At 63.1% G+C, this 55,723-nt stretch carries 56 protein-coding genes (1 of these 56 cut by a window edge); 24 read left to right on the forward strand and 32 right to left on the reverse strand.

The features are described 5' to 3' along the window. The 17 genes from HA052_RS05115 to HA052_RS05195 form a co-directional block, all read right to left on the reverse strand. A partial coding sequence (locus tag HA052_RS05115; protein ID WP_166451090.1) for a CHASE domain-containing protein occupies window positions 1–695 on the reverse strand: 695 nt, incomplete at its 3' end. 243 nt (window positions 696–938) lie between these two features. Beyond that, window positions 939–2,639 carry a hydrogenase maturation protein gene (locus HA052_RS05120; RefSeq protein WP_166451091.1) on the reverse strand — a complete coding sequence of 567 codons (1,701 nt, stop codon included), beginning with the start codon at window positions 2,637–2,639 and terminating at the stop codon, window positions 939–941. Window positions 2,640–2,867: 228 nt separating this feature from the next. After that, on the reverse strand, window positions 2,868–3,608 hold the full coding sequence (locus HA052_RS05125; RefSeq protein ID WP_166451092.1) for a LytR/AlgR family response regulator transcription factor: 741 nt from the start codon (window positions 3,606–3,608) through the stop codon (window positions 2,868–2,870). Beyond that, entirely contained in the window at window positions 3,596–5,308 is a 1,713-nt protein-coding gene (locus HA052_RS05130) for a tetratricopeptide repeat-containing response regulator (RefSeq protein ID WP_081549568.1), read from the reverse strand. The genes HA052_RS05125 and HA052_RS05130 overlap by 13 nt, the downstream gene beginning before the upstream one ends. A gap of 85 nt (window positions 5,309–5,393) precedes the next feature. Further along, window positions 5,394–7,550: a UvrD-helicase domain-containing protein gene (locus tag HA052_RS05135; RefSeq protein ID WP_081549566.1), complete on the reverse strand. Its 2,157-nt coding sequence runs from the start codon at window positions 7,548–7,550 to the stop codon at window positions 5,394–5,396. Between the two features lie 78 nt (window positions 7,551–7,628). Continuing rightward, window positions 7,629–8,099, reverse strand: a complete 471-nt coding sequence (locus HA052_RS05140; protein ID WP_166451093.1) for a DUF2269 family protein — start codon at window positions 8,097–8,099, stop codon at window positions 7,629–7,631. Then, window positions 8,096–8,464, reverse strand: coding sequence for a DoxX-like family protein (locus HA052_RS05145; RefSeq protein WP_166451094.1), 369 nt, complete (start codon window positions 8,462–8,464; stop codon window positions 8,096–8,098). The genes HA052_RS05140 and HA052_RS05145 overlap by 4 nt, the downstream gene beginning before the upstream one ends. Then, window positions 8,461–9,300, reverse strand: a complete 840-nt coding sequence (locus HA052_RS05150; protein ID WP_166451095.1) for an NAD-dependent epimerase/dehydratase family protein — start codon at window positions 9,298–9,300, stop codon at window positions 8,461–8,463. The genes HA052_RS05145 and HA052_RS05150 overlap by 4 nt, the downstream gene beginning before the upstream one ends. Then, entirely contained in the window at window positions 9,297–9,680 is a 384-nt protein-coding gene (locus tag HA052_RS05155; RefSeq protein ID WP_166451096.1) for a hypothetical protein, read from the reverse strand. Before HA052_RS05155 ends, HA052_RS05150 begins: the two co-directional genes overlap by 4 nt. A 115-nt stretch (window positions 9,681–9,795) precedes the next feature. Then, window positions 9,796–10,323, reverse strand: coding sequence for a GbsR/MarR family transcriptional regulator (locus tag HA052_RS05160; RefSeq protein ID WP_166451097.1), 528 nt, complete (start codon window positions 10,321–10,323; stop codon window positions 9,796–9,798). A gap of 118 nt (window positions 10,324–10,441) precedes the next feature. After that, entirely contained in the window at window positions 10,442–10,672 is a 231-nt protein-coding gene (locus HA052_RS05165; RefSeq protein WP_166451098.1) for a DUF2061 domain-containing protein, read from the reverse strand. A gap of 160 nt (window positions 10,673–10,832) precedes the next feature. Beyond that, complete coding sequence (locus HA052_RS05170) at window positions 10,833–11,675, reverse strand: isopenicillin N synthase family dioxygenase (protein ID WP_166451099.1); 843 nt, start codon at window positions 11,673–11,675, stop codon at window positions 10,833–10,835. Window positions 11,676–11,986: 311 nt separating this feature from the next. After that, window positions 11,987–12,790, reverse strand: a complete 804-nt coding sequence (locus HA052_RS05175; protein ID WP_166451100.1) for a DUF3658 domain-containing protein — start codon at window positions 12,788–12,790, stop codon at window positions 11,987–11,989. Next, window positions 12,787–13,569 (reverse strand): serine O-acetyltransferase, encoded by a 783-nt coding sequence (gene cysE / locus HA052_RS05180; protein WP_081550495.1) that lies wholly within the window; start codon window positions 13,567–13,569, stop codon window positions 12,787–12,789. Before cysE ends, HA052_RS05175 begins: the two co-directional genes overlap by 4 nt. Before the next feature lie 33 nt (window positions 13,570–13,602). Beyond that, window positions 13,603–14,313 (reverse strand): TIGR02117 family protein, encoded by a 711-nt coding sequence (locus tag HA052_RS05185; protein WP_166451101.1) that lies wholly within the window; start codon window positions 14,311–14,313, stop codon window positions 13,603–13,605. A gap of 6 nt (window positions 14,314–14,319) precedes the next feature. Further along, window positions 14,320–15,816, reverse strand: coding sequence for a ribonuclease G (gene rng, locus HA052_RS05190; RefSeq protein WP_039755437.1), 1,497 nt, complete (start codon window positions 15,814–15,816; stop codon window positions 14,320–14,322). 17 nt (window positions 15,817–15,833) lie between these two features. Further along, window positions 15,834–16,430, reverse strand: coding sequence for a Maf family protein (locus HA052_RS05195; RefSeq protein ID WP_166451102.1), 597 nt, complete (start codon window positions 16,428–16,430; stop codon window positions 15,834–15,836). Between the two features lie 248 nt (window positions 16,431–16,678). On the opposite strand from HA052_RS05195, the gene HA052_RS05200 reads away from it, so the two are divergent. The 6 genes from HA052_RS05200 to HA052_RS05225 all read left to right on the forward strand — a co-directional run bounded on the left by HA052_RS05200 (window position 16,679) and on the right by HA052_RS05225 (window position 22,180). Further along, window positions 16,679–17,860 (forward strand): multidrug effflux MFS transporter, encoded by a 1,182-nt coding sequence (locus tag HA052_RS05200; protein WP_166451103.1) that lies wholly within the window; start codon window positions 16,679–16,681, stop codon window positions 17,858–17,860. A gap of 176 nt (window positions 17,861–18,036) precedes the next feature. Further along, on the forward strand, window positions 18,037–18,834 hold the full coding sequence (gene rsmA / locus HA052_RS05205; RefSeq protein WP_081550505.1) for a 16S rRNA (adenine(1518)-N(6)/adenine(1519)-N(6))-dimethyltransferase RsmA: 798 nt from the start codon (window positions 18,037–18,039) through the stop codon (window positions 18,832–18,834). Between the two features lie 125 nt (window positions 18,835–18,959). Next, window positions 18,960–19,865 (forward strand): glutamate/aspartate ABC transporter substrate-binding protein, encoded by a 906-nt coding sequence (locus HA052_RS05210; protein ID WP_081550507.1) that lies wholly within the window; start codon window positions 18,960–18,962, stop codon window positions 19,863–19,865. Between the two features lie 163 nt (window positions 19,866–20,028). After that, complete coding sequence (locus HA052_RS05215) at window positions 20,029–20,769, forward strand: amino acid ABC transporter permease (protein ID WP_081550509.1); 741 nt, start codon at window positions 20,029–20,031, stop codon at window positions 20,767–20,769. Continuing rightward, a complete protein-coding gene (locus HA052_RS05220; protein WP_206118770.1) occupies window positions 20,766–21,440 on the forward strand; it encodes an ABC transporter permease subunit in 675 nt (224 codons plus the stop codon). Before HA052_RS05215 ends, HA052_RS05220 begins: the two co-directional genes overlap by 4 nt. 5 nt (window positions 21,441–21,445) lie before the next feature. Beyond that, window positions 21,446–22,180 (forward strand): amino acid ABC transporter ATP-binding protein, encoded by a 735-nt coding sequence (locus tag HA052_RS05225; RefSeq protein WP_166451201.1) that lies wholly within the window; start codon window positions 21,446–21,448, stop codon window positions 22,178–22,180. A 190-nt stretch (window positions 22,181–22,370) separates the two neighbouring features. Here the strand turns inward: HA052_RS05225 and HA052_RS05230 are convergent, their stop codons facing one another. From HA052_RS05230 to HA052_RS05255, 6 genes are all read right to left on the reverse strand, one after another. Further along, on the reverse strand, window positions 22,371–22,712 hold the full coding sequence (locus HA052_RS05230) for a hypothetical protein (RefSeq protein WP_206118771.1): 342 nt from the start codon (window positions 22,710–22,712) through the stop codon (window positions 22,371–22,373). 65 nt (window positions 22,713–22,777) lie between these two features. Continuing rightward, window positions 22,778–23,146, reverse strand: coding sequence for a GIY-YIG nuclease family protein (locus HA052_RS05235; protein WP_166451104.1), 369 nt, complete (start codon window positions 23,144–23,146; stop codon window positions 22,778–22,780). Then, window positions 23,133–24,713 carry a TerC family protein gene (locus HA052_RS05240; RefSeq protein WP_166451105.1) on the reverse strand — a complete coding sequence of 527 codons (1,581 nt, stop codon included), beginning with the start codon at window positions 24,711–24,713 and terminating at the stop codon, window positions 23,133–23,135. The genes HA052_RS05235 and HA052_RS05240 overlap by 14 nt, the downstream gene beginning before the upstream one ends. Before the next feature lie 250 nt (window positions 24,714–24,963). Beyond that, entirely contained in the window at window positions 24,964–26,109 is a 1,146-nt protein-coding gene (gene ccsB / locus HA052_RS05245) for a c-type cytochrome biogenesis protein CcsB (protein ID WP_166451106.1), read from the reverse strand. Further along, window positions 26,109–28,127 carry a cytochrome c biogenesis protein ResB gene (locus HA052_RS05250; RefSeq protein ID WP_166451107.1) on the reverse strand — a complete coding sequence of 673 codons (2,019 nt, stop codon included), beginning with the start codon at window positions 28,125–28,127 and terminating at the stop codon, window positions 26,109–26,111. The genes ccsB and HA052_RS05250 overlap by 1 nt, the downstream gene beginning before the upstream one ends. A 169-nt stretch (window positions 28,128–28,296) precedes the next feature. Beyond that, window positions 28,297–28,914, reverse strand: coding sequence for a c-type cytochrome (locus HA052_RS05255; RefSeq protein WP_166451108.1), 618 nt, complete (start codon window positions 28,912–28,914; stop codon window positions 28,297–28,299). Window positions 28,915–29,005: 91 nt separating this feature from the next. On the opposite strand from HA052_RS05255, the gene yihA reads away from it, so the two are divergent. Continuing rightward, window positions 29,006–29,638, forward strand: coding sequence for a ribosome biogenesis GTP-binding protein YihA/YsxC (yihA, locus tag HA052_RS05260; protein ID WP_166451109.1), 633 nt, complete (start codon window positions 29,006–29,008; stop codon window positions 29,636–29,638). Between the two features lie 314 nt (window positions 29,639–29,952). On the opposite strand, the gene HA052_RS05265 is transcribed toward yihA, so the two are convergent. The 3 genes from HA052_RS05265 to HA052_RS05275 all read right to left on the reverse strand — a co-directional run bounded on the left by HA052_RS05265 (window position 29,953) and on the right by HA052_RS05275 (window position 32,172). Next, a complete protein-coding gene (locus HA052_RS05265; protein WP_081550526.1) occupies window positions 29,953–30,825 on the reverse strand; it encodes a septal ring lytic transglycosylase RlpA family protein in 873 nt (290 codons plus the stop codon). Window positions 30,826–30,956: 131 nt separating this feature from the next. Then, complete coding sequence (locus HA052_RS05270) at window positions 30,957–31,421, reverse strand: tRNA (cytidine(34)-2'-O)-methyltransferase (RefSeq protein WP_081550528.1); 465 nt, start codon at window positions 31,419–31,421, stop codon at window positions 30,957–30,959. A 40-nt stretch (window positions 31,422–31,461) separates the two neighbouring features. Then, window positions 31,462–32,172 carry a double zinc ribbon domain-containing protein gene (locus HA052_RS05275; protein WP_166451110.1) on the reverse strand — a complete coding sequence of 237 codons (711 nt, stop codon included), beginning with the start codon at window positions 32,170–32,172 and terminating at the stop codon, window positions 31,462–31,464. A 144-nt stretch (window positions 32,173–32,316) separates the two neighbouring features. Here HA052_RS05275 and bioB point away from each other — a divergent pair, with 144 nt between their 5' ends. From bioB to HA052_RS05325, 10 genes are all read left to right on the forward strand, one after another. Then, a complete protein-coding gene (gene bioB, locus HA052_RS05280; RefSeq protein WP_081550530.1) occupies window positions 32,317–33,300 on the forward strand; it encodes a biotin synthase BioB in 984 nt (327 codons plus the stop codon). A gap of 116 nt (window positions 33,301–33,416) precedes the next feature. Beyond that, window positions 33,417–34,571, forward strand: coding sequence for an 8-amino-7-oxononanoate synthase (bioF, locus tag HA052_RS05285; protein WP_166451111.1), 1,155 nt, complete (start codon window positions 33,417–33,419; stop codon window positions 34,569–34,571). A gap of 72 nt (window positions 34,572–34,643) precedes the next feature. Next, window positions 34,644–37,493, forward strand: a complete 2,850-nt coding sequence (locus HA052_RS05290) for a bifunctional diguanylate cyclase/phosphodiesterase (protein WP_166451112.1) — start codon at window positions 34,644–34,646, stop codon at window positions 37,491–37,493. After that, window positions 37,483–38,112: a class I SAM-dependent methyltransferase gene (locus tag HA052_RS05295; protein ID WP_081550536.1), complete on the forward strand. Its 630-nt coding sequence runs from the start codon at window positions 37,483–37,485 to the stop codon at window positions 38,110–38,112. The genes HA052_RS05290 and HA052_RS05295 overlap by 11 nt, the downstream gene beginning before the upstream one ends. Before the next feature lie 24 nt (window positions 38,113–38,136). Beyond that, on the forward strand, window positions 38,137–38,901 hold the full coding sequence (gene bioH, locus HA052_RS05300; protein ID WP_081550538.1) for a pimeloyl-ACP methyl ester esterase BioH: 765 nt from the start codon (window positions 38,137–38,139) through the stop codon (window positions 38,899–38,901). Then, window positions 38,898–39,800: a malonyl-ACP O-methyltransferase BioC gene (bioC, locus tag HA052_RS05305; protein WP_166451113.1), complete on the forward strand. Its 903-nt coding sequence runs from the start codon at window positions 38,898–38,900 to the stop codon at window positions 39,798–39,800. The genes bioH and bioC overlap by 4 nt, the downstream gene beginning before the upstream one ends. Window positions 39,801–39,803: 3 nt before the next feature. Then, window positions 39,804–40,349, forward strand: coding sequence for a GNAT family N-acetyltransferase (locus HA052_RS05310; protein ID WP_166451114.1), 546 nt, complete (start codon window positions 39,804–39,806; stop codon window positions 40,347–40,349). Between the two features lie 15 nt (window positions 40,350–40,364). After that, window positions 40,365–41,264, forward strand: a complete 900-nt coding sequence (locus HA052_RS05315) for a patatin-like phospholipase family protein (RefSeq protein WP_166451115.1) — start codon at window positions 40,365–40,367, stop codon at window positions 41,262–41,264. 90 nt (window positions 41,265–41,354) lie between these two features. Then, window positions 41,355–42,008: a glutathione S-transferase family protein gene (locus HA052_RS05320; RefSeq protein ID WP_166451116.1), complete on the forward strand. Its 654-nt coding sequence runs from the start codon at window positions 41,355–41,357 to the stop codon at window positions 42,006–42,008. 122 nt (window positions 42,009–42,130) lie between these two features. Then, complete coding sequence (locus HA052_RS05325; RefSeq protein ID WP_166451117.1) at window positions 42,131–42,988, forward strand: sterol desaturase family protein; 858 nt, start codon at window positions 42,131–42,133, stop codon at window positions 42,986–42,988. Between the two features lie 115 nt (window positions 42,989–43,103). On the opposite strand, the gene HA052_RS05330 is transcribed toward HA052_RS05325, so the two are convergent. Beyond that, window positions 43,104–43,829: a glycine zipper 2TM domain-containing protein gene (locus tag HA052_RS05330; RefSeq protein WP_206118772.1), complete on the reverse strand. Its 726-nt coding sequence runs from the start codon at window positions 43,827–43,829 to the stop codon at window positions 43,104–43,106. 513 nt (window positions 43,830–44,342) lie between these two features. Here HA052_RS05330 and HA052_RS05335 point away from each other — a divergent pair. The 4 genes from HA052_RS05335 (at window position 44,343) to HA052_RS05350 (ending at window position 48,975) form a co-directional block, all read left to right on the forward strand. Continuing rightward, window positions 44,343–45,719, forward strand: a complete 1,377-nt coding sequence (locus tag HA052_RS05335) for an amino acid permease (protein WP_240937275.1) — start codon at window positions 44,343–44,345, stop codon at window positions 45,717–45,719. 349 nt (window positions 45,720–46,068) lie between these two features. After that, a complete protein-coding gene (locus tag HA052_RS05340; protein WP_166451119.1) occupies window positions 46,069–47,445 on the forward strand; it encodes an amino acid permease in 1,377 nt (458 codons plus the stop codon). Next, window positions 47,442–47,648, forward strand: coding sequence for a hypothetical protein (locus HA052_RS05345; protein ID WP_166451120.1), 207 nt, complete (start codon window positions 47,442–47,444; stop codon window positions 47,646–47,648). The genes HA052_RS05340 and HA052_RS05345 overlap by 4 nt, the downstream gene beginning before the upstream one ends. 13 nt (window positions 47,649–47,661) lie before the next feature. Continuing rightward, entirely contained in the window at window positions 47,662–48,975 is a 1,314-nt protein-coding gene (locus HA052_RS05350; RefSeq protein ID WP_166451121.1) for a sodium-dependent transporter, read from the forward strand. A 234-nt stretch (window positions 48,976–49,209) separates the two neighbouring features. On the opposite strand, the gene HA052_RS05355 is transcribed toward HA052_RS05350, so the two are convergent. The 4 genes from HA052_RS05355 to HA052_RS05370 all read right to left on the reverse strand — a co-directional run bounded on the left by HA052_RS05355 (window position 49,210) and on the right by HA052_RS05370 (window position 51,846). Then, a complete protein-coding gene (locus HA052_RS05355) occupies window positions 49,210–49,521 on the reverse strand; it encodes an AzlD domain-containing protein (RefSeq protein ID WP_166451122.1) in 312 nt (103 codons plus the stop codon). Beyond that, window positions 49,518–50,222: an AzlC family ABC transporter permease gene (locus HA052_RS05360; protein ID WP_166451123.1), complete on the reverse strand. Its 705-nt coding sequence runs from the start codon at window positions 50,220–50,222 to the stop codon at window positions 49,518–49,520. Before HA052_RS05360 ends, HA052_RS05355 begins: the two co-directional genes overlap by 4 nt. A gap of 124 nt (window positions 50,223–50,346) precedes the next feature. Next, window positions 50,347–51,180 carry an AraC family transcriptional regulator gene (locus HA052_RS05365; protein ID WP_166451124.1) on the reverse strand — a complete coding sequence of 278 codons (834 nt, stop codon included), beginning with the start codon at window positions 51,178–51,180 and terminating at the stop codon, window positions 50,347–50,349. A 21-nt stretch (window positions 51,181–51,201) separates the two neighbouring features. Continuing rightward, entirely contained in the window at window positions 51,202–51,846 is a 645-nt protein-coding gene (locus HA052_RS05370) for a MarC family NAAT transporter (RefSeq protein WP_166451125.1), read from the reverse strand. Between the two features lie 188 nt (window positions 51,847–52,034). Between HA052_RS05370 and HA052_RS05375 the strand changes: the two genes are divergently transcribed. From HA052_RS05375 to dinB, 3 genes are all read left to right on the forward strand, one after another. Further along, the gene (locus HA052_RS05375) at window positions 52,035–52,508 is read left to right on the forward strand and encodes a copper chaperone PCu(A)C (protein WP_206118773.1); all 474 of its coding nucleotides are present in this window, start codon (window positions 52,035–52,037) and stop codon (window positions 52,506–52,508) included. 320 nt (window positions 52,509–52,828) lie between these two features. Continuing rightward, window positions 52,829–53,134, forward strand: a complete 306-nt coding sequence (locus HA052_RS05380) for an Rdx family protein (protein ID WP_107801578.1) — start codon at window positions 52,829–52,831, stop codon at window positions 53,132–53,134. Window positions 53,135–53,147: 13 nt separating this feature from the next. Beyond that, complete coding sequence (gene dinB, locus HA052_RS05385; RefSeq protein WP_166451127.1) at window positions 53,148–54,305, forward strand: DNA polymerase IV; 1,158 nt, start codon at window positions 53,148–53,150, stop codon at window positions 54,303–54,305. Between the two features lie 22 nt (window positions 54,306–54,327). On the opposite strand, the gene HA052_RS05390 is transcribed toward dinB, so the two are convergent. After that, window positions 54,328–55,723 carry the 3' portion of a M16 family metallopeptidase gene (locus HA052_RS05390; protein WP_166451128.1) on the reverse strand. 1,340 nt of this gene lie beyond the right edge of the window, so only the last 1,396 of its 2,736 coding nucleotides appear in the window; its start codon lies off the right edge, out of view — the gene reads right to left on this strand; it ends in the stop codon at window positions 54,328–54,330.

Consider the following 55,723-nt stretch of genomic DNA (forward strand, 5'->3'; position numbering starts at 1 on the left):
GGGCCGGGCGGGGGATCGTTGCGGTGGAACAGGCGAACTTCCACGCCTTCCCGCAGCGACAGCGGGCTGGGCAGCAGGCTGTCGCTGCGTATCGCCATGGCGGCGAAGTGCGCCGGCGCCAGGGTGGCGGCCAGCGGTTTGCTCAGCATGTCGTCCATGGCGCGGATGAGCAGGTAGCCGGCCGGGAGACCGGGCAGTTTGATCTGACTGGAGATTTCCATCCGGCCGCTTTCCAGCGCATTCTGCAGAGCTTGGCGCGCGGCTTGCAGCCGGCCCAGGTCCGCGGCCAGCAGGCTGGACTGGGGCATGGGTTCGATGAAGACGAGAGGGAATAGGCCAAAGCGGCCTCCCCAGCCGTCGCCGCTGGCGGCGGGCATGGGCAGCGCTTGGCCGTACAGTTGCTTCAGGCGTTGGCCGAATATCGGCAACTGATCTGGGCTGATGCGTTCGATATGACCCAGCCACTGGATTTGCGGATAGCGGCGCAGCAGTTGTCGGGCCAGCCTTTTTTCGGACGGCAGATCGCTGTGGCGGTCCAGCGCGCTGAAGGTGGCGTAGCTGTCCAGCACGGTTTCATGGCTTTGCAGCTTTTGATTGAGCTGTTCGGAGAGCAGCAGGGCGTCGCGATTGAATTGTTGCTCGGCGCCCAGCAGGGCGTGACTGGCGATCGACAGGGCGACTAGCGCACTCAGCACCAGCCATATCGCGATGCACCCTGCATATACCAGCCGTGTCCGCATGTAGCAACCGTAGGAAGGGGGAAAGAGGAGATGTTAGATTTTATAAGAAGGCGCGGTTATTTTTTAGCTTTGGCTGATGAAAAAGCGGGTTTTAAGTAGTTGTACGTAAAACAATACTGTTGTTTTTCGTCATGAAATTGAAATCAAACGGCCCGCGAAGGCGGGCCGTTTTGAGGAAGAGAACAGTGTGGCAGGTTCTTAGCGGGCTTGAGCCCAATCGGCGACCAAGCGTTGCGGCGTACCGCAGGCTTTGCGCTTGAACACAAAATTGCGGCATCTCTCCAAAAACTGGCCGCGGTTTTCCACCATGTCCTGGCGCATCTCCAGCAGCTCGGCCTGGCGGCAGCGCTCCATCCGCTCCAAGTCCAGCTCAGCCTTGCGCGCGCGCTGCGGGCGGAAACGGTCGTCATTCAGCGCCAGCCCGGCGGCTTGCCGCAACCAGACGCCGAAGTCGTGCGGGTCGTGCGGGCCGATGTCGTGAACCATGCCCAGACGCCAGGCTTCGCGCGCGCTCAGCGGCAGGCAGGCGTTGGTTAGCTGCCGGGCCTGTTCTTCGCCCACCGCGCGCGGCAGGCTGTAGGTCCAGTATTCCGAGCCGTACAGGCCCATGGTCTTGTAGTGAGGGTTAAGCACCACGCCGCCGCGGGCGAAGACCAGATCGGCGGCCAAGGCCAGCATCACGCCGCCGGCGCCGGCGTTGCCGGTCAAGCCTGACACCACCAGTTGGCGCGCGGTCAGCATTTCCTGGCAGACGTCGTCGATGGCCTGGATATTGGCCCATGCCTCCAAACCCGGCTCCGGCGCGGCCTGGATCACGTTGAGGTGGACGCCGTTGCTGAAGCTGCCGCGGCCACCGCGCACCAGCAGCACGCTGGTGTCCTGAGCTTTGGCCCAGCGCAGCGCCTCGCTCAGCCGTTGGCATTGTTCGGTACTCATCGCGCCGTTGTAGAACTCGAAGGTGAGTTCGCCGACGCGACCGTATTCGCGGTAGCGGATAGGCTGGTAGCTTTCTTCGCAGTGCGGGTGGGTGTTGATGGACCAGTCCAGCCGCGGCACGCCGTCCAGCAAGCCGGCCAGCACATGTCGCGCCGGGCGCTTGAAGGTTTCCTCGCCGGCCTCCGGTTTGCGGCGCAGCGCGCCCAGCCACAGGCTGTGCTCGCCGGCACCCACCAGCACGGCGTCGTCGTGCACTGCCAGCAGCTGCCCCGGCTGGCCGGCGCGATAGTCCAGATGGGCGTCGTAGACGTAGTAGTCTCCGCCGGCCAGTTGCGTCAGCACGCCGGGCTGGCCGTCGGCGGCGTCGATGCGGCGCTTGATCTCTACGGCGGGCTGTTGCCACAGGAAGGCGCGGTCGCTTTGTTTCATATTGGGCTGTAGCCGGCCGCGCACATGCGCTTGGCCGTAGTCCAGCGGCGCGGGCGCGAAGCCGGTGCCGAACTTCTCCACCACGTCGCGGATGCAATACATGGCGGCGTCGCTGACCGGGCCGTTGTAGAGCTCGGATTTGCGCACGTCCGGCGGCATGTCGAATTCGCAGCTGGACCAGATCGGGCCGGCGTCCATTTCCTCCACCGCTTGCAGCGCGGTGACGCCCCAGCGTTTTGCTCGCAGGGTGATGGCCCAATCCAGCGCCGAGGCGCCGCGGTCGCCGACGATGCCGGGATGGATGATGACCACCGGCCGGCTGGCGTCGCGCCACAGGGTTTCCGGCACCCGGTCCTTGAGGAAGGGGCAGATGACGAGATCGGCGCCGGATTGCTGGATGTTGGCGCCGACTTCCTGCTCGTTGGTGAATAGCTGCACGCTGACTTGGTGGCCGGACTGGCGCAATTCCAGCCAGGCGCGTTGGGTGAGACCGTTGAACGCCGACGACAACAAGATGATTTTCAATGACCGCATGACCGCTCCTTGCCCAAAAATGAATGCATGGCCGGCGGCGGGACGCTGCCGCGCGAACCGTGCGCATGGGCGAGGATGATAGTTTTAGTTCTGACAATGACAAATGACTAAAGTCAAGCTTGATGCGATTGAAAATCAGAACGCAGCTTTCTGCCATCAATGATTACAGATGCTTTGGTTTTGTGATCTGTATATATGGCGACGGCGCGCGGGGTGGGGAGGGCGAGCCTAGTCCTGCTGGTGCAGGCATTGCTTGATGCCGGCCAGCTGCCGCCGGCTGACCGGCAGCGGCTGGCCGATGTCGGCCAAGCGTACTTGCCATTGTTCCTCGCCGTCGATGTTGGCGCGGAACAGTTCGCGCAGCGCGTGACGCATCACCAGGCAATTGCGGTGGATGCGCACGGCGGCGTTACCCAGGCGTTGTTCCAGTGCGATCAGGGTTTCGTCCAGCAGGTATTCCGCGTCCGGGGTCACCAGAGTGACGTATTTGAGTTCGGCTTTGAGATAACGGGCTTGGGAGAAAGGGATGGGCAGCAGGCGGTCGCGTTGGCGCACGGTGAAGCTGGCTTCCGGCTGCGGCGCATCGCCGCGCTGGCGGCAGGCGCGCTCCAGCGCCTGGCGCAGCCGTTCGCGGCGCACCGGTTTGAGCAGGTAGTCTATGGCTTCCAGTTCAAAGGCGTTGACCGCGTACTGTTCATGGGCGGTGGTGAAGATCAGCTGCGGCGCCAACGGCTGGCGGCGCAGCTGCTGGGCCAGTTCCAGGCCGGAAACGCCGGGCATGGAGATGTCGGCCAGTACGATGTCGGCCAGGTTCTGCGTCAGCCAGGCCATGGCCTGGCGGCTATCGGTCAGGCAGTAGACGTGTTGCAGCCCCTGTTCGCGCAAGAGCTGGCGCAGTCGTTCACAGGCCAGCGGCTCGTCGTCCACCACCAGCGCGCGCCAGTCTTGCCAGGGGTTTACAGCACCCATTGCGGTTTGCCCAGCTTCTCCACCAGCATGCGCCAGGCTTGAAGGATTTTCTGGAACTTGTTGTTGGTGGGGGCGATGTCGCGCACCTTGCTCAGCATGTCGTGGGCGCGGCGCATATGGCTTTCATGCCAGCCCTGACGGTGGACGTAGGCCATGGTGGCGTTGATCAGGTTGAGCATGACCTGGATGTTTTGCGGCATTTCCTCGTGGGCTTTGACGAAGCGTTCGATGGCGGAGTCGAATTGCCCGGCCTGGGCTTCGCGCACCGCCTGGTTGTTGAGCTCCAGCACCGATTGCACGTTGTCCGCGATCAGCTGGCGGCCGTCTTCGCCCAGGCCCACTTCTTCGAACATGTCCCCAAAGCGCGCGAGCAGTTCCTCGTCGTCGTGATGGTTGCGCACCAGATCGCGCATCACGTTGTTGCCGGCGTCCTTGTGGCCCTGAGCGTAGCAGGCACGGGCGAACTCCATCTGCGCGTCGCTGCTGAGCTTGGGCGCCAGCTGGCGGAACTTGGCTTCGGCGTCGCCAAATAACTGGCGTGCCTTGTCGCGGTTGCCTTTCTTGCTTTGCAGCTGGCTGTCCACCACGGAAGCCATCCACTCGCCTTCTTCGTTGTAGCGATAGTCGCGGCGCAGATTGGACAGGGTGCGGCCGACGTTGGCGGTGTCGCCGCGCGCCAGTTGCACCCGCGCCAGCGCGGCGTAGTGAGTGGGGCTGCGGTGCCAGGTGTATTTGGCGATGTCCAGCGTGGTTTGGCAGGCGTTTTCCGCCACCTCCAACTGATTGTTGAGCAGGGCCACTTCCGCCAGCTGTTGCTGACGGCGGAAAACTACCGGGGAGATGTCGGTGGCTTGCTTCAAGGTGGCCTGGGCTTCGTCCAGGTTGTGGTTGCTGCGGTAGAGTTTGGCCAGCCAGTCGTAGGCTTCCATCACCCGGTCGTTGTCGGTGAGGACTTCTTCGAACAGCAGCCGCGCCTCGTCATAGGCTTTCAGGCCGGTCAGCGATTTGGCCAGGCCCATTTTGGCCCAGGGCACTGGCTTGATGCGCAACACGTCCATGTACAAGGAACGCGCGCTGTCGAAGTCGCCTATCTTCAGCGCCAGCGAGCCCTTGAGTTTCATGAAGTCCAGCGTGAACTCGCCGCGCTCGCTGATCAGACGCGAGCAGACTTCGATGGCGCTCAGGTATTCGTGGCGCATGATGGCCTCGTCCACGAGGCGGAAGGCTTCGCGGCGGCGCATCGCCTTCTCCAGCCGCTCGCGCAACACTTCGCCGGTGAAGGGTTTGAGCAGGTAGTCGTCCGGCCCCAGCTCCGCGGCGGAGATCACGCGCTGGGAACGGCGCTCGCCGGTGACGATCATGAACACGCAGGATTGCTTGATCAGATTGCGTTCTTTGACTTCCTCGAACAGGTAGAGGCCGTCGTAGCCGTTGCCCAGATCGTAGTCGCACAGCACTACGTCGAACTCGTATTTGCCCATCTTGGCCAGTGCGTCGCCGGCCTTGCTGGCGTACTCCACCTTGTCGGCGCCGAAGGAGGATAGAGTCATCGCCAGCGCGCGCTGCATTTCCGGCAGGCTGTCGATGATCAGGAACAGGCGCTTGCTGTACGGGTCGTCGTAGTTCTTCCGCGGCGAGGCGCCGGTTTTGGCGGCGGCAACGCTTTGGAAGGTGGTCGAGTTGGTGTTGGCTGTGCTCATCTCGCTATCTTTGACGATTCTCCGCAAACTGTCATCAGTGCGACTTACAAAAATCGCTCAAGCGGCCGTCGCCGCGGCGAGAGGCTTAGCCGGCGCTCAGCTTGGCGTAGCGCAGATCCAGCCACTTCACGCCGTGTTCGGCGAAGTTGATTTGCAGGCGCACATCCTCGCCGCCGCCTTCGGCGTTGATCACCACGCCGCTGCCGAACTTGGCGTGCTCGACGGATTGGCCGATGCGGAAGCCCTGGCTGTTGTCTGCGGCCACGCGGCCCACCTTGGGGACCGTGCGCCAGGATGCGTTTGCCGATGCATTTGTCTTGGCCGGCGCTTTCACTTTAGCAGATAGGTCGTGGGTGAGCTCCGTCGGGATTTCGTCGACGAAGCGCGAGCGTATCGGATAGCGGCTCTGGCCGTGCAGCATGCGGCTTTGCGCGTTGGACAGATAGAGCCGCTGACGCGCGCGGGTGATGGCCACGTACATCAGCCGGCGTTCCTCCTGCAGACCCTTGCCGTCGTTCATGCTGTTTTCGTGCGGGAACAGGCCTTCTTCCAGGCCGGAGACGAAGACGGCGTCGAATTCCAGGCCCTTGGCGGCGTGCACCGTCATCAGTTGCAGCGCGTCGCTGCCGGCTTCGGCCTGGTGTTCGCCGGCTTCCAGGCTGGCGGCGCTGAGGAATTCGGTCAGCGCTTGCGCCGGCTCGTCCGGCATGAAGCCGGCGGCGGCGTTGATCAATTCGTCCAGGTTGGCCAGCCGCTCTTCGCCTTCTTTCTTGTCCTGCTCGTACATCGCGCGCAGGCCGGAGTCGTCTATGGCCAGGCTGACGGCTTCGGCCAGCGGCAGCTCGCGGCCCCGTTCGCGCATGCGTTCCACCAGCAGCACGAACTCGCCCAGTTTGGCCGCGGTGCGGCCGCCGCCGGAGGCGCAGGCGGCCTGCCACAGGGTGACGCCCTGCTCGCGGCTGACCGCTTGCAGGCCTTCCACCGTGCGCGCGCCGATGCCGCGCGCCGGCACATTGATCACGCGCAGCAGCGCGTTGTCGTCTTCCGGGTTGGCGATCAGGCGCAGATAAGCCAGCGCGTGCTTGACTTCCTGGCGTTCGAAGAAGCGCAGGCCGCCGTAGATGCGGTAGGGAATCTGGGCGTTGACCAGCACATGCTCCAGCAAGCGCGACTGGGCGTTGGAGCGGTAGAGAATGGCCATGTCGGACAGGTTGAAGCCGTCCCGCTTGAGGCTGCGCACCTCGTCGCTGATGAATTCGGCTTCCTCGCCGTCGGAATAGGCTTCGAACAGGCGGATCTTTTCGCCCTCGCCGGCGTCGGTCCACAGATTCTTGCCCAGCCGGCCGTCGTTCTGCTCGATCAGCGCGTTGGCGGCGTTGAGGATGTTGCCCATTGAGCGGTAGTTCTGCTCCAGGCGCACCGGCTCGCTGACCGAGAAATCGTTCAGCAGGGAGCGCATATTGCCCACTTCCGCGCCGCGGAAGGCGTAGATGCTCTGGTCGTCGTCGCCGACGGCGAACAAGGAGCCGCCGTCGCCGGCCAAGAGCTTGAGCCAGGCGTATTGCAGGCGGTTGGTGTCCTGGAACTCGTCCACCAGGATGTGGCGGAAGCGGCTGCAATAGTGCTGGCGCAGCGCCTGGTTGGCGCTCAGCAGTTCGTAACTGCGCAACAGTAGCTCGGCGAAGTCCACCACGCCTTCGCGGCGGCATTGGGCGTCGTAGGCGGCGTACAGCTCCACCAGCTTGGCTTCGTAGGGATTGAGCGCCGGCGGCAGCTTGTCGGCGCGCAGGCCGGCTTCCTTGCTGCCGTTGATGAAGCTTTGCACCGCGCGCGGCGGGAATTTCTCGTCGGACAGTTCCAGGCTTTTCAGCAGGCGCTTGATCGCCGCCTGTTGGTCGGCAGAGTCCAGTATCTGGAAGGTCTGCGGCAGGCCGGCGTCGCGGTAGTGGGAGCGCAGGAAGCGGTTGCACAGGCCGTGGAAGGTGCCTATCCACATGGTGCGCACGTTGACCGGCACCATGCTCGCCAGCCGGGTCTGCATCTCGCGCGCGGCCTTGTTGGTGAAGGTCACTGCCAGAACGCCGCTGGGGCTGGTTTGCCCGGTGGACAACAGCCAGGCGATGCGGGTGGTCAGCACCCGGGTCTTGCCGCTGCCCGCGCCGGCCAGCACCAGCGCGCTCTTGTCGGGCCAGGTGACGGCGCGCAGTTGTTCTGGATTGAGGCCGGCGAGGAGATCTGTCATGGCGAGGTGTCTATCTGGTTCAGGCAAAACGCCATTTTACACTAGGCGTGCGGCGTGGCGGTTTTGGCGCGCCGTTGCTTACATCGTCGGCTTCAGCACCATTAGGAAATACACCGCCAGCATCGCGCAAAACGCCGGATAGCCCAGGCATTCCCAATAGCGGGCGTAGCGCCAGTAGCGCGCCGGCAGCGGCTGGCCGGCGGCGACGGCGGCGTGCGCCATCGCCGCCATGCGGGTTTGCAGCCGCAGTACCGGCAGCCAGCACAGGCCGGCGAACAGGAACAGGCCGATGGAGGCGAGCAGCCAGCCGCTGGCGAGAGGCCAACCGGCCTGCCGCGCCAGCCACAGGCCGGACAGCGGCTGAAAAATCCCCGCCGGCGTGGTGAACCACCAGTCGGCGCGCACCACCAGCCGCGCCACTTCGGCCTGGGCCGCGCTCTGGCGGCCGCGGTTGGCGAAGAACAGATAGAAGGCGGAGCCGAAGCCAGTGCCCACCATCAGGGTGGCGGATAGGATGTGCAGGGTTTTGACCACGAGATAGGCGTTCATGAGGAAGTCTCCCGGCGAGCGCCCAGCCACAGCAGCATGGCCAGGATGGGCAGATTTTTCACTAAGGGGGCGAACGGATGCAGCCAGTTTTCCGGCAGCCAGATCGCCAGCGTCAGGCTGTAACCGGCGACCACGGCGGCCTGGGTCCGCCACAAGGCGCGGCAGGGGCGTAGTAGGGTCAGTAGACCGAAGGCGAGGTCCAGGCCGCAGGCGGCGAGGAAGAGCGGCGCGGCCCAGCCGGCGGGTAGCGGCAAGCGTTGCAGCATGACGATGGACGCGTCCCAGGCGCTGAGCGGCGGTTGTAGGCCGCTCCACAGCCACAGCGCCGCCAGCGCGTATTCGATGTTGCGCGTGGAGGGTGTCATGGCGCTTCCCGGAATTGGCCGCTGGCCAGCGGGGCGCGTTGCAGCAGCGCGCCGAGGGCGGCCGGGTCGCCGCAGCTGCCTCGGTTCAGCATGGCCAGGGTATCGCGGCTGATCAGGCTGGTCGGCCAGCGTTCGGCCAGCGTCGCCAGCGCCCGGCTGGCTTGAGACGGCAGGTTGAGGATGTAGGCGGGCGAGGACAGGCCTTGCAGTTGGCGCAGCTGGCGCAGATAGTCGGCCAGCGTCAGCGCCTCAGAGCCGACGAAATCGACGACGCCCTCCGGCGCTTCGTTGGCTGCGGCCAGCCTCGCCAGGCCGTCGATCACGTCGTCGCGCGCTACCGGCTGCACCCATTGGCTGCCGCCATCGGGCAGCAGCCACAGCGGCAGCCGCGCCAGTTGCAGCAGCAGACGGCTGCTGGCGCCTTGTGGACCGTAGATCAGCGAGGGGCGCGCGATGCGCGCCTCCAGGCCGCTGGCCAGCAGGGCGGCGTCGCCGCGGCCCTTGCCGGCCAGGAACAGAGTGTCCGCTTGCGGATCCGCGCCGAGGGCCGACAACTGCACCCAGCGGCGCACATCGGCCTGATAGGCCATACTGGCCAGCTGCAGTGGTCCCAGGTGATGAATGGCTTCCAGCGCGCCGGCCGGCTGGTCCAGTAGTTGGCCGGCGGCGTTGACCACCACGTCGACGTTTTCCAGCCAGTGACGCCAATCGGCGCGCGGCTGGCGCAGGTCCAACTGGCGGCGGCTTGGCGCGCTAACGTGGTGACCGTCTCGTTCCAGGCGCTGACGCAACGGCCGACCGATGAAACCGCTGCCGCCCAAGAGCAGGATCTTCATTGCGCGGCCCCCGGGGGTGTGGCAGGCAAGGACTGGGCCTGCTGCGCGATGGGGCGCGGCGCCACCTGCCGCCAGACCAGGCGCAGCAGCACCAGCAACTGGGCCACCACACCCAGCAGCGCCCACATCAGGATGCCGCGGATGTCCAGCCATAGAGAGGTGGAAGGGGCATCCGGCGCGAACAGCAGCACGGCCAGCAGCGGTCCGGCCAGGATCAGGATCAAGAAGGCGCGTTGCCAAAACGGGCCGCCTGCGCCGTGTTCGCAAAGCGCCTGGGTCACTTGCCGCAAGGGGCCGGCCAGCAGCCACCAGCACAGCAGGCTGCACAGCAGGCTGCACAGCAGGGGGACGATGATCATGCTGATGATGAATCCGCTCATGGTGTTCTCCTTTGTTTCTGAAATTTCTGTCAAAACAGAAATGTAATGGCAAAAAAAATTCGCGGGGTTTCCGGCGGCGCAAGCCCGCCCGGCGCCGCCCGCGTGCGCGGCGAACTTATTTATCCCGCCCCAACAGCTTCTGAATGCTGGCGCCCATCTTCAGCACCCGGCTCAGCGTGGCGGTGGACAAGCGCAGCATTTCCCGAGTCCAAGAGGTGAGGGTGTCCATGAACTGCCAAGTGCTGCGAATACGCTCCTGCGCCAGCGGGCTCTCCTGCTGGAAGTCAGGGCTGTCCATGCATTCCTTCAGCACCAGCAGCGTGGGTTCGATTTCGCGGCGCTGTCGCTCCGCCACGATGATGCGGAACAGTTCCCAGACGTCGCCGGAGGTTTCGAAGTGGTCGCGGCGGTCGCCCAACACATGCACGGTGCGGATCAGTTGCCAGTTCTGCAGTTCTTTCAGGCTGTTGCTGATGTTGGAGCGGGCCACAGTGAGGGTGTCGGCCAGTTCCTCGGCGTTCAGCGGGCGGCCGGTGATGAACAGCAGCGCGTGTATTTGCGCAACGGTGCGGTTCACGCCCCAGCGGGTGCCCATTTCGCCCCAGTGCAGCACGAAACGTTGAGATACGGGTGTCAGTTCCATGGGCTTAACAATATTTGTTTCCGAAATTTCTGTCAATACAGAAATTCATTGGCATGATAGCGAGAGGGAGCGGCAAGGAAAGCGCCGTGCCCGGAGAGCGAGCACGGTGTTGAAGAAGTCAGTGCTGATGGAACAGGGCGTTGTGTCCGGCGGCGCTGGTTTCGGCGGCTTGGGCCTTGCGGCCGCGGATGCGGTCCCAGACTTTTTCGTGGAAGTAATAAGCCACGGTGTTGACCAGTGGCTCCACCAGGGCCAGCAGGCTGGAAACGCCGATATTGCCGGTCAGTAGATAGGCCACGCTGAAAGCGACGGTGAAATGGCAGATGGCGAAGGTGATGGTCTTGAGCATGGCTGGGCTCCACGATGAGAATTTATTGAATGATAGTCATTATCATTTATGTGTGCCAGTTGATTCTTTCGCTCAGGACGATAGCGTGATGCTAATGAGTTGGTTGTCTTGATTGTGATAGGTGGGCAGCGGCAGCGCGGAGGCTGCCGCCGACGGGGGCTTACTGTTTGACGCCTAATTCGCGCAGGCGCTCGTTCAGGTAGCTGTCCGCGGTGTAGCGTTCGGACAGCACCACTTCTGGTCGCGGATGCAGGAACAGCGGCAGCGAGATGCGGCTCTTGGCCGCGCCTTCGCCGCTGGGGTTGACCACGCGGTGTTGGGTGGACGGGTAGTAGCCGTCCGAGGCTTCTTGCAGCATGTCGCCGATATTGACCACCAGAGTGCCGAAATCACAGGGCACGTCCAGCCATTCGCCTTGCTTGTCCTGCACTTGCAGGCCGGGCTCGTTGGCGGCGGGCAGGATGGTTAGCAGGTTGATGTCGCCGTGGGCGGCGGCACGCAAAGAGCCGGCGGGTTCCCGGCCGGTCAGCGGCGGGTAGCGCAGCACGCGCAGCAGGGTTTTCTGGCTGTCCGCGATCATGTGCGATAGCGGCTCGGTATAGTGGGCGGCGATGTGGGCCGGGGTGTATTGCTGCACCCAGGACAGTAGTTCCTGCGCCAGCTGGTTGGCGATGGCGTAGTAGCGGTCGGTGTCGGCCTTGAGCTGCGGCGGCACGCGGCCCCAGGGGTAGATGTGGAAGTATTCCTTGATGTCCTTCAGCGTTGCGCCCTTGGCGGTTTCCGACACTTCCGGCGAGAACCAGCCGTCCTGTCGCTCCATGGAGAAGGCATAGTCGTATTTGGCCTGGCTGTTGAAGAAGGCGAGCCAGTCCGCGTAGATTTTTTCGACCAGGTCCTGGGGTACCGGATGATTGACCAGCACGCCGAAGCCGGTTTCGTGCAGCGAGCGGGTGAATTGTTCCGCCGCGTCCGGCGCGTGGTAGTCGACAACTCTGACATTCATGGGGTGGGGTTCCTGAGGATTGCAGGACGCTGCCATTCAATGGCGGGGCAGGCGCCGAGGGCTGGGATTCTACCCGCGCCTTCCGGCATCACCAAGCGCGAGCCGTCGTCCTTAGGGGCGGGTGTCGCGTCGCGGCAACGTCGCCTCGGAGCCCGTTCTTAGAACGTGTTTACGATCTTGCGAGCTAAGGCGAGACAAGACGAAAACGGCTGAGAAAGCGGAATGTACACACGGTACATGAGCATTTCGAAGCCGGTTTCAACGCCGTATCGTTGACGCGCAGCAGATCGTAAACAGGTTCTTAGAGGGTCTTAGTCGACGGTGCGAACAAGCGGGTAGGCGTTGTCGTCAGTCGGGGGCTCGGCGCGGAGGCGGCCCGCGCGCAGCAATTGCTGGACGCGCCAAAACAGCAGGCCGGAGGACAGCAGCGCTTCTCGGACGCCGACGAGGGCGTCGCCGACCAGGCGTGGGATCGACCGCGCTTGAGCGGCAGCCAGCTTCAACAGCAGCGCGTCGTAGCGGTCCAGCGGCGCTTCGACGATGTCTTGGCCTTGCAGGCGGCGCAGGCCTTGGCCATGTTCGCGCCAGTAGCGCCATTGCTCCGCCAGCGCCTGGCGCTCGCTGGCCGCCAGCGGGCGCTCCAGCCGCCGGCAGGAAGCCAGCCGCTCCAGCGGCAGCATGGCCACGCTCCATTCCGCCAGGCTTTCGCCTTGCGGCCAGTGCGGCTCCGGGACCGGGACGACCGCCAGCGGGCAGTCCGCCGGCAGTTGCTCGGCCAGCAGCGCCAGCGTGAGCTGGTCGCCGGCGTTGAGGCCTTGCCAGACGGTGAGCGGCCGGGGCCGCTCCAGCAGCCTCAGCAAAGCCTTGCGGCCGGCCTGATGCCGGCGCAGCCAGTCGTCCTCGTATTCCGGTAGCCGAGACTCAGCCTGAAGCAGCTGCTGGTGCCAGGCCAGACGCAGGCCCTGGTCGATGGCGTCGGTGTCCAACAACGGGCCGGCGCTCAGGTCTTCAATGAGGGGCAGGACTTCGCCGTCGAGCAGGCCGTCGCGCCGCAGCGCGTTCAGCATGCCGGCGGCGGAGTCGCCGACGGCGAGGTGGACCCGCTCAGCGCTCATACGCGCTGATCCATATCCAGCGCCGGGGTGCCTTCGCAGGCGCGGGCCACCACGCGGGCGGGCACGCCTACCACGGTGGTGTGGGCCGGCACGTCTTCCAGCACTACGCTGCCGGCGCCTATCTTGGCGCAGGCGCCCACCTGGATGTTGCCGAGGATGGAGGTGTTGGCGCCGATCAGCACGCCGTCGGCGATCTTGGGGTGGCGGTCGCCGTGTTCCTTGCCGGTGCCGCCCAGGGTGACGCCCTGCAGCATCGAGACGTTGTCGCCGATGACGGCGGTTTCGCCCACTACGACGCCGGTGCCGTGGTCCAGCATCACGCCCTGGCCGATGCGGGCGGCCGGGTGGATGTCGGCGCCGGTGACTTCGGAAATACGGTTTTGCAGGAACAGCGCCAGGGTTTTGCGCTCCTCCCGCCACAGCCAGTGGGTGATGCGCTGGCACTGGATGGCGTGGAAGCCTTTGAAATACAGCAGCGGAGTGGAGTAGTTGTCGCAGGCCGGGTCGCGGTCGAAGCAGGCGCTGATGTCGGCGCGCGTGGCGGCGCTGATGGCCGGGTCGGCGTCCAGCGCTTCGCGGAACAGTTCCATTAGCGCGCGGGCGTCCATCACCGGGCTGGCGAGCTTGCTGGACAGGTGAAAGGCCAGCACGTCTTCCAGGGTGTTGTGGCGCAGCACGGTCATGTGCAGGAAACTGGCCAGCATGGGCTCGTCTTGCGCGGCTTGTTCGGCTTCCTGCCGGATGGCGAACCAGAGCGGATCGCCGTTTGCTTCATTCATTTTGCGAAACTCCCTTGCGCTGAGGCGATCGTCTCAGCGGTCTTTCAATTGCCAGAATAGCGCGTGGTCGAATGGGGACCACCAGGCGGTGCGCACGCCGCTGGCGGCCAGCGCGTCGCGCACCCACTGGTTGCAGGTGGTCAACGGGCTATAGCGGCCGTTGGCCTGATAAAACGCATCCTGTTCATGATAATGATAGTCCCGCATCCAGAGGGCTTTTCCGGTTGCGTCGCGGGCGACGGAGGCCTGGATGAAGCTGGCCAGCCGCCGGTATTGTTCCGGCGCAAGCGTCAGGCGCCGGGTGGCGGCGCCTTCGCGCGGCATCGGCAGATATTCAATATGTAGTACGGCGCCGTCCAGCCCGGACAGGGCGTAAAGCGCTTTGCCCGGGGTGAGATCCGACCAGTCCCGCGTTTCCAGGAAAAAGCTGCGGCTGCCCCAGCCTATGCCCACATAGGGCAGTTTGTCCAGATTGGGCCCGGCCCGCGGATGCCGCGGGGAGAAGGTCTCGTCCCAGTTCATGCCGGGGCCGCCGCGCGGCAGCAGCAGGCCGGCGTGCACGCCGTTGCTGTCCAGAAAAACCGGAATGCCGGCGTCGCTCTGCCGCCAGTCGCGATTGACCGGGAGCCGCCCAAGCGCCAGCGCGGCGAGCAGGTAGAGCGCAATCAGGGCCAGCAGGCCCAGCGCCGCGCGGGACAACAGGCGCGGCAGCCGGGCCGCCAGACGAAACGGGCGGAATGACATGGCGGCTTACAGCAGGACGACGTCGAATTGCTCCTGGGTGTAGGTGGCTTCCACCGACAGCGAGATTGGCTTGCCGATGAAGTCGATCAGCATCGCCAGGCTTTGCGATTCTTCGTCGATGAACATGTCGATCACCGATTGCGCGGCCAGGATGCGGTAACCCTTGGCGTCGAACTGACGCGCTTCGCGCACGATTTCGCGCTGGATCTCGTAGCACACGGTCTGCGCGGTCTTGATCTCGCCGCGGCCCTGACAGGTGGGGCAGGGCTCGCACAGCACGTGGGCCAGGCTTTCGCGAGTGCGCTTGCGGGTGATTTCCACCAGGCCCAGGCTGGTGAAGCCGTTGAGGGTGACGCGGGTGCGGTCGCGCGCCATCGCTTTGGCCAGCTCCGCCAGCACCGCGGATTGGTGTTCGTCGTTGTCCATGTCGATGAAGTCGACGATGATGATGCCGCCCAGATTGCGCAACCGCAGCTGCCGGGCGATGGTCTGGGTGGCTTCCAGATTGGTCTTGAAGATGGTTTCGTCGAAATTGCGGTTGCCGACGAAGCCGCCGGTGTTGACGTCTATCGTGGTCATCGCCTCGGTCTGGTCGATGATCAGGTAGCCGCCGAACTTCAGGTTGACGCGGCGCGCCAGCGCCTTGTCGATCTCGGCCTCGATGCCGTGCAGCTCGAACAGCGGGCGTTCTCCGCTGTAGCGTTCTATCTTGTCCACGGCGATTTGCACGTATTGCTCGGCGAACTCCACCATGCGGCTGTAGTTCTCTGTGGAGTCCACCACCACCTGGTCGGTGAAGCCGCTGACCATGTCGCGCAGCACGCGCACCGCCAGTGGCAGGTCTTCGTAGAGCAGGCTTTGCGCCGGCAGGTGCTGGGATTTGTGGCGGATGTCGGACCACAGCTTGGACAGGTAGCCGATGTCGGCGGCCAACTCGTCGTCGCGCGCGGTCTCGGCGCTGGTGCGGATGATGTAGCCGCGCGGGCTGTTGGCCGGCAACAGCTTTTCCAGCCTGGATTTCAGATTGTGGCGCTCGCTTTCGCTGTCTATCTTCTGCGATACGCCGATGTGCTCTTCCTGCGGCAAATGCACGAGGAAGCGGCCGGCCAGCGAGATCTGAGTGGACAGACGCGCGCCCTTGGTGCCTATCGGGTCCTTGATCACCTGCACCAGCACGGTCTGGCCTTCGAACAGCATTTTCTCGATGCGCTGGGGCTCGGTTGGGTGCTGGCGCTGTTCCAGTACGTCGGCGATGTGCAGGAAGGCGGCGCGTTCCAGGCCGATTTCAATAAAGGCGCTCTGCATGCCGGGCAGCACGCGCTTGACCTGACCCAGGTAGATGTTGCCGACGATGCCGCGGCTGGCGGCGCGCTCCACATGCAGTTCCTGGACCACGGCGTCTTCCAGCACCGCGACCCGGGTTTCCTGCGGGGTGATGTTGACCAGGATTTGTTCCTTGGGGCGCGGCAAGTCGCGCGGCAGGGGTATCGATTGATGCAGCATGGTGGTCCCCCGGGCGCTCATGGAAACTGGAAGCCGAATTCGCCGAGCAGCGCCGCGGTTTCGAAGATAGGCAGGCCCATCACGCCGCTGTGGCTGCCGTGGATGCGCTCGACGAAGACGCCGGCTTTGCCCTGGATGCCGTAGGCGCCTGCCTTGTCGAAAGGCTCGCCGCTGTCCAGATAGCGCTCAATGTCCTGTTCGCTGAGCGGGCGGAAGAACACCTCGGTCACCGAGGTTTTGAGCCGCACCTTATCGCCTTCGCGCAGCGCCACGCTGGTGATGGCTTGATGGCTGCGGCCGGAGAAGGCGCGCAGCATGCGGCGGGCGTCGTCGGCGTTTTCCGGCTTGCCGAAGATTTCGCCGTCCATCGCCACCGTGGTGTCGGCGGCCAGCAAGGGCCGGGACGGCAGTCCGCAAGACTCCACTACCTGCCAGCCGGCCTCGGCCTTGGACAGCGCCAGCCGTTCGGTGTAGGCGACGGCGGATTCGCCTGCTCGCACCGATTCATCGATGTCGGCGTGGATGCGCTCCAGGTGCATGCCCAACTGTTCCAGAATTTCGCGGCGGCGCGGGCTGCCGGAGGACAGGTAAATCCGGGTGTCATTTGCGGTCATGATAGTCTGCTCATTTGTTCTTTCGGTCGCTGTCTAGGTTACCAGACGCGTGATGCCGCAACCATCGAATCCATCAGGCGCCAGCCGTTTTCAGGCCGACGCGGTCCCGCTTAAATGGCGTCAATTTGCTGTTTTTAAAGACGCGGAAGCGGTGCTCCGGCGGGTTTTTTTCCTGCGTCCTGCTGCGGCGGGGCGCTCTCCCCGGTATCATGGCGGCTTGCTTCCCCCTCTCCTGTCGTCATACCCCGATGCCCAACCCTAGCGTTTCTCCGTTTGCCCGCGCCGCCACCTTGGCGGCCATCTTGTTGATCTTGTTCAATCCCTTGGGCATCGATCTTTACCTGTCGGCAATGCCGGCGATGCAGTTGCATTTCCAGGCCGATGTCGCGATCAGCCTCAGCGTGTTCATTTTCAGCCTGGGGCTGGGGCAGTTGCTGTTCGGTCCGTTGGCGGACAGGATAGGCCGTAAGCCGGTGGCCTTGGGCGGCCTGCTGCTATACGCTGTGGCCGCGTTTCTAGCTAGCCGCAGCGACAACCTGGGCGGTTTTCTGGGCTTGCGCGCGCTGCAGGGCTTGGGCGCCAGCGCCAGCTCGGTATGCGCGTTCACCCTGGTGCGCGATTGTTTTTCCGGCAATGCGGCGGCCCAGCGCTACAGCCTGCTCAATGCCGCCCTGAACGTGGTGCCGGCGATGGCGCCCTTGTTAGGCGGCTGGCTGACTGCGCGCTGGGGCTGGCAGTCCTGCTTCCTGGTGCTGGCCGGCAGCGCGGTGCTGGCGGCGGCATGGCTGGCCTGGAAGATGCCGGAAACCCGGCCTGCCGTTTCCAGCGCAGACGGCGGTCCGGCGATCGGCATGCGCCAGGTGCTGGCGACGCCGGCGCTGCGTCGCTACGGCGCTTGTTGCTGCGCGGCGCTGGCTTTGATCGTCAGCTATGTGACGCTGGCGCCAGCGGTGCTGATTGAACGCGGCGGGGTGGGCGTCACCACCTTCGGCTTGCTGTTCGGCGGCAACGCCCTCTTGGTGATGGCGGCCAGCTTCCTTGGCTTGAAGCTAATCGGCCGCTTCGGTCAAAAAGCGATGTTGCGTTACGGTCTCAACATCATGTTGCTGGCCGGCGTATTGTTGTTGGCGCTGTCGGGCCAACCGGGCGCTTGGCACTATATGTTGCCGATAGGCGTGCTGAGCGTGGGCTTCGCCTGGACGCTGGGGCCGGCCAGCGGCATGGCGATGGCGCCGTTCTCTCAGGGCGCCGGCCGCGCCGCCGCCTTGCTGGGCTGCGCTCAGATGCTGTTCGCCGCCGGCGTGTCGGCGGGCCTCGCGGCGCTGCCCTTGCCGGGCGAATGGGCGCTGGGCGCAATGGTATTGCTGCTGGCCGGCCTGTGCCGCTGGCTGACCCGCCCCGCCGCGGCGATTCGGGAAAATCCTCACTGATTTTCAAGTGTTTGGCATGTATTGTGAGATTTGTGGCGTAGGGCCGGCTTTAGCTCTTGTCGGGCAGCCTACAATCGGCAGACAATTGGCCAAAACTTGAGAGTTGACTTCAATAATGAGGCGCGACGGCAAGCTGCCCGGCGCTTCTCCGTTCTTTGCACTGATTAGCAGATTTCATGAACAAACATATTCCGCGCAAGCGTTTCGGCCAGAATTTTCTGCAGGACGCCAGCGTCATCGCCAACATCGTGCATGCGGTGAATCCGCAGCCGGACGATGTCGTCATCGAGATCGGCCCTGGACTGGGCGCGATCACCAAGCCGCTATTGGCCGCGCTCAAGCATTTGCACGTGGTGGAGATTGACCGCGACATCATCAGCCGTTTGCAAACGGAGTTTCCGGCCGAGCGTTTGAGCATTCACGCTGGCGACGCGCTGGTGTTCGACTTCGCCTCGGTGGCGGAGGGCAAGCTGAAGATCGTGGGCAATCTGCCCTACAATATTTCCACGCCCTTGTTGTTCCATCTGGCCACTTACGGCCAGAAAGTCACCGATATGCATTTCATGTTGCAAAAAGAGGTGATCGAACGCATGGTGGCGGAGCCGTCCACCGCCGACTACGGCCGATTGACGGTGATGTTGCAGTACCGCTTTGAAATGGAGAATATCCTGCATGTGCCGCCGGAAGCGTTCTGGCCGCCGCCGAAGGTGGACTCCGCCGTGGTGCGAATGATTCCGGCGCCGGGCCGTTGCGGCGTGGCCGACGATGAGTCGCTGCTGGAGCAGGTGGTGACCACGGCGTTTTCGCAGCGGCGCAAGACGCTGAAGAACAATTTGAAGGGTCTGTTGGACGCGGACGGCTTCGCCGCGCTGGAGCTGGATCCCGGGCTGCGGCCGGAGAACCTGCCGGTGGAGGATTACGTCCGCCTGGCCAATTACCTGAGCGCGAAAGGCCACAAGGCCAAACGCCAGTAACGGGGCGTTGCAAAGTAAAAAAACACGAGCGGGCGTTCAGCGCCCGCCGCACTACAAAGAGTCGTCCGTCCCTGTCCTTGTCGGCGGGGGCTGTCTATCACAGGAAGTGAAAAAGGAGAAACTTCATGCGTATTCGCTCCACCCTGATCTGTGCCGCCACTTTGGGCGCCTTCTGCGCCGCTCCGGCCATGGCCGCCGAACTGACCGGTACTCTGAAGAAAATCAAGGATTCCGGCGTGATCGTCTTGGGCAACCGCGACGCATCCATTCCGTTTTCCTATTACGACAACAACCAGAAGCCGGTGGGCTACTCGGTGGACTTGGCCAACAAAGTGGTTGAGCAGGTGAAAAAAGAGCTGAAAATGCCGAACCTGCAGGTCAAATACAATCTGGTGACGTCGCAGACCCGCATCCCGCTGGTGCAAAACGGCACCGTGGATCTGGAGTGCGGTTCCACCACCAATAATGTGGAGCGTCAGAAGCAAGTGGCGTTCTCGGTGGGCATCTTCGAAATCGGTACCCGTCTGCTGACCGCCAAGACCTCCGGCCTCAAGGACTTCCCCGATCTGAAGGGCAAGAACGTGGTGACCACCGCCGGCACCACGTCCGAGCGCCTGATCAAGGCGATGAACGCCGACAAGAAGATGGGCATGAACATCATCTCGGCCAAGGACCACGGCGAATCCTTCCTGATGCTGGAGTCCGGCCGCGCCGCGGCCTTCATGATGGACGACGCGCTGCTGTACGGCGAGATGGCCAAGGCCAAGAGCCCGGCCAACTGGGTGGTGACCGGCAAGGCCCAGTCCTACGAGATCTACGGTTGCATGATGCGCAAGGAAGACCCCGCCTTCAAGAAGGTAGTGGACGCCGCGCTGAGCAACACTTTCAAGTCCGGCGAGGTCAACAAGATCTATGCCAAGTGGTTCACCAGCCCGGTGCCGCCCAAGGGGCTGAACCTGAACTTCCCGATGTCCGATGAATTCAAGGAGCTGATCGCCAAGCCGACCGACAAGTCTGCCGAGCAGATGTAAGTCGCGGTTGGCGCGTCGCCGCCCCGTCCTCCCCGCCGTTTCGCGGGGAGCCCGGGGCGCGCGGCCGTATCCGCTTTCTTTGTGCGTGGCCGGGCGTTTGAGCCGGGCCGCGGCCTGCCGGCGCGAATGAGCGTCGGCAGGCTGGCGTTGTTGGGAGTGAAGCATGAATTACCACTGGGACTGGATGGTGTTTTTCAAGTCCACCGGGGTGGGTAGCGAAATCTATCTGAACTGGTTCGTGTCCGGCCTGGGCTGGACCATTGCCGTGGCGCTGGCCGGCTGGGCGATCGCCCTGGTTTTGGGCTCGGTGCTGGGTGTGATGCGCACGGTGTCGAACCGGTGGGTGGCGGGCATCGCCGCGGCCTACGTCGAGTTGTTCCGCAATGTGCCCTTGCTGGTGCAATTATTCGTCTGGTACTTCTTGATCCCGGATCTGCTGCCCGAGGGCGCGCAAACCTGGTTCAAGCAGGACCTGGCGCCGGCCACTTCCGCCTTCCTGTCGGTGGTGGTGTGTCTGGGGCTGTTCACCGCGGCGCGGGTGTGCGAGCAAGTGCGCACCGGCATCGAGGCTTTGCCGCGCGGCCAGCGCAACGCGGCGCAGGCGATGGGTTTCACCTTGCCGCAAGCCTACCGCCACGTGTTGCTGCCGCAGGCCTTCCGCATCATCATTCCGCCGCTGACCAGCGAGTTTTTGAATATTTTCAAGAATTCCTCGGTGGCCTCGCTGATCGGCTTGATGGAGCTGTTGGCGCAAACCAAGCAGACCGCGGAGTTCTCCGCCAACATCTTTGAGGCCTTCACCCTGGCCACCATCATCTATTTCGTGCTCAATATGAGCTTGATGACGCTGATGGCCTGGATCGAGCGGCGCGTGCGCATTCCCGGCATGATGGGGGGCAAATGATGGAATTGGATTTCAGTCAGATCGTTCCGGCGCTGCCGGGTTTGTGGCAAGGCATGCAGCTGACCCTGAAGCTGCTGGCGATGGCGGTGGTGGGCGGCGTGGTGCTGGGCACCTTGCTGGCCCTGGCCCGGCTCTCCGAGCATCGGGTGTTGTCGCCGCTGGCCAAATTCTACGTCAATTACTTCCGTTCCATTCCCTTGCTGCTGGTGATCTCCTGGTTCTATCTGGTGGTGCCGATGGTGCTGAACTGGATTACCGGCAGCCTGGAACCGGTGGGGGCGTTCACCTCCTGTCTGGTGGCCTTCGTGATGTTCGAGGCGGCGTATTTCTCCGAAATCGTCCGCGCCGGCATTCAGGCCATTCCCAAGGGCCAGGCCGGCGCGGCCTACGCGCTGGGGATGAGCTACGGCCAGGTGATGCGGCTGGTAATCTTGCCGCAGGCCTTCCGCAAGATGACGCCCTTGTTGCTACAGCAGTCCATCATTCTGTTCCAGGATACTTCGCTGGTGTACGCTGTGGGTTTGATGGATTTCCTCAACACCGCCCGCTCCAAGGGCGATGTCGTCGGTTTGCCGCATGAGTTCCTGCTGTTTGCCGGCGCGGTGTATTTCGTGATCAGTTTCGGCGCTTCCTTTTTGGTGAAGCGCATGCAAAAAAGGTTGGCTGTATGAGCGCAATGATTTCCCTGAAGCAAGTCAGCAAGTGGTATGGGCAGTTCCAGGTCCTGACCGATTGCACTACCCAGGTCGCCAAGGGCGAGGTGGTGGTGGTGTGCGGGCCGTCCGGCTCCGGCAAGTCCACCTTGATCAAGTGCGTCAATGCGCTGGAGCCGTTCCAGAAGGGCGAGATCGTTGTCGACGGCATCTCGGTGGGCAATCCCAAAACCGACCTGCCCAAGCTGCGCAGCCGCGTCGGCATGGTGTTCCAGCACTTCGAACTGTTCCCGCACCTGTCCATCACCGAGAACCTGACCATCGCTCAGGTCAAGGTGCTGGGCCGCAGCCAGGACGAGGCTCGGGACAAGGGTCTGAAGCTGTTGGACCGCGTGGGATTGAAAGCGCACGCAGACAAGTTCCCCAGCCAGCTGTCCGGCGGCCAGCAGCAACGGGTGGCGATTGCGCGCGCGCTGGCGATGGACCCGATCGCGATGCTGTTCGACGAGCCGACCAGCGCGTTGGACCCGGAAATGATCAACGAGGTGCTGGATGTGATGACCGAGCTGGCGCACGAGGGCATGACCATGATGTGCGTGACCCATGAGATGGGCTTTGCCCGCCGCGTGGCCAACCGCGTGATCTTCATGGACCAGGGCCACATCGTCGAGGACTGCGACAAGGACGAGTTCTTCGGCAATCTGGATGGCCGCTCCGAGCGCGCTCGTCATTTCCTGTCCAAGATCTTGCAGCACTGATTCCAATCCCATTTAACACCGATAACTTTGTCGGCTTCACTACGCGGGGCCTTGCCGTACTCTCTTGTACTGTCTGCGGCCCCGCTTGATCGCCTTCGCGTTTTCGGTTCTCACTGGAACTGGAATGAGCCCAGCTAGGCCGCAAAGACAAAGCCCGCCATTTGGCGGGCTTTGTCTTTGGACGAGACGATTAGTTGCCGTTCTTGATCTGTTGGCTGACCTGGTTTTCCTCCTGGTTCAGCGTTTTTTGCTCCTGCTTGGTGATGTGGCCGTGATCCAGCTTGGCCATGCCCTGTTCCTGCTGGCGGATGTCGCGGTCTTCGCGATGCAGCTTGCGCGCCTCGTCGCGGCTGATCTTGCCTTCCTTCTGTTCTCGGTGGATGCGGCGGTCCTGATGGTGCAGGCGCTGATTGATTTCCTCGCGGCGCGGATGTTCTTTCTGCCATTCTGATTCGGCCCGGGCCTGGGCGGCGAACAATAGGCCGGCGGCGAGCAGGCTGGCCAGCATGAGGGGGCGAGCGTTCGTTTTCATCTTGATCTCCTGGGATGGCAATGATTGCCAGATGTCAGCCTAGGGGAGAAGACGGCAAGTATCTGTTAAGGCTGGTTAATCTGTGTTGCCATTGGGGGCGTCGACATGAAAACCGTGAAATCTCCGTCCGCGGGCGCGTGGAGCTTCAGGAAGTCCAGCTTGGCGGCGCGATCCAGCCGTTTGAACGCGTATTCGGCCTTCAAGGCGTCGGAAAGGCCGGCGCAGACCAGCACCAGGGCCAGCGCTTGCGGCGGATTGAGCCGGGTGTAGCGCGCGCCCTTGCCGGCGGCGTGCTGAGCGTAGCGGCGCGCCACATCGGTAGTGACGCCGGTGTAGAGCGCGCCGTCTCGGCAGCGCAGCACGTATAAAAACCAGGGCCGGGGGGAAGCCCGGCCCTGCGTGTTCCGCGCGGCGGCGGATTTAGATGCTGGCATCCAGATTGGCCAGCGGGCTGATCAGCACCCGCTCGGTGCGGTTGCCCTTTTGCACGGTGACGCGCAACCTCCATTCGCCGACGGTGATTTCATCGCCCTCGCGCGGGATGCGCTCCAGGCAGTCCATCAGCAAACCGGCCACGGTATGGAAATCCTCGTCCTCGAAGTCGCCCAAGACGATGTGTTGCTCCAGCGTCACCAGTTCCAGGCTGCCTTCCACGTCGAAGCTGCCGTCGGCTTGCTGCACGATGGCCGGCAGCTCGTGACGCTCGTGCTCTTCCGGAAACTCGCCGGCGATGGCCTCCATCAAGTCTTTCTGGGTGACGATGCCTTCCAGGCTGCCGAACTCGTTGACCACGAAGGCCATGTCCGCTGAATGTTGGCGGAAGCTCTCCAGCGCCTTGAGCACGGTGACGGTTTCCGGCAGCACCAGCGGCTGGCGCAGCGCGGCATCGATGTTCATTTCGCCGCCGTCCAGCAACTGGGTCAGCAAATCCTTGCGCGCGACGATGCCCAGCGGCTCGTCTATGCTGCCGTCCCTGATCACGACCAGTCGGGAGTAGGGGCTATCACGCAGCACTTTGCGCTGGGCGTCCTGGCTCTGGCTCAGGTCTAGACGGTGGACGTCGGCGCGCGGCGTGGCGATCACGCGGATCGGCCGCTCGGCCAGGGTCAGCACGCTGTGTATCATCGCGCGCTCGTTTTGGGCGAAGGCTTCTTGCGGTTCGGCGTCCTTGCTGTCTTCCACCTTGCCTTCGTCGGCGCTAGGGCTGGTCAGCTTGCTGCCCATCAGGCTCAGCACCGCGTTGGCGGTGCGTTCGCGCAAGGATTGGTTGCGGTTCAGGTAGCGGATGCGGTTGGCCTGGGACACCTGGTTAAAGGCCTCGATCAGCACCGAGAAGCCGATCGCCGCGTACAGATAGCCTTTGGGGATATGGAAGCCGAAGCCTTCCGCCACCAGGCTGAAACCGATCATCAACAGGAAGCCCAGGCACAACATCACCACGGTGGGGTGAGCGTTGACGAAGGCGGTCAGCGGCTTGCTGGCGGCGATCATCATCATCATGGCGACGATGACGGCCAGCATCATCACCGGCAGGTGTTCGGCCATGCCGATGGCGGTGACCACCGAGTCGATGGAGAATACCGCGTCCAGCACCAGGATCTGGGCGACGACGGTGCCGAAGGCGGCGTAAGCCTTCTGGCCATTGCTCTTCACTTCATCCACGCCTTCCAGGCGTTCGTGCAGTTCCGTGGTGGCTTTGAACAACAGGAACACGCCGCCGCCCAGCATGATGAGATCTCGCCCCGAGAAGGGTTGGCTGAGCACGTGGAACAGCGGGGAGGTCAGCGTCACCAGCCAGGAGATGCTGGCCAGCAGCACGAGACGCATGATCAGGGCGAGCGACAGGCCGGTGATGCGGGCGCGGTCGCGTTGGTGCGGGGGGAGCTTTTCCGCCAGGATGGCGACGAAGATCAGGTTGTCAACGCCCAGCACCACCTCCAGGATGATCAGCGTGAGGAGGCCAAGCCAGGCGGAAGGGTCAGACAGCCACGAAACGTCCATGATGAAAACGAAGATTCCTTATAAATAAAAACGGGGTAAAAATAGCACAATCGGGGCGCGATTAACAAAAATCCGTCGCGCCCGGCCGTACCGGCAAGAGAAAAACCCCGCGTCGGCGGGGTGGCTCGGGAGGAAATTTAGAACGCGCTTACGATCTCGCAAGCTAGAGCGAGACGCGGCGTTTAGGCTGAGAAAGCGGTGCGCACACCGTGTCACGCTCCATGAGGCGCAGCAGATCGCAAGCCGGTTCTTACAGGCCGCCGTAGGAGTGCAGGCCGGCCAGGAACATATTGACGCCGAGGAAGGCGAAGCTGGTGACGAACAAGCCCACCACCGCCCACCAGGCCAGCGGCGCGCCGCGCCAGCCCTTGACCAGGCGAATGTGCAACCAGGCGGCGTAGTTCAGCCACACGATCAAGGCCCAGGTTTCCTTGGGATCCCAGCTCCAGTAACCGCCCCAGGCGTCTGCGGCCCACATTGCGCCCAGAATGGTGGCGATGGTGAAGAACAGGAAGCCGACGGCGATGGCCTTGTACATCACCTCGTCCAGCACTTCGGCCGGCGGCAGCTTGTCCTTGAGCCAGCCCTTCAGCGCCAGCAGTTCGGCGATGCCGAGCATGGCGGCGATGGCGAAGGCGCCGTAGCCGACGAAGTTGGCCGGCACGTGTATCTTCATCCACCAGGATTGCAGCGCCGGGATCAGCGGCTGGATCTCATGGGCCTGGCGGTCGAAGGTGTACCACAGGATGAAGCCGACCGAGGCGCAGATCACCAACAGCACGAAGGCGCCCATCTGACGCGCCGCGTATTTGGCTTCGTAGTACAGATACATCAGCGAGGTGATCAGCGTGAACAGCACGAAGACTTCGTACAGATTGGATACCGGGATGTGGCCGATGTCCGGACTGATCAGATAGCTTTCGTACCAGCGGGTGAACAGGCCGGCTAGGCCCATCACCGACGCGGCCCAGGTCAGGCCGCTGCCCATGCGGTTCAGCGTGTCGGAGCGGGTCAGCAAGCCGACCCAATACGAGAAGGCGGCCAGGAAGAACAGCGTGCACATCCACATGATGGAGGATTGGCTGGACAGCATGTATTTGAGCAGGAAGGCGGTCTGGCCGCGCGCGAGCTCATGCTGATAAACCTGAATCCCCAGCAGCGAGATACAGCCGGCCAGCGGGAAGAACCAGCGCCAGGATTTCCAGAACCAGCCCAGGCCGATCAAGCCCAGCGCGGAGCCGGCCAGGATGGCCTGCTCGTAGCCGTCCATGTAATGGTTGTACAGCGCGTAGCTGTAGCCGGCGGCGCCCAGCATCAGCAGCGCGTAGAGCCAGTCGGCCAGGTTCAGCCGTTTCAGTAGCGGCTGCCGCGAGAAAGAAGGGTGGGCCAGTTCCATCATGCACCTCGTACCAGCTGTTTGATAAGTTGAGTATGGCGCGCAAAGTCGCCGTCCAGATCGCGATTATGCCGGTTTGACGTCATCGCGACCCGTACTTTGGAACCGTTGACGCGAATCCACAGACGCAGCTCGCGCACGTAGAACATCAGGATGATGCCGAAGACCAGCAGCACCGAGCCCAGATAGACCAGGGTCTTGCCCGGCGAGCGGGTCAGCTGAAGACCGGAGGCTTGCACCTGCTCGAAGCCATCCAGTTGCAGGAACACCGGCGCGCCGTAGTCGTGCAGCGAGCTGACCGCCACCAGGCTGTCCAGCAGGAAGCGGTAATGCTCGCTGTCCAGCTTCATCGCCGGCAGGCCGGCTTTTTCGTCTGCCACCGCCATCACGTCCGCCACCGCGCCTTGCAAAATCTTGATATAGGTCTGCGCCACCGCCTGGCGCTTATCCTGCGGCACGCGGTCGTCCAAGAACTTCTCCAGGCCGACGAAGCCGCTGTCGCCGAAGCGCGCCAACACCCATTTGACGCTGTCGGTGAACTGCTGCTGCATCGCCGGGCTGATGGCGTCGCCTTTCAGCGCTTTGTGCGCGGCGCGGCGGGCGATCTCGTCGTAACGCGCCGGGTCCAGCAAGGCGGCGCGCAGGCGCATGAAGCGTTCCACGCTCATCTCTTCATCCAAGGGAATGCGCACGTATTGGAACGGTTCGGCCACGGTCTTGCGCACGCCGGCCATCTGATAGCTGGCGCCGTCCTGCTGGATGGGCGCCATATAATGCATGAACTCCACCGCCTGGCCCTGGGCGTCGCGCAGCTTGAAGCTGATCGACGGACCCTGGTTTTTCAGCTGCTTGTCTTGCTTGACCTCGCGCGCGTCGTGCATGCGCTGCGACAGCGTGCGCTGGCCTTCCTGCGGCTTGCCGATGTTTTCGATATTGAAGACGCGCAGCTCGCCCACTTCCAGCGTGTAGTCCTTGCCGTTGGCTTTCAGCGGCTGGCTGGACATCGACACCGCCGAAATCTCGGTCGGACGCGCTTGCGGCGCGGCCAGATTCCAGGCCTTGAACTTGAGCGGGGAGGCGCCGTCGCCAAAGCTGGACTGGTAGATGGCGATGCCGTCGACGATTAGCGGATGGTTGACCTTGACCGTGGCCTCGGTGGTTTTGCCGCTGGCTTTGTCTGTGACCACGATGTCGCTGGCGAACAGCTTGGGCATGCCGTTGCTGTAGTAGTCGACGTGAAACTTCTTCAAGGTGATGATGAAGGGCAGTTCCTGCACCAGGTAGCCGTTGCCGGCGTTGAGGAAGGTGACGTCGGCGCTCTTGTTCTCCGCAATGGTGACGTTGCCGCGGAAGGACAGATTGTTCGAGCTTAAACGGCTGGCCGCTGGAATCTGGTTTTGCGGCACGTCGCGGGTTTCCGGCACCACGCGGCCGGTGAGCTCGCCTATTTTCAAGGGCAGGTTGCCGTCCAGCAGGCCGCCGATGCAGATCACCACCAGCGCGATGTGGGCAAAGAAATAACCGAGCTTGCCGGCTGCGCCTTTCTTGGCCGCCAGCACCAGGCCGCCGTCGGCGCGAGGCTGCTCCTTGAGGCGGAAGCCTTGCGCCCGCAGATAGGCGCGCGCGGCGTCGGCGTCGAAGCCTTCGGCCTGGAAGCTGGCGCTGTGCTTCATCGCCGCCAGCGAATTGTCGGAGGCTTTTTCGCGGTAAGCGCGCATCTCCTTGATGAAGCCGGGACCGTTGCGCAGAATGCACAAGCTGGTGGACAGCACCAGGAAGGCGAGGATGGTGAGGAACCACGCCGAATGATAGACGTCGTACAAGCCTAGCCATTCAAACGCTTGAAACCAGAATTGCCCGAATTCGAAGGCGTAGTTGGGATAGGGCTCGTTCTGTTTCAGAACCGTCCCGATCACCGAGGCGATGGCCAGTATCGTCAGCAGGCCGATGGCGAAGCGCATCGAACTGAGCAACTCATGCCAGGCGTGGGCCAGGCCGTTGCGGCTAGTTTTTTTCATAGTGGCGTAAAGTGCAAAAAGGAAAGCCCGTGGACGGGTCTTCCCTTTTGAGCCGGCGTGCCGGCCAAAGTTGCCGGCGCGCCCAGGAGCGCGGGCGGCGGAGTCCCCGCAGGGAGCGGCCCCTGAGGGGCCGTCGGGCTCGGCCTGTGGCGGCCGGGCTGCTCAAGGCTTAGCGCAAGCCGGAAATGTATTCGGCCACCGCTTTCATTTCGGCGTCGCTCATGCGATTGGCGATATCCTGCATCGGGCTGTTTTTGCGGTTTGCGCCGGCCTTGAAGTCGTTCAGCTGCTTGACGATGTAGCCGGCGTGTTGGCTGCCCAGACGCGGATACTGGTCGGGCAGACCCTTGCCGGCGGGGCCGTGGCAGGACATACAGGCGGGGACTTGGGTGCCGGCGTTGCCGACGCGGTAGATCTTGGCGCCCAGCGGCATTTGCGTTTTGTCGGAAGCCTCGCGGTCCTTCGGTTTTTGCTCGCTGTAGTAGGCCGCTACGTTGCGCATGTCGTCCTCGGACAACATGGAGGCCATGCCCAGCATGGTTGGGTCCTTACGCACGCCTGCCTTGAACGCCTTCAACTGGGTGTACAGATAGTGCGAGTTCTGACCCGCCAGCGTGGGGTTGGCCGCGGCTACGCTGTTGCCGTCAGTGCCGTGGCAAGCCGCACAAACCGTTTCTACGATCTGTTTGGCCTTCACCGGGTCCGCCTTGGCGGCTACCGGCGCAGCCGCCAACGCGTTTCCGGCCAGGGTTGCAGCCGCCATCGCCAACAGCATCATACGTTTCATGGTCGCTCCTTTAGGGGCTATCCCTAAATATCTGTAAAAGTGGCAATTTCAAACCTGCTATTCTATACCAACTGATTTCACCCTTACTACTATGTCGACTTTTCAAAACGCCCGATTTTATACCACCGTCAACCACATGAAGGACTTACCGCCTACCCGAGCGGAAGTCGCCTTCGTGGGTCGCTCCAATGCCGGCAAGTCCAGCGCCATCAACACATTGGCCAATCACGGCCGCCTGGCGCGGGTGTCCAAGACACCGGGCCGCACTCAGCACATCAATTTTTTTGAGCTGGGTAACGAATGTTTTCTAGTCGATTTACCCGGTTATGGCTATGCCGAGGTGCCTGAAGCGGTTCGTGCGCACTGGGTAGAGCTGCTGGGACGTTATCTGCAGTCGCGCCAGAGCCTGATCGGTCTGCTGTTGATCATGGACGCGCGCCATCCTTTGAAAGAGCTGGACCGCAAGATGCTGGAGTTCTTCCGGGTGAGCCGGCGACCGGTGCATATCCTGTTGTCCAAAGCCGACAAACTGTCGCGCCAGGAGCAGTCCAAGGTGCTGGCCTTGGTCAAGAGCGAGCTGAAAGACTATCCGGACGTCAGCGTGCAGATGTTCTCCAGCCTGAAGAAAAGCGGGGTAGAGGACGTGGAACGAGTGGTGAACGGCTGGTTCGACCAGTACATGGGACAGCCGGCCACGGACGAAGCCGCGCCGCCGGAACTTTAGGAACAGGCCCGCACCTAAACAAGCAGGTGGCCAACACCTCCCGCTTGCCTCCCTGAGCGGGGCCTGAATTGATCAGGCTTACCCCGGCAGCAGCTTGCCGGGGTTTTTTATCGGCGGCGGAAACGACAAAGGCGAAGGAGATGTCTCCTTCGCCTTTGTTTTTGACCGAGCGCTTGTAGAGCCTGTTTACGATCTCGCGAGCTAGAGCGAGACAAGGCGAAAACGGCTGAGAAAGCGGAATGTACATAGGGTACATGAGCATTTCGAAGTCGGTTTCAACGCCGTATCGCCGACGCGCAGCAGATCGTTGGTTCTTACAAGCTGGTGACTACGGTCTCCACGTGCAGGTTCTCTGCGGCGTTGCGCACCGCGTCGCTGGAGCGGAAGGGCCCCAGGCGCACTTTGTAGACGCCTTCCTGATTCACGATGCCAAGCTTGGACTCGTATTTGTCGTCCATCTCGCCCAGCATTTTCTGCACCATCGCCTCGGCGTTGGACAGTTTGGAGAAGCTGCCCAGTTGCAGATACTTGGGCGTGTCTTCGACGCGTCGAGCGGTGTTGACGGGGCGGGTGCTGGCGATGTTCTCGCCGCCGGCGTCCGGCCATACGCGTTCGATGGCGATCTTGGCGCTGCCTTGCTTGATGAAGCCCAGGCGATAGGCCGCCGCGTAGGACAGGTCCATCAGGCGGCTCTTGTGGAAGGGGCCGCGGTCATTGACGCGCACCACCACGGATTTGCCGTTGTTCAGATTGGTGACCCGGGCGTAGCTCGGGATCGGCAGCGTAGGATGGGCGGCGGTCATGGCGAACATATCGTATTTCTCGCCGGAGGACGTTTTGCGGCCGTGGAACTGCTTGCCGTACCAGGAGGCGCGGCCTGTGGCTTGATAGGGCTTTTCGCGCGTGTCGGGGCGGAAGCTCATCCCCAGCGCGGTGTAGGGCAGGTTGGCTGATCTGATCAGCGGCTCTTCCTGCGGCACGGCGTCCGGCACCAGGTTCAGGTTGACCGGAATATGGTCGGCGGGACCATCGTTCTGGAAATAAGCTCCATTCTTGGCAACGGTTTTCTTGTTGCCGGTCGACGAGGAGGCCGACTGGTTGGTGGCGCTGGCCGTCTTCACGGTGGAACAGGCCACGAGTACGAGACTGACGAACACAAGCCACAGCCATCGGAGTACTGATTGCATAGATCTCCCTTATGCTGTCGGAACCACTGCAAACCTCGGCGCGCCGCTTCAAGGTCGGCGCTTCGCGCTTGCAAGCAAGCGCTCGGACCAGGTTTTTCAGAGTCCCTTGTTGGGCCGATCTGCGAACCGCTTCAGCATCCCCCTGCGAAATCAAGCTGTCGCCAAGCCTCGAACACCGTCACCGCGACCGCGTTCGAAAGATTGAGACTTCTTGATTCTGGACGCATCGGCAAACGAATCCTCTGCTGCGGAGGCAAAGACCCCAGCACTTCAGGCGGCAGACCGCGGGATTCGGGACCGAACAAAAAAACGTCCCCAGGTTGATAGGATATCCGGTCATGGCGCTCGGAGCCCTTGGTGGTGGCGGCGAAAATACGCCGTCCGCGCAAAGTCTCTTGACAAGCCGCCCAATCCTCATGAACCACTACGCGTGCGTACTCGTGGTAATCGAGTCCCGCGCGTCGCAGCTTGGCGTCCTCCAAAGGGAAGCCCATGGGTTTGACCAGATGCAGTTCACAGCCGGTGTTGGCACATAAACGAATCACATTGCCCGTGTTGGGCGGTATTTCCGGCTGAAAAAGAATTACAGTGAACATCGTTGGCAGCCTGGATTGTTCCAAAGAATCAAAATCTTGGTCAAGTTTTAGGAGAAAAAGCCCTGGCGAGCACCCAGCCATCGACCCGTTTTGCCCCCTGTTTTTTCAAAATTTCGGCCAGCGCCGACAGGGTGGCGCCGCTGGTGGCGACGTCATCGACAATGGCGATGGAAAGCCCGTCACAGCGGCAATTTACGCCGAAAGCATGGCGGAGGTTTTTCCGGCGTTCGACGCGTCCGAGAGAGGCTTGGGGCGGAGTGTTGTATTTTCGCCAACAAACCTCGGCGCTCAAACGGCTCGCCATTGTAGCAGCGAATGCTTTTGCCAACTCATGACTTTGATTGAAACCGCGCTCGGCAAGCCGTTCTTTTGCCAGTGGAACAGGAATGACGAAGTGATATTTTGGGCTGAACGGAAGGGCGAAATCAGCGAGCAAACCGCCCAAGGCCGCGCCCATCTGCAGCTGTTTTCCATATTTGAAGGCGTGGATCAGCGCGGCGAGGGGGTAATCGAACAAATACGGCGCGTACAGCGCGTCGAAGGCGGGCGGCCGGCGCTGACACTGACCGCACAAGCCGGAGACGGGCAGCGGCTCCGCGCAGCGCGCGCATTGCGCGGACGGCAGAGCCGGCAACTGTCGGCGGCAGTCCTGGCAAAAGCCCCGGTCTGCCCGGCAGTCTCCGCAGAGCAAACATGGTTGATTAAATATTGTGCACTTGTCAGATATGAGCCTTGTCAGGTTTGACAGCATGGCGCCCTCCCCAGCAAGATGCGCTGATTCGACCCACGCCCGACCGGGCGTGGCACTCTGACGGTCCTGACGGCGGAAGCCGGAATTATCCTTGCCTGATCAAGGCCTTCCATCGCCGGACAGTGACCACCGCCAGGATAGACCATGCATTCTTCCGCTATTGAATTCAAGCCTTCCGCCACCCCGCACCCGGAATCTCCCAGCTGGACTGTGGCGGAAATCGAAACGCTATTGGCGCTGCCCTTCATGGAACTAGTGTTCCGCGCGGCCGAGATTCATCGCCAGTTCTTCGATCCCACCAAGGTGCAACTGTCCACGCTGATTTCCATCAAGACCGGCGGCTGTCCGGAGGACTGCGGTTACTGCCCGCAATCGACGCATCACGACACGCCGGTGCCCAACCAGCCGATGCTGACGGTTGACGAGGTCTTGAGCGCCGCGCGCTCGGCCAAGGCCAACGGCGCCAGCCGCTTTTGCATGGGCGCGGCCTGGCGCGGCCCCAAGGACGCGGACTTGGAGAAAACCTTGGAAATGGTCAAGGAAGTCAAAGCCTTGGGTCTGGAAACCTGCGCCACCTTTGGTTTATTGAAGGGGGGGCAGGCGGAAAAACTGAAGGCGGCGGGCCTGGATTATTACAATCACAATCTGGATACCTCGCCGGACAAATATTCCGATATCATTGCCACGCGCGACTATGAAGACCGCCTCGACACTTTGGGAAAAGTACGCAGTGCGGGTCTATCGGTGTGCTGTGGTGGTATTGTTGGCATGAATGAAACCCGCAACGATCGCGCAGGTCTGATTGCACAGCTAGCGAATCTTGAGCCGCAACCGGAATCGGTGCCGATCAACAAGCTGGTCAAGGTAGAGGGCACGCCGCTGGAAGGCGCCGCGCCGCTGGACTGGACCGAGTTTGTGCGCACCATCGCGGTGGCCCGCATTGTGATGCCCAAAACCTATGTGCGATTGTCCGCCGGACGCCGGGAAATGGATGAGTCCACGCAGGCTTTGTGCTTCCTTGCGGGGGCCAATTCCATCTTTTACGGCGACAAGCTCTTGACGACCGGCAATCCCGAGGTGGACGCCGACCGGCTGTTGCTGGAAAAGCTTGATCTGACGCCGCTTTGAGAGGATTGGGCGGCGGATTCGCGGGCGATGTAAAAAATGTATATATAAGGAATAGCTTGGGCGGCCGGCGAGGCCGGTTCCGGCCAAGCCCTTTTCACGGGATATTTCGAGCCGATATGCGCCTTCAAGACCTGCCTGCCGCCCTGCTGGACCTTTCCACCACTCATTGCCGTCGCCACCGCGCGGTCATCGACAGCCCGCAAGGAGTCGAAGTGGTGGTGGACGGGCGTTCCTATGTCTCTTTCGCCAGCAACGATTACCTTGGACTAGCCGATCACCCGGCTCTGGTGCGCGCCGCGCAGCAGGGCCTTGAGCGTTGGGGGGTGGGCGGCGGTTCCTCGCATTTGCTGGCCGGCCACTTCAGCGTGCAACAGCAGGCCGAAGAGGCGCTGGCGGAATTCGTCGGCCAGCCTGCGGCATTATTGTTCGGCTCCGGTTACGCGGCCAATCTGGCGATTGTCAGCAGTTTGCTGGACCGCGGCGACGCGGTGTTCGCCGACCGGCTGAACCATGCCTCGCTGAACGACGCCTGTAGACTGAGCCGCGCCGAGTTCAAGCGCTTTCATCACAATGACCTGGCGCAGCTGGAGCGTTTGCTGGCGGAGTCCAGCGCGCGCTCCAAACTGATCGCGGTGGAGTCTGTGTACAGCATGGACGGCGATGAAGCCCCGCTGCCGGCGTTGCTGGCCTTGGCCGAGCGTTATGACGCCTGGCTGTATGTGGACGACGCCCATGGCTTCGGCGTGTTGGGCGATGGCCGCGGCGCGCTGGCCGAGCATGGGCTGTCCAGCCCGCGCTTGATTTACATGGCGACCTTGGGCAAGGCCGCCGGCGTGGCCGGCGCCTTCATCTCCGGTGGAACGGATTTGGTGGAGTGGCTGATCAATTCCGCGCGCAGCTATATTTACACTACCTCCCAGCCGCCGGCCTTGGCCTGTGCGATTCTGGCCAGCCTGCGTTTGATCGCCGAGGCGGACGAGCGGCGCGCGCGGCTGCGGGAATCGATAGAAACCGTCAAATCCGGACTATCTGAATTCAAATACTCTGTAGGGGCTTCCCGAACGCCGATTCAGCCACTTATCATAGGCGGCGAAGAACAGGCGTTGGCCCTGGCCGCTCGTCTGCGCGACCAGGGCTTGTGGGTGCAGGCGATCCGCCCGCCCACGGTAGCGGCCGGGACGGCGCGCTTGCGTCTGTCTTTGTCGGCCATGCATCAGCCGGAACACTTGCAGCGCTTGCTGTCCTGTATTCAGCGCGCGGCGGCGTCCTGAGCCGGCGCGCCCATGGGGAGGGGCGCGCCGGCATGGCCGGATTTTCCAGCTAACTCATACTACGATAATCACATGAAGAGCATGGCTGAATATCTGGCGACGCCAGAGCAGGCCGCCGCAATGGCGCTGTCTCTGCTGCAAGAGCAGGGAGGGGTGCGCGTTGCCGCGGTCTGGCGGCAGCTGGGGGCGGCCTGGCAGCTCTTGGCGGCCTTGGGCGCCGCCGACGCCTTGCCCAGCGTAGAGACGTTGGAGGGCGGCGGCCGGTTGGACGCGGGCTGTGAGGCCATGCCCTTGCGCGCCGGGGAGCAGGTGCTGGGATGGCTGGTGTGGCGGGGGGACGCCGGGCCGGCGCTGAATCCTTCCGCGGCCTTGCTGTGCGCCCATCTGCTGTGCGCGCGGCTGGGCGCGGAGCAGGTGGCCGCGCGCGAAGCCAATGAAGCCTTGTTCGATATTTCGCAATTGGCCGAAGAGTGCGGCACCATCGATCAGGTTCTGCCCGGCCTGCACCGTCAGATGATGCGGTTGATGGATGCTCGCAACTTCTACATTGCTCTGTACGACGATGAGGCCCAGGTTATCCACTTTCCCTTCTACATCGACCAACGCGATCCCGCTCCGCCCGCCAGCGACGCCATTTTTCCGCTGGCCGGCCACGCCCAGTCCTTGACCGCCTGGTTGATCCGCGGTGGCAAGCCGGTGGTGCTGAGCCGGGAACGCTTGCTGGAAGTGTGCCAGCAGGAGGGCTTGAGCCGACAGGGACTGTTGCCGGCCAGCTGGATGGGCGCGCCGCTGGCCAATGCCGGCGGCCATGTGATCGGCGCGGTGGTGCTGCAGCTGTACGAGGATCAAACGCCGCTGACCTCGGCCGAGCAGCAGTTGTTTCTGTTCGCCGCCCGCCATGTCGGCTTTGTGCTGGAGCGGGTGTTGCATCGCAGCCAGCTGGAGCGCCAGGTTTGGCTGCGCACCAGCGAGCTCGAAGGCGCCAACGCGCGACTGCGCGCGGAGGTGGCCGAACGCAAGCGCGCCGAGCGTTTCCAGGGCGCCTTGTTCCGTATCGCGGAGTTGTCCAATACCAGCTTGTCGCTGGAAGCTTTTCTCGGTGGCCTGCACCGGCTGCTGGCCGAAATGGTGCCGGCGCGCAATTGCCTGGTGGCTTTGTACGATCAGGCCGAAGATTGCATCAGCTTTCCCTACTGCGCCGACGAATACGCGCCGCCGCTCAAGCCGCATAGGCCGGGCAAGGGCTTTGTCGAACAGGTGCTGCACAGCGGACGGCCTTTGCTGATTGATCCCTATTCGCAGCTGAACCGCCAGCTCGAGGCCGATGAGGAGCTGCCCCGACCCAAGAGCTGGCTGGGTGTGCCCCTGTATTGCGGCACCGATCTCTTGGGCGTGCTGGCGGTGCAAAGTTACGAAGAGGAGGTGGTCTACAACTTCCGCGATCAAGAAGTGCTGGAATTCGTCGCCAACCACATCGGGGCGGCGCTGACCCGGGTCAAGGCGCTGGAAAGCCTGCAAACCGCTTACGTGGAACTGGAGCAACGGGTGCGGGAGCGGACCAGCGAGCTGGACGCGGTCAACGCCCAGTTGGAGTTCGACAGCCTGCACGATCCGCTGACCAAGCTGCCTAACCGCAGCTATTTTTCCAAGGCCTTGCGCCGGGCTTGGGAGACGTATTCGCATGGCGGAGGCGAGCGCTTCGCGGTGCTGTTCATCGATCTGGATCGCTTCAAGCTGGTCAACGACACACTGGGGCACTTGGCCGGCGACCACCTTTTGTTCGAAGCCGGCGCGCGCATCCGTTCCTGCTTGCGCCATTACGATTTTCTGGCGCGGCTGGGCGGCGACGAGTTCGCGGTGTTGATGTTCGGCATGGACGGCGGCGGCGACTGCGAGCGCATCGCTCAGCGCATCGTCAGCGAGTTTGAGCGGCCGGTGATCCTGGCGGGGCGGGAGGTGTTTTCCACCGCCAGCGTCGGGGTAGTGCTGGCGGACCACGAGCATTACCACAAGGCCGACGACCTGCTGCGCGACGCGGACCACGCGATGTATTGCACCAAGCAGCAGGGGCGGCAGGGTTATACCTTGTTTAACCATGAGCTGCGCGTCAACCAGGCGGACCAGTTGGCGCTGGAGAGCGAACTGCGGCGCGCGCTGGAGGAAGAGGGGCAGTTGCTGCCGTACTTCCAGCCCTTCATTGAAGGCGACAGCGGCGAGCTGGTCGGCTTTGAAGCCTTGGCCCGCTGGCAGCATCCGCAGCGCGGTCTGATTTCGCCGGGTTTGTTCCTGCCCATCGCCGAGGAGAGCGGGCTGATTACCCGTCTGGACCGTTATATGCTGAACGCCGCCTGCGCTCAATTGAGCGCGTGGCGCGCTCAGGGCCGGGTGGGGCCGGAGGTGGCCCTGCACATCAATCTGTCGTCGGCCCATTTCCACGATCCGGAACTGGCGGCCTGGATAGGCGAGCGCATTCGGCATTACCGGCTGCCGCCGGCGACGCTGCATCTGGAAATCACCGAAAGCGCGCTGATCGATCAGCCGGAAATCGCCGCGACCGTGATGCACGCGTTGCATGAATTGGGGGTGCGGCTGGCCTTGGACGACTTCGGCACCGGTTATTCAGCGCTGTCCTATCTGCACCGCTATCGCTTCGATGTGCTGAAAATAGACCAGTCCTTCGTCTTCGACCTGGACCGCACTCAGGAATCGGCGGCTATCGTGCGGGCCATTCTGGCGTTGGCCAAGGCCTTGGATCTGGAGGTGGTGGCCGAAGGCGTGGAAACCGCGGCTCAACTGGCCATGCTCAAAAAGATGGGCTGCGGCAAACTGCAGGGCTTTTACTTCGCCGCTCCGGCGCCGGCCCAGGGCGTGGACTGGGAGCGGCTGGCCCGCTTCCGCAAGGCGTTCCAAAGTGAGCGCTAGCGGATGGCGGCGTTGGCCGCAGACATTTAACCGCTGGCGCTACAATCTGTACGCTCCGGTCTACGACAGGGTGGCGCAGGCTTTCGCCGCGCGCCGTCGCCGTTCCATCGCCTTGCTCAATCCGCAGCCAGAGGAACGCATCCTGTTGGTGGCCGCCGGCACCGGTTTGGATCTGGATTTTATGGTGCGCTGCCGCCATGTGGCCGCGATCGACATTTCGGACGGCATGCTGGCGCGGCTGAGCGCTCACGCGGTGGCCCTGGGCATGGCGGTGGATGCCAGGGTGATGGACGCGCAGGCGATGGATTTCCCCGACGCCAGCTTTGACGCGGTGGTGCTGCATCTGGCGTTGGCGGTGGTGCCGGACCCGCAAGCCTGCATCCGCGAAGTGGAGCGCGTGCTCAAGCCCGGCGGACGGGCGGCGGTGTTCGATAAATTCCTGCCCGACGGCCGGCGGCCGTCTTTGTTGCGCAGCGCCGGCAACCTGCTGTCGCGCGTGATCGCCACCGACATCAACCGCCGGCTGGAGGATATCCTGGCGGCCTGTCGTTTAAGCAAGGTTCATGACGAAGATGCCGGACTAGGTGGTTTCTTTCGCATCGCGATCTTGCGAAAATGAAGGTTTCACCCCATCTGGTCGTCCATGAGTCTGTTTGTTGAAACGCTGGGTCAAGGCCCGGACGTAGTCCTGCTGCACGGTTGGGGCTTGCATGGCGGCGTGTTCAGCCGCGTGGCGGCGCAATTGGCCGTTGGTCATTGCGTGCATCTGGTCGATCTGCCCGGTCACGGCGCGTCCGCCCCATTGGCCTCCTTCGACGCCGACGCGGTGGCCGATCTGTTGGATCAGGCTTTTCCGTTGCCGCTGCAATTGGTGGGCTGGTCGCTGGGCGGCTTGATCGCCCAGCATTGGGCGGCCCGCCATCCCGACAAGATCAAGAGCCTGGCCTTGGTGGCGACCAGCCCGCGCTTCGTGCGCGACGACAGCTGGCCGCACGCGCAGGAGCGCAAGTCCATTGAAGCGGTGGCCGCCAGCCTGGACGGCGCCTTCGAGCAGACGCTGGAACGTTTCCTGGCCTTGCAGATGATGGGCGCGCCGTCCGCGCGCGACACGCTGAAGGCCTTGCGCGCGGACTTGTTCGCCCATGGCCGGCCGCAAGGCCTGCTGCCGGCGCTGGAGCTGCTGCTTATGGCCGACGCGCGCGCGCTGGCCGGCCGCATTCAATGCCCGGTGGGACTGTTCTACGGCGCCCGCGACGCCATCACGCCGATAGGCGCCGGCCGTTGGCTGGCCGACGCGCTGGGCGATGCCCGGCTTTATGAATTTCCGCAAGCGTCGCACGCGCCGTTTCTGTCGCACGAAGCCGAATTCGTCGCCGCGCTTGCCCAGCATTTGGAAACCCATGCATGACTGAAGCGTTTTACACCGACAAGGCGCGCGTGCGCGCCTCGTTCGAGAAGGCCGCCGCCAGCTACGACTCCGCCGCGGTCTTGCAGCGCGAAGTCTCCGACCGGATGTCCGAGCGGCTGGACTACATCAAGTTTCAGCCGCAAGTGGTGCTGGACGCCGGCGCCGGCACGGGTTACGGCTCGGCCCAGCTGCGCGCCCGCTACCCGGACGCGCGCGTGGTGGAACTGGACCTGGCTCAGGCGATGCTGCAAGCCTCCCGCGCCAAGCAGCAAAGCGGCGACGGCCTGTTGAAAAAGCTGTTCCGTCCCAGCCTGCCGTGGCAGGTGGTGGCCGATGTCGAGCGCCTGCCGCTGGCCGACGCCAGCGTGGACATGATCTGGTCCAGCCTCACCATCCAGTGGGTCAACGTGCCGGATAGCGTGTTCGCCGAATTCCGCCGCGTGTTGAAGCCCGAAGGCATGCTGATGTTTTCCACCCTGGGCCCAGATACCCTGCATGAACTGCGGGGCGCCTTCGCCGGAGTGGACCGCGCCACCCACGTCAACCAATTCATCGACATGCACGATCTGGGCGACGCGCTGATGCGCGCCGGTTTCGCCGAGCCGGTGATGGACATGGAAAAAATCGTGTTGACCTATGGCCGCGCCCGCGAGGTGATGGCGGACCTGAAAGCCATCGGCGCGCACAACGCCACCAGCGGCCGCGGACGCGGCCTGATGGGCAAGCACGCCTGGCAGCGGGTGGAGGCGGCGTATGAGGATTTGCGCCGCGACGGCAAGCTGCCGGCCACCTACGAGGTGGTGTACGGTCATGCCTGGAAGGGCAGCGACAAGAAACTGGCCAAGTTCAGCGACGACGGCCGCCAGGTGATCGAGTTCGTCAAGAAACGGCCGGAATAGGCGATGCCGACCATCCGCTCGGCGACGCAAGCAGACGCCGCTTGCCTGGCCGCTTTGTCGATTCAAGTGTGGCTGAGCACCTACGTGACCGACGGCGTCCGCAGGGACATGGCCGACTATGTGCTGAACGAATTCACGCCGGCCAATTTCGAGACGCTGATCGCCAGCCCCTCGCATCATCTGCTGGCGATGGAGCAAGACGGATTTTTGCTTGGCTATGCGCTGATGAAGCTGGACAGCCCATGCCGAGGCTGCGATTTCCCCACCGTGGAAATGCTCCGGCTTTATCTGGTGGAGAGCCGAACCGGGGAAGGCCTGGGCCGACGTTTGCTGGCAGCGGCGCGGCGATGGGCGCTCGATCTTCCCGGACAACCGCGTTTGTGGCTGACGGTGTGGCACCGCAACGAGCGCGCGATCGCGTTCTACCGCCGGCTAGGCATGACCGTTCACGGCGAATGCCATTTCGAATTGGAGGGCGCGCGGCATCTGAATTACGTGATGCTGGATTGCGCGTCCGTTGGGGCGGTTCCGACCACCGCCGATGCCTGAAAGCCCGATGAAATCATGATGAGTAAACACACACTCCGCCCCTGGCTGTTGGCGGGCATGGCCGCGCTGCTGTCGGCTTGTTCCACCTTGTCTTCTCCTCCCGCGGCGGTGCCGCCCAAGCCGGTGCTGAAGCCCAAGATCGGCTTGGCGCTGGGCGGCGGCGCGGCCAAGGGCTTCGCCCACGTTGGCGTGATCAAGGTGTTGGAAGCCGCTGGCCTCACGCCGGACCTGGTGACCGGCACCAGCGCCGGCAGTGTGGTCGGCAGCCTGTACGCGTCCGGTCTTAGCGGCATGCAGTTGCAAAGCCGGGCGATTCAATTGGACGAATCCAATCTCACCGACTGGACCTTGTCCAGCAAGGGCGTGATCAAGGGCGAGAAACTACAGAACTGGATCAACGCTCAGGTGGCCAACAAGACCATGGAACAACTGCCGCGCCCGTTCGGCGCGGTGGCCACCGAGCTGGACAGCGGCCGCAAAGTGGTGTTCCGCCTGGGCAACACCGGCCAGGCCGTACGCGCGTCGGCCAGTATTCCCAATGTGTTCCTGCCGGTGAAGATAGGCAACAAGAGCTATGTCGACGGCGGCCTGGTCAGCCCGGTGCCGGTCAGCGCCGCGCGCGAGATGGGCGCGGACTTTGTCATCGCCGTCGATATCTCGGCGCGGCCGCGCAAGGGTGCCGCCACCGGCTTTCTGTCCATGTTGGACCAGAGCCTGAACATCATGAACGGACCGGCGCTGGCGCAAGAACTGAAGCAGGCCGATGTGGTGATCCGCCCGCAGGTGCAGAATATCGGATCCGCTCAATTTGACGCGCGTCATCAGGCTATTCTGGAAGGCGAGCGCGCCGCGCAGGCGGCGCTGCCGCAGATCCGGCAATTGCTGCAGCAAAAAGCCGTTGCCATGAATAAGTAATGGCATAATGCTGCCGGGCTGGTCCTGCATCGCAGCATGGCCGGCCGCCTTCCATCAGCAACCGCAGGCACGGCCTGCCTGGAGACCTGAATGATCAAGCTTTACGGCGCTGCGCTGTCCCCTTATTACAACAAGGTCAAAATCGCCTTGCTGGAAAAGGGCGTCAACTTCCAAGAAATCCTCACCGCCCCTTCGCAGCAGGAAGAACTGCTGGCGAAGAGCCCGATGGGCAAGATTCCTTTTGTCGAAGTGGGCGGCCACGCCATGGCGGAGTCATCGGTGATCCTGGAATGGCTGGAGGACGCCTATCCCACCGCCTCCTTGCTGCCGCCGACGCCGAACGGCCGCGCTCACGCGCGCCAACTGAGCGCGATGCTGGATTTGTACGTGTTGTTGCCGGCGCTGCCGCTTTACCGCCATTGGCTGTTCGGCAGCCCGCTGGAAGCCGGCGGCATTGACGCCGCTCGCCAGCAGATCACTCGAGGCGTGGCGGCCTGCGCGCAGTTGCTGGATTACGGGCCTTGGGCCTGTGGCGAAGATTTCAGCAGCGCCGACATCAGCGCCGCCTGCATCCTGCCGGCGCTGGAGCAGATGAGCAAAGCCTTGCTGGGCGAAGACGTAACCGCCGCCTTCCCCGACCGAGAGGCCTATCTGCAGCGCCTGTCCGCGCGCAGAAGCGTGAACCGGACCTGGAGCGAGAGAGAGGCGGCCTTGACCGCGTTTCGTGCGCGTCAGCAGCAGTAGGGTAGACCGCAGGCCAGGGCTGATCCGCTTGCCGGCATTCGGCGTTTGAGTAATTATAGAGCTCAAACTCCAATCAAGTGTTTGCCCACAGTGCAAACGCCTTGCCCAAGCGGGAGACCGTGATGAAGTTCGATATTCAGTTGCTGCTGCTGGCGATGGCGCCGGTGTTTCTGGCCTTCGTGGCCGGCGAGTTGTGGCATCTGCGCCGGCAGGGCCGGCTCAGCCTTTACGACTGGCGGGACTCGGTGTGCTGCGCCTGTTTGGGTTTGTTGCACCAGGGCGCGGACAAGCTGGCCTGGGTGCTGGTGCTGCCCTTGTACGCATGGATTTATCAGCAGCACCGTTTGTTTCAGTTTTCCGATTCCTGGCTCAGTTTCCTGCTGCTGTTCATTGGCCAGGATTTTCTCTACTACTGGTTCCACCGCGTTAGTCATCGCGTGCGCTGGCTGTGGGCGGCGCACAGCGTCCATCACAGCTCTACCCGCATGAATTTCACCACCGCCTTCCGTCAAAGCCTGATGTATCCGCTGGCCGGCATGTGGGCGTTCTGGCTGCCGCTTGCCTGGCTGGGCTTCCCGCCGGAGCAGGTGGTGGGCGTGGTGTTGCTGAACCTGGCCTTCCAGTTCTTCGTGCATACCCAGGCCTGCCCCAAGCTGGGTTGGCTGGAGTACGTGCTCAACACCCCGTCCATCCATCGCGGCCACCATGCCAAGAATCCGCGCTACATCGACCATAACTACGCCGGCGTGCTGGTGGTCTGGGACCGCCTGTTCGGCACCTATGTCGAAGAGAGCGCCGACGACCCATGCGACTACGGCACCGTCAAGCCGGTGAACAGCTTCAATCCGCTGTGGGTGAGCGTGGTGGAATGGCGCGACATGCTGCGCGAAGCCTGGCGCGCGCCAAACTGGAAAGACCGTTGGACGGTCTTGTTCGGCCCGCCGGAAGAGGCGGAGGCGGCCGCGGTGCGCTGGCGCTGAGGGCATGAAAAAAGCGGACCGGGAGGTCCGCTTTTGCGTGGCGATCAGGATGGTTTGTCGCTTGAAGAACGTTTCAATGCAGTATCGCCGATGCGCAACAGATCGTGAGCGGGTTTTAAACCAGCACTTTGCCGTTCTTGGCCGGCAAGGTCTTGCCCTTGGGCTTGCGGTCCATGCGGACGGTGCCGGTCTTGCCGTCCAGCGAGTATTTGACGTCGTAGCCGACGACCTTCTCGCTGCTTTCGTTCACTTCATTGCAAATGGTCTGGGTGCTGTTGACCTGATCGCGTTGTTGCATGCCTTCCTGCACCTTGTTGCCGGCCAAGCCGCCGGCCAGCGCGCCGATCACGGTGGCGGCTTTCTTGCCGTTGCCGCCGCCCACTTGATTGCCCAGCACGCCGCCGAGCACGCCGCCTATCACCGAGCCCGCGATGCGGTTTTGATCCTGCACCGGCGCTTGATGGGTCACTTGCTCCTGATGGCAGACCTGCTTGGGCGCATTGACGGTTTCCTTGATCGGCGTCACCGCCAGAATGCGGGCATGCGTGGCGTGAACCGGCGCCGCGGGCTTGGCCGGCGCGCTCGGTTCGGCGGGCTTCGCAACGGCTTGAGCCGTTTGAGCGGCGGTCGGCGCAGCCGCCGCGACGATCGCCGGAGCGGAGGCCACCGTGGGAGGCAACACCGCTACCGCGGCGGATGCTGCGGCCGGCGCGCTGGCGGTTTGCTGAGGCGCGGCCGCGGTTTGCGGGTTGGATTTCACGGCTTGATAGCCGGCCACGCCCAGGCCGCCAAGGGCAATGCCGCCGCCCAGCACGCTGGCGATCAACAAGGATTGTTTCATGGTTTGTCTCCAAAAAGCGGGCCGTCTATGCAGCCGTAATCATGATGGGTGAGATGAAATTCAGACACTTTATGGTGGCAGACAGTTGCAAATTAAATGTTTTCCATTTGTTACTAAAAGTGGCGAATCGTTAGCGTTTACGGTGACGAGGACGGGAATCGGCTATCGGTAGCGGTTTGATTTAAATCAAGATATCGGCGAGCAAACGCTTGCTTATATGTCTTTGGTATTGTTGGGGCGGGGGAGTGGGCTCGTAGCAGAAATTTGCAGTAGTCTGCAGATAATTGAGCAATTAGAGCAAAGTTTTTGTTTAAATAATCGAATTTAATTTCATTGTATCCAATATATGACGCTATTAAGGCATAAAAATCCAATGTCTTCATTTGACGCGAGGCGGGCTTGAGTGCTTAATGTCCAGCTTGTTGTTGTTTGCAACAGAAACGAAGCGGCTTGCCTGAATTGTCATGCTGTTGGTATTAATGTTGCTGGAAAATGATGATTGAGGGGCTTGTCTTGACTGATATTTCAAACGAAGCCGGTTTGAAGCGCGGTTTGAAAAACCGCCACATCCAATTGATCGCGCTGGGCGGCGCGGTGGGCACCGGCCTGTTCCTCGGTTCGGCCAGCGTGCTGAAAGCCGCTGGCCCGTCGATGATTCTGGGCTACGCCATCGCTGGCCTGATCGCCTTCATGATCATGCGCCAACTGGGCGAAATGGTGGCGCAAGAGCCGGTGGCCGGCTCCTTCAGCCACTTCGCCTACCGTTACTGGGGCGATTTCGCCGGCTTCCTGTCCGGCTGGAACTACTGGGTATTGTACATCCTGGTCAGCATGGCCGAGCTCACCGCCGTAGGCGCCTATGTTCAGTACTGGTGGCCGCATGTGCCCGCCTGGGTGTCGGCGTTGGTGTTCTTCGTTTGTATCAACGGCATCAACCTGGCCAACGTCAAGGTTTACGGCGAAGCGGAGTTTTGGTTCGCCTTGATCAAGGTGGTGGCGGTGATCGCGATGATTTTGTTTGGCGGCTATCTGCTGCTGACCGGCACCGGGGGGCCGCAGGCCTCGGTGAGCAATCTGTGGAGCGACGGCGGTTTCTTCCCGCACGGCTTTGGCGGCTTGTTCATGATGATGGCGGTGATCATGTTCTCCTTCGGCGGCCTGGAGCTGATTGGCCTGACCGCTGCCGAGGCGGACAATCCGCGCACCACCATCCCCAAGGCGGTGAATCAGGTGATCTACCGCATTCTGATCTTCTACATCGGTTCGCTGGTGGTGCTGCTGTCCCTGTACCCGTGGAGCAAGGTGGCGTCCGGCGGCAGCCCCTTCGTGATGATCTTCCAGCAGATTGGTTCCGGCCTCACTGCCAATCTGCTTAACTTCGTGGTGTTGACCGCGGCGCTGTCGGTGTACAACAGCAGCGTCTACGCCAATAGCCGCATGCTGTACGGCCTGGCCAAGCAGGGCAATGCGCCCAAGACTTTGATGAAGGTAGATAAACGCGGCGTGCCGGTGACGGCGATTCTGGTGTCGGCGGCGGCGACTTTTGCCTGCGTAATTCTCAACTACGTGTTGCCGGGCGAGGCGCTGGGCATCTTGATGTCGCTGGTGGTGGCCGCCTTGGTGACCAACTGGGCGATGATCAGTCTGACGCACTTGAAGTTCCGCCGCGCCAAGGTCGAGGCCGGCGAACAACTGGTGTTCAAATCATTCTGGTTCCCGCTGACCAACTGGGTCTGCCTGGCCTTCATGGCAATGATTCTGTTGATCCTGCTGCTGACCCCGGGCGCCGCGGTATCGGTCTATGTGTTGCCGATATGGCTGGGGTTGTTGTGGGTAGGTTATCGCGCCAAGGGCGCGCCGGCGGCGGAGCCCGCGCGCCAAACGCCTTGAGGATGTTCTCATCGGTCGCTCGGCGACCGTAATCGGCAGGGCCCCCTCCCTAGGCGGCCCTGCTTTTTTACGTAGGCTTATCCGACCCTAAAATGTTTATTGGACTATATGTCTAATAAATTGAGGTCATGGCATTGGTATGCAATCCTTTGCCAAATATAGTTAAATGTTTTTTGACCGTATGTCTTATTTTGTTTAATCTGGTCATGGTTTGTTTGAAGTTGATGTATGTAATAGGGATGTCTTGCTGATTTTATTGGACAATTTGTCCAGTTTGCGAGTGGTAAGGGCCTTGCTGCATTGATGAAGCAATACCGTTCCATTCACTCAATCAGCAGGAGACGCCAAGGTGAGCGTTACCCCCACTTCCACCGGTTTGAAGCGCGAGCTGAAAAACCGCCATATTCAGTTGATCGCGCTGGGCGGCGCGATCGGCACCGGTCTGTTCCTGGGCTCGGCCAGCGTGTTGAAAGCGGCTGGACCATCGATGATTCTCGGCTACGCCGTCGCCGGCTTCATCATTTTCCTGATCATGCGCCAATTGGGCGAAATGCTGGCCGAAGAGCCGGTGGCCGGTTCGCTTAGCCATTTCGCCGACCGCTACTGGGGCAAGTTTCCCGCCTTCTTGTCCGGCTGGAATTACTGGGCGCTGTATGTGCTGGCCGGCATGGCCGAACTGACGGCCGCCGGCGAATACGTGCGCTACTGGTGGCCGGATGTGCCCACCTGGGTTACCGCTCTGGTCTTCTTCACGGTGATCACCGGCGTCAATCTGAGCAGCGTCAAATATTACGGCGAGACGGAGTTCTGGTTCGCGCTGATCAAGGTGGGCGCGGTGATCGCGATGATCGTGTTCGGCGGCTATCTGCTCTTGTCCGGTAACGGCGGGCCGCAGGCCTCGGTGAGCAATCTGTGGCGCGATGGCGGCTTCTTCCCGCACGGCTTTGGCGGCTTGTTCATGACGATGGCGGTGATCATGTTCTCCTTCGGCGGGCTGGAGCTGATCGGCATGGCGGCGGCGGAGACCCAGGACCCGCAGAAAACCATTCCCAAGGCGGTGAACCAGGTGATCTACCGCGTGCTGATCTTCTATATCGGCTCGCTGGCGGTATTGCTGTCCTTATATCCGTGGAGCAAGGTGGCCGCCGGCGGCAGCCCCTTCGTCATGATTTTCGAGCAGATCGGCGCTGGTTTCGCCGCGCACGGGCTCAATTTCGTGGTGCTGACCGCGGCCTTGTCGGTGTACAACGGCGGCGTCTACGCCACCAGCCGCATGTTGTTCAGCCTGGCTCAGCAGGGCAATGCGCCCAAGCGCATGGCCAAGCTGGACAAGCGCGGGGTGCCGGTCAATGCCACCTTGTTCTCGGCTCTGGCGACTTTCGCCGGCGTGGTGCTTAACTACCTGTTGCCCAACGGCGCGCTGGCGCTGCTGATGTCCTTGGTGGTAACCGCGCTGGTGATTAACTGGGCGATGATTAGCCTGACGCATCTGAAGTTCCGCCGTGCTCAGGGCGGCCGCAAGCTGGTGTTCGCTTCCCTGTGGCATCCGGCGGCCAACTGGCTGTGCCTGGCCTTTATGGCGATGATTCTGGGCGTGATGCTGTTCACGCCGGGCGTCGCGGTATCGGTGTATGTGCTGCCGGCCTGGCTGTTGGTGTTGTGGCTGGGTTTTCGGCTGAAGCGGGCGGGGATGGCGGAGGCCGGCTTGGCTGTCGACAAGGCGTGAGCGCGCATGCCGGGCTTGACGTACTGAGGCGTAAACCGGCATGCTGGCACACTTATGAAGCAGAAGATCCCATTCCAAACCAAATCGTGGTGGTGGCGCAGCTAATCGGCGCGCCAGGGATTTTCGCATCTGCTTTCCGGGCCGCCGTCATGGGCGGCCTTGTTGTATTCAGCGTTACCCTGTGCGGCGGCAAACTGTTCTGACTCAGGAGTTGTCATGTCTCGCACGCAATGGGGTTCCCGCCTCGGTTTCATTCTGGCTTCGGCCGGTGCCACGGTCGGCCTGGGCTCCATCTGGAAGTTTCCTTACGTCACCGCGATGAATGGCGGCGGCGCCTTTCTACTGATCTATCTATTGCTGACCTTCACCTTGGGCATCGCCTTGCTGTTGGCCGAGATCGCCATCGGCCGCGCGGCGGCCTGCGGCGCGGTGAGCGCTTTTGCCCAGCTGGGCTCGCGCCGCTGGAAGCTGGTGGGCTACGCCGGCGTGTTGTGCGGCTTTCTAGTGTTTTCCTTCTACAGCGTGGTGGGCGGCTGGACTCTGGGCTATCTGCTGCGAGCGGTGGACGGCCGGGTGATGAGCAACGACCCGGCGGCGCTGGCGCGCTTGTTCGGCGATTATGTGTCCGATCCCTTCGAATCCCTGCTGACTCACGCCTTATTCACCGGGCTGACCTTGCTGGTGGTGATGTGCGGGGTGCAGAAGGGGATTGAGCGGGCCGGCAAGGTGCTGATGCCGCTGTTGTTCCTGCTGATGCTGGGCTTGATCGCGCGCTCGCTGACCTTGCCGGGCGCGGAGGCCGGCGTGGCGGCCCTGCTGACGCCGGATTTCTCCAAAGTGACGCCGGGCATGTTGGTGGAGGCCTTGGGCCTGGCCTTCTTCTCCTTGTCGGTGGGCGCCGGCTGCATGATCGCCTACGGTTCCTACCTGGGCAGGGACGCGAAACTGGCGGGAGCGGCTTTGTGGGTGACCGGCCTGACCACGCTGACCTCGGTCTTGGCCGGCCTGATGATCTTTCCGGCGATCTACGCCTTCGGTCTGGATCCGCAGGCCGGTCCGGGCCTGACCTATATGACCATGCCGGTGGTGTTCAACCACCTGCCTTTCGGCCAAGGCTTGGCGACGGCTTTCTTTCTGCTGCTGCTGATGGCGGCGCTGACTTCTTCGGTGTCCTTGCTGGAACTGGTGGCGGTGTTTCCCATCGATGAATGGGGCGTCGGCCGCCGTAAGGCGACGCTGCTCATCTGTCTGCTGGTGTTTTGCGCCGGGGTGCCGGCGGCATTGTCCTTTGGGCCGCTGGCGGATTGGAAGCTGTTCGGCCGCAATGTGTTCGAGCTGATGGATTACACCGCGTCCAACATCCTGCTGCCGCTGGGCGGTATCGGCACCGCCTGCTTCGCCGGCTGGGTGATCTGGCCGACCATGCGAGCCGAGTTGCAACTGCCCAGGGCCTTGGCGTCCGGCGTGCGTTTCATCTATTGCTGGGCGGCGCCGGTCCTGATCGGTTTGGTGCTGGTCTACAATATCTGAGCCGAGGTTCCGCGCGCGGCCCGCTGCCCATTGCCGGCCGCGAGCCGCGAAAGCGGCTCACGCTGGCTCCGAACGGGTTCTCAGAACGTTTTTACGATCTCGCGAGCGAAGGCGAGACAAGGCGAAAACAGCGGAGAAAGCGGAATGTACAGGTGGTACATGAGCATTTCGAAGTTGGTTTCAACGCCCTTGTCCAACTATCCCGCCGACGCGCAGCAGATCGTAAACAGGTTCTTAGAGCCAGCGCAGCAAGCCGTAGACGACGAAACTGACCACAATGGCGAGCAGGGTTTTGCCGTTTTTCCACGCCACCGCGATGGCGACCAAGGTACCGATCAGGTAGGCGTTGCCCAGCGACAGATCAATGTGTCCGGCCGGGGCCAGCGCCATCGGCGCCACCAGCGCCGACAGCACCGCCGCCGGCACATAGTGCAGCGCGCGGTTCAGCCAGTCCGGGAAAGCCAGCCGCTGACCGAACACCAGAAAGCTGGCGCGGATCAGCAAAGTGGCCGCCAGCATGCCGAATATCATCCACCACTGGTTCATGCCGCCTCCTTGCGCTTGCCTTCCAGCAAGAGCCCGGCGCCGACGCCCAGCAGCGCCGCCAGCATCAGATCCAGCTTGTAGGGCAGGCCGCGCGCCAACAGCGCGGTCAGGCCGGCTACCGTCGCGGCCGCCAGCGTAGGCCGCTTTTTCAATTGCGGCGCGACGATGGCGGCGAAGGTCGCCACCATGGCGAAGTCCAGCCCCAGTTGCGCCAGCCCGGGCACCGAACGTCCCAACAGAATGCCGGCCAGCGTCCATGCCTGCCAGTTGCCGTACATCGCCAGCGAAGAGCCCAGCCAATACCACTGACCGCCGGCCGCGCCCTGGGTGCGGAAGCGGTGCTCGACCACGGCGAAGGTTTCGTCGGTGAGCCAGAACGCCAGCGGCCAGCGCCAGGCCCGCGGCCATTGCCGGGCGTAAGGCAGCAGGGTGGCGCTGTACAGCGCATGGCGCAGATTGACCACGAAGGTGGTCAGCCATAGCACCGGCAGCGCGGCGCCGGCCGCCACCAGGCTGACGGCAATGAATTGCGAGGAGCCTGCGAAAACCAGCAGGGACATGGCTTGGGTTGTCAGCGGGCTGAGGCCGGCGGCGATGGCCAGGGTGCCGAAGATCACGCCGAAGGGCGCGGCGCCTATCAGCATGGGCAGGCTGTCGCGCGCGCCTTGCCATGCCCAGGCGGCGGGGGTAGGGCTTGTCATCGGGGCGTATCCTTGCGGCAATGAGATGGATTCATCATGCCGCCGAAACCGGCCGTCGTCTTGAACGATTTTGCAGGATGGGTTTGCGGTGTGGCTTGTCTCGCGAGCTAGCGTGAACAGATGCTCAGCGGCGCAGGCCCAGCGCGCGTTGATAGGCCGCCGGCGCCAGGCCCACGGTGTGGCGGAAGACGCGGGTCAGGTGGGCTTGGTCGGCGAAGCCCAGGCTGAGCGCCACCGCGCCGGGCGTTTGTCCCTGCGCCAGTAATTGGCGCGCGCGATTGACGCGCAGCTGATTGCGCCAAGCCACCGGCGGCAGGCCGAAGTGCTGGCGAAACTGGCGGCACAGTTGCCAGGGCGAGAGCTGGGCCGCTTCCGCCAGCGTCTGCAGCGACAGATTGTCGCTGACGGCGTCGGCCAGCATCTGCCGCGCCAGCTCCACCGCGCGCGGAGCGGCTGCCTGTGTCTGGCCGCGCACTTGCATATGGCGTTGCAGCACCGCGCCGAACATCCGCTGCAAGGCCGATTCGCGCAGCAGCCGGTCCTGGCTATCGCGCAGCAGGCGGTGCAACTGGTCCAGGCCGGCGGCCAGCGTCGCGTCCAGCACCACGGTGTCGCGAAAGTAAGGCCGGGCGTGGGCGTCGCCGCTGATGTCGGCGGCCAGCCTTTGGAGGAAGTCCGCGGACGGATAGAAGCCGCGATAGGCCCAGCCGCGCGCGTCGGCGGTTTCGCCGGTATGCACTTCGCCGGGATTGATCAGCACCAGCGCGCCGACGCCGGCGCGGTGGGTGCCGCCGCGGTGGCGGTAAGACTGGGCGCCCAAGGTTAGCGCATTGACTACGTATTCTTCATGAAAATGCGGCGGAAACACGCGCTGGGCGTAGCTGGCGTCCAGGCATTCCAAAGCGCCGATGTCGTCGGCGCGGAAGAAGTCGGAACGGTCGGACGCCTGAGGGGACATGGCTGGGCGTCGCGGCCGGCCTCAGGAACCGGCCATGAAGGTGCGGATGCCGGAACCGACGAACTGAACGCCGATGCAGATCAGCAAAAAGCCCATCAGCCGCGTCATCACCTCTCGGCCGCCGCGGCCCAGGCGTTGGGCGATCAGCTGCGAGGATTTCAGCGTCAGCCACATGCCGAAGCAAGTGCCGCCGATGGCGGCGAAGGTCATCGCGAAGGCCAGCGCCTTGGCCGGCAGCGTGGTCAGTTCGGCGATCTCGGTGGAAATGCCGATGACCACGGCAATGGTGCCGGGCCCGCTGATGCCGGGCATGGCCAGCGGGAAGAAGGCGTAGTCCTCGCGCTCGCCGGTCTTGGGCGCGTTGCCCGGATCCTGGGACAGGAACAGCATGCGGTAGCCGAGCACGGCGACGACGAAGCCGCCGGAAATGCGCAGCGCGCCGTAGGAAATGCCGAAAGCGGACATGATCACGTTGCCGGCCAGCAGGCTGACCACCATGATGGCGGCCGCGAACACGCAGGCGCGGCGCGCCTGGTTGTCGCGCGCGGCATCGTTCATTTCGCGGGTCAGGGTGATGAACAGCGGAATCTTGGATAGCGGGTTAGTGATGGTGATCAGGCTGAGCAGCCCGCCGAACAGGAATTGGAGCGACAACGTCTTGAGCATGGCACTACGCTGATGAAGCGAACATTACAATGGATGGACGCAGTCTGCCTGAGGCCGCGGGCCGGTGACAAGGGAAATTCTGCGAGGAGCCGCGCGGCGCGCGCGCGGCATGACATTGGCTGTGGCATTATGCCGCACAGCTGCTTTGGGCGGCTGTGCTAGAGTGCGGAAAACCCAAGGAGTTGATTATGCAAAAGACATTGAGCGCCCTGCTGGGGCTGTGCCTGTTGAGTGCTGGCGCGATGGCGCACGAATTCAAGTTGGGCGATATGAAGATCGGCCATCCGTGGAGCCGGGCGATGCCGGAAAGCAGCCCGACCGGCGGCGTTTATTTGTCGTTGAACAATCGAGGCAAGACCGCCGACAAGCTGTTGTCGGCCAGCACGCCGCGCGCGGCCAAGGCCGAGTTGCACACCCATCTCAACGACAATGGGGTGATGCGCATGCGAGAAGTGGCCGGCGGCGTGGCCGTGGCCGCGGGCCAGGAAGTCAAGTTCGCGCCCGGCAGCTATCACGTGATGCTGATGGGCTTGAAGCAGCCGCTGCGCGTGGGCGACCGTTTCCCGCTGACCTTGCGTTTCGAGAAGGCCGGCAGCGTGACCGTTGAGGTGGTGGTGGAAGACGGCGTGGCCGCCGCCGCGCCGGCCGAGCACGCGCATTGAACGGCAAGGCGCGATGCTACCGGTAACGTTGCGCCGAAGTTACATCGTGCAGTGCAGCAATCGGCGCGGGCTGGAGTAAATGCTTTACCCCGCGCCGGGGACTGGGCAGACTTGGCCTCGGGAATGTGTTGAGAACAAGACGTCATTGCCACTGCCGGCGCCCTGAACAAGGTCAAAACGCCAAGTCTGCACAAAGAGAGAAACGATGGAGGAGCGAGCGCTTGCGCCCGCACACAACAAAATCCAGGGACGCCGGCAGTTCCTTTCCCCTTCCATGATGTATGCTGTCAGCCATCTTGTTGCCGGCCGCCTTTTCCCGCATGACACCCTCTATCCCCCCCGCCAAATCTCCGCGCCTGAGCATTGAATATTGCACTGGCTGCCGCTGGCTGCTGCGCGCCGCCTGGATGGCGCAGGAACTGCTGACCACCTTCGAGAAGGAATTGGCTGAAGTGGCCTTGCAGCCCGGCAGCGGCGGCGTGTTCCGTGTCGAACTGGACGGCGAGCTGCTGTGGGACCGCAAGGCCGACGGCGGTTTCCCCGACATCAAGCTGCTGAAGCAGCGGGTGCGAGACCGGGTGGCGCCGCAGCGTTCGCTGGGTCATAGCGACGGCGCCGTTTCCTGATTCGGCTATCGCCATGAGCGAGCCGCAGCGCAAAATCATCCACGTCGATTGCGATTGTTTCTACGCCGCGATCGAGATGCGCGACGATCCCGCCTTGCGTCCCTTGCCGCTGGCTGTGGGCGGCCGGCCGGAAAGCCGCGGCGTCATCGCCACCTGCAATTACATCGCGCGACGCTACGGCGTGCGCTCGGCGATGTCGTCGGCGCGCGCGCTGCGCTTGTGTCCCGATTTGTTGATCCTGCCGCCGGACATGGCGCGCTATCGCGAGGCCAGCCAGAAGATCATGCGCATCTACGAGCGCTACACGCCCTTGATCGAGCCCTTGTCGCTGGACGAAGCCTATCTGGATGTGACGGGCCAGCCGCATGAGCAGGGCAGCGCCACGCGGATGGCGGAGGCGATCCGCCGCCAGATTCGCGAGGAGGTGGGCATCACCGCCTCGGCCGGCATCGCGCCCAATAAATTCCTGGCCAAGGTGGCCAGCGACTGGAATAAGCCGGACGGGCAATTCCTGATCCGGCCTCAAGATGTGGCAGGTTTCGTCGCCGCCTTGCCGGTGGAGAAGATACACGGCGTGGGCCGGGTCACCGCGCAGCGGCTGAACGAGCTGGGCATTCGGCGCTGCGGCGATATGCTGGCCTGGGAGCTGGCCGATCTGCTGCGTCACTTCGGCCGTTTCGGCGAGCGTCTCCACGAGCTGGCGCGCGGCGTGGATCCGCGGTCGGTGTCCACCGACCGCAGCCGCAAATCGATCAGCGTCGAGGAGACCTACGCGGTGGACCTGCCCGACGTCGTCGCCTGTCTGTCCAAGCTGCCGGAACTGATAGACCGCTTGAGCGCGCGCATCGCGCGCAGCGGCAACCCTGCGTTCAAGGGCTTGTCGGTCAAGCTCAAGTTCGACGATTTCAACCAGACCACGGTGGAACACGTCGGCGGACAACTGTCGTCGGCGCGTTTCGGGGAACTGCTGCGAGTGGGATTCGAGCGTGGACGGCGGCCGGTGCGTCTGGTCGGCGTCGGCGTCAAGCTGGCGGATGAGCACGACCTGCCGCGTCAGTTGCGCCTGTTCGGGCGGGACGGCCGCCCCTTGCCTGACCTGCCGGCGGCGGACGCCGCCGCGGGCGAGGCGGCGCCGCCAGCGAGAGACGCCGACCCGCCCCCGAACTGCTGAGGCTGGTCGGCGCAAGGCCGCATCAGGGCTTTTTGAAGTCGCCGGCGTAGACCTGGAACAATTGGGCCGGGTCTATGTGTTTGCGCAGCGCGGCGTTGACCTGATCCGTCGTCAGCGCGGCGATGGCGGCGTCCACCTTGGCGTTGAAGTCCATGCCGCGGCCGATCTGCAACTGGCCGTCCAGAGCGCCGCTCAGCGCGCCGTCCTGGGCGCGGGCGATTTCCCTTTCCTGTTGCAGCGCCTTCTTGGCGTCGGCCAGTTCGGTGGCGTTGACGCCGTCGCGGATGAAGCGCGCCAATTCCTCGGTCACCCCCTGTTTCAGCTTGTCCAGATTCTGCGGCGCGTAAATGGCCACCAGGCTCAGGCTGGCCACCGGCTCGAAGCTGCCGGCCTTGAACTGGCTGCCGGCGTAGTAGCTGATGCCGTCCTTCTGGCGCAGGCGGTCCAGCAGCCGCGATTTGACGCCGCCGCCCAGAATCTTGTTGGCGACCAGCATTGCCGGGTAGTCGGCGTCGCTGTCCCGCATCGCCAGCGGCGCGGTGGCCAGGTAGAAGGCGTTGGCCTTGTCCTTGGCCTGCAGTTGTTGTTGGCCCGGCTTGGCCGGCGGCAGCAGGCTGGGCGCGCGGCTGTACGTCACGGGGCTGTTCCAGCCGCCGAACAGCTTTTGCAGCTGGCTTTGCGCGGCTTTGGCGTCGAAGTCGCCGACCAGGGCGAAGCGGGCGTGGTTGGCGCCGTAGAACTGGCGGTGGAAGCGCTTGAGATCGTCCAGCTTGGCGGTTTTCAATTCGGCGGCGGCCTCGTCCAGCGTCGGACGATAGCGCAGATCGCCCTTGCGATAGAGGTTGAGCGCCTGGCCCACGGCCTGAGTGGCCATGGCCTGCGGCTCGTTGCGTTGGGCATCGATGGCGGTCAGCTCCTCCTTGCGCAGCAGTTCGAACTCCTGTTCCGGGAAGCTGGGCTGTTTTAGCAGGCCGGCGATCAGGTCCAACAAGGCCTGCAGATGTGTGCGGGTGGTTTCAAAGTCCACGCTGACTTCTTGCCCGGAGCCGGAGATGCTGAGCTTGGCTTTCAATTGGTCCAGGCGATTGCTGATTTCGGCGCGGCTGAGTTTGCCGCTGCCGCGTTCCAGCATGTCGGCGGCGAGGCCGGGAACGGCGCCGCGGCCGAACAGGCTTTTCTCGTCGCCGAAGGCGAGGCTGAAGCTGCCGTTGACGGTTTCGCCGCGGGTCTTCTTGGACAGCAGTGCCAGTTTGGCGCCGTTGGCGAGCGTGGTTTTCACGGTACGGGCGTCGATGTTGGCCGGGCTGGGGTCGAAGGCTTCGCCCTGGCTGATCGCGGCGCGGCCCTTGTAGCCGTCCACCAGTTTGGCCACGTCCGGCGTGGCCGGGATTACGCTGCGGTCCGGTTTGGAGGTGGGC

The organism is Chromobacterium fluminis, from assembly GCF_011602385.1.
GTDB classification, from domain to species: Bacteria; Pseudomonadota; Gammaproteobacteria; order Burkholderiales; family Chromobacteriaceae; genus Chromobacterium; species Chromobacterium fluminis.

Coding starts and splice junctions, on each gene's coding strand:
- HA052_RS05120 (WP_166451091.1), bottom strand. CDS start 2,639: ATGCGGTCATTGAAAATCATCTTGTTGTCGTCGGCGTTCAACGGTCTC.
- HA052_RS05125 (WP_166451092.1), bottom strand. CDS start 3,608: ATGGGTGCTGTAAACCCCTGGCAAGACTGGCGCGCGCTGGTGGTGGAC.
- HA052_RS05130 (WP_081549568.1), bottom strand. CDS start 5,308: ATGAGCACAGCCAACACCAACTCGACCACCTTCCAAAGCGTTGCCGCC.
- HA052_RS05135 (WP_081549566.1), bottom strand. CDS start 7,550: ATGACAGATCTCCTCGCCGGCCTCAATCCAGAACAACTGCGCGCCGTC.
- HA052_RS05140 (WP_166451093.1), bottom strand. CDS start 8,099: ATGAACGCCTATCTCGTGGTCAAAACCCTGCACATCCTATCCGCCACC.
- HA052_RS05145 (WP_166451094.1), bottom strand. CDS start 8,464: ATGACACCCTCCACGCGCAACATCGAATACGCGCTGGCGGCGCTGTGG.
- HA052_RS05150 (WP_166451095.1), bottom strand. CDS start 9,300: ATGAAGATCCTGCTCTTGGGCGGCAGCGGTTTCATCGGTCGGCCGTTG.
- HA052_RS05155 (WP_166451096.1), bottom strand. CDS start 9,680: ATGAGCGGATTCATCATCAGCATGATCATCGTCCCCCTGCTGTGCAGC.
- HA052_RS05160 (WP_166451097.1), bottom strand. CDS start 10,323: ATGGAACTGACACCCGTATCTCAACGTTTCGTGCTGCACTGGGGCGAA.
- HA052_RS05165 (WP_166451098.1), bottom strand. CDS start 10,672: ATGCTCAAGACCATCACCTTCGCCATCTGCCATTTCACCGTCGCTTTC.
- HA052_RS05170 (WP_166451099.1), bottom strand. CDS start 11,675: ATGAATGTCAGAGTTGTCGACTACCACGCGCCGGACGCGGCGGAACAA.
- HA052_RS05175 (WP_166451100.1), bottom strand. CDS start 12,790: ATGAGCGCTGAGCGGGTCCACCTCGCCGTCGGCGACTCCGCCGCCGGC.
- cysE (WP_081550495.1), bottom strand. CDS start 13,569: ATGAATGAAGCAAACGGCGATCCGCTCTGGTTCGCCATCCGGCAGGAA.
- HA052_RS05185 (WP_166451101.1), bottom strand. CDS start 14,313: ATGTCATTCCGCCCGTTTCGTCTGGCGGCCCGGCTGCCGCGCCTGTTG.
- rng (WP_039755437.1), bottom strand. CDS start 15,816: ATGCTGCATCAATCGATACCCCTGCCGCGCGACTTGCCGCGCCCCAAG.
- HA052_RS05195 (WP_166451102.1), bottom strand. CDS start 16,430: ATGACCGCAAATGACACCCGGATTTACCTGTCCTCCGGCAGCCCGCGC.
- HA052_RS05200 (WP_166451103.1), top strand. CDS start 16,679: ATGCCCAACCCTAGCGTTTCTCCGTTTGCCCGCGCCGCCACCTTGGCG.
- rsmA (WP_081550505.1), top strand. CDS start 18,037: ATGAACAAACATATTCCGCGCAAGCGTTTCGGCCAGAATTTTCTGCAG.
- HA052_RS05210 (WP_081550507.1), top strand. CDS start 18,960: ATGCGTATTCGCTCCACCCTGATCTGTGCCGCCACTTTGGGCGCCTTC.
- HA052_RS05215 (WP_081550509.1), top strand. CDS start 20,029: ATGAATTACCACTGGGACTGGATGGTGTTTTTCAAGTCCACCGGGGTG.
- HA052_RS05220 (WP_206118770.1), top strand. CDS start 20,766: ATGATGGAATTGGATTTCAGTCAGATCGTTCCGGCGCTGCCGGGTTTG.
- HA052_RS05225 (WP_166451201.1), top strand. CDS start 21,446: ATGATTTCCCTGAAGCAAGTCAGCAAGTGGTATGGGCAGTTCCAGGTC.
- HA052_RS05230 (WP_206118771.1), bottom strand. CDS start 22,712: ATGAAAACGAACGCTCGCCCCCTCATGCTGGCCAGCCTGCTCGCCGCC.
- HA052_RS05235 (WP_166451104.1), bottom strand. CDS start 23,146: ATGCCAGCATCTAAATCCGCCGCCGCGCGGAACACGCAGGGCCGGGCT.
- HA052_RS05240 (WP_166451105.1), bottom strand. CDS start 24,713: ATGGACGTTTCGTGGCTGTCTGACCCTTCCGCCTGGCTTGGCCTCCTC.
- ccsB (WP_166451106.1), bottom strand. CDS start 26,109: ATGGAACTGGCCCACCCTTCTTTCTCGCGGCAGCCGCTACTGAAACGG.
- HA052_RS05250 (WP_166451107.1), bottom strand. CDS start 28,127: ATGAAAAAAACTAGCCGCAACGGCCTGGCCCACGCCTGGCATGAGTTG.
- HA052_RS05255 (WP_166451108.1), bottom strand. CDS start 28,914: ATGAAACGTATGATGCTGTTGGCGATGGCGGCTGCAACCCTGGCCGGA.
- yihA (WP_166451109.1), top strand. CDS start 29,006: ATGTCGACTTTTCAAAACGCCCGATTTTATACCACCGTCAACCACATG.
- HA052_RS05265 (WP_081550526.1), bottom strand. CDS start 30,825: ATGCAATCAGTACTCCGATGGCTGTGGCTTGTGTTCGTCAGTCTCGTA.
- HA052_RS05270 (WP_081550528.1), bottom strand. CDS start 31,421: ATGTTCACTGTAATTCTTTTTCAGCCGGAAATACCGCCCAACACGGGC.
- HA052_RS05275 (WP_166451110.1), bottom strand. CDS start 32,172: ATGCTGTCAAACCTGACAAGGCTCATATCTGACAAGTGCACAATATTT.
- bioB (WP_081550530.1), top strand. CDS start 32,317: ATGCATTCTTCCGCTATTGAATTCAAGCCTTCCGCCACCCCGCACCCG.
- bioF (WP_166451111.1), top strand. CDS start 33,417: ATGCGCCTTCAAGACCTGCCTGCCGCCCTGCTGGACCTTTCCACCACT.
- HA052_RS05290 (WP_166451112.1), top strand. CDS start 34,644: ATGAAGAGCATGGCTGAATATCTGGCGACGCCAGAGCAGGCCGCCGCA.
- bioH (WP_081550538.1), top strand. CDS start 38,137: ATGAGTCTGTTTGTTGAAACGCTGGGTCAAGGCCCGGACGTAGTCCTG.
- bioC (WP_166451113.1), top strand. CDS start 38,898: ATGACTGAAGCGTTTTACACCGACAAGGCGCGCGTGCGCGCCTCGTTC.
- HA052_RS05310 (WP_166451114.1), top strand. CDS start 39,804: ATGCCGACCATCCGCTCGGCGACGCAAGCAGACGCCGCTTGCCTGGCC.
- HA052_RS05315 (WP_166451115.1), top strand. CDS start 40,365: ATGATGAGTAAACACACACTCCGCCCCTGGCTGTTGGCGGGCATGGCC.
- HA052_RS05320 (WP_166451116.1), top strand. CDS start 41,355: ATGATCAAGCTTTACGGCGCTGCGCTGTCCCCTTATTACAACAAGGTC.
- HA052_RS05325 (WP_166451117.1), top strand. CDS start 42,131: ATGAAGTTCGATATTCAGTTGCTGCTGCTGGCGATGGCGCCGGTGTTT.
- HA052_RS05330 (WP_206118772.1), bottom strand. CDS start 43,829: ATGAAACAATCCTTGTTGATCGCCAGCGTGCTGGGCGGCGGCATTGCC.
- HA052_RS05350 (WP_166451121.1), top strand. CDS start 47,662: ATGTCTCGCACGCAATGGGGTTCCCGCCTCGGTTTCATTCTGGCTTCG.
- HA052_RS05355 (WP_166451122.1), bottom strand. CDS start 49,521: ATGAACCAGTGGTGGATGATATTCGGCATGCTGGCGGCCACTTTGCTG.
- HA052_RS05360 (WP_166451123.1), bottom strand. CDS start 50,222: ATGACAAGCCCTACCCCCGCCGCCTGGGCATGGCAAGGCGCGCGCGAC.
- HA052_RS05365 (WP_166451124.1), bottom strand. CDS start 51,180: ATGTCCCCTCAGGCGTCCGACCGTTCCGACTTCTTCCGCGCCGACGAC.
- HA052_RS05370 (WP_166451125.1), bottom strand. CDS start 51,846: ATGCTCAAGACGTTGTCGCTCCAATTCCTGTTCGGCGGGCTGCTCAGC.
- HA052_RS05375 (WP_206118773.1), top strand. CDS start 52,035: ATGCAAAAGACATTGAGCGCCCTGCTGGGGCTGTGCCTGTTGAGTGCT.
- HA052_RS05380 (WP_107801578.1), top strand. CDS start 52,829: ATGACACCCTCTATCCCCCCCGCCAAATCTCCGCGCCTGAGCATTGAA.
- dinB (WP_166451127.1), top strand. CDS start 53,148: ATGAGCGAGCCGCAGCGCAAAATCATCCACGTCGATTGCGATTGTTTC.